Source organism: Kutzneria buriramensis (genome assembly GCF_003387475.1).
GTDB lineage: Bacteria > Actinomycetota > Actinomycetes > Mycobacteriales > Pseudonocardiaceae > Kutzneria > Kutzneria buriramensis.
This window is the reverse complement of sequence record NZ_QUNO01000005.1, coordinates 572,084-627,697: the sequence shown is the minus strand read 5'-3', so window position 1 is coordinate 627,697 and position 55,614 is coordinate 572,084. Positions and strand designations below refer to the sequence as shown.

At 71.3% G+C, this 55,614-nt stretch carries 56 protein-coding genes and 1 tRNA gene (2 of these 57 only partly in view); 36 read left to right on the top strand and 21 right to left on the bottom strand.

The genetic code is table 11. The annotated features are described in order from the left end of the window. A protein-coding gene (locus tag BCF44_RS18115; protein WP_116175438.1) for a DEDD exonuclease domain-containing protein crosses the window boundary here: on the bottom strand, positions 1–1,673 show its 5' portion. Its footprint begins 46 nt before the window's first position; only the first 1,673 of its 1,719 coding nucleotides appear in the window; the start codon lies at positions 1,671–1,673; its stop codon lies off the left edge, out of view. Positions 1,674–2,004: 331 nt separating this feature from the next. Between BCF44_RS18115 and BCF44_RS18110 the strand changes: the two genes are divergently transcribed. The 5 genes from BCF44_RS18110 to BCF44_RS18090 all read left to right on the top strand — a co-directional run bounded on the left by BCF44_RS18110 (position 2,005) and on the right by BCF44_RS18090 (position 8,335). Next, complete coding sequence (locus BCF44_RS18110) at positions 2,005–3,369, top strand: NYN domain-containing protein (RefSeq protein ID WP_379798575.1); 1,365 nt, start codon at positions 2,005–2,007, stop codon at positions 3,367–3,369. A gap of 316 nt (positions 3,370–3,685) precedes the next feature. Then, positions 3,686–4,732 (top strand): C40 family peptidase, encoded by a 1,047-nt coding sequence (locus tag BCF44_RS18105; protein WP_116175436.1) that lies wholly within the window; start codon positions 3,686–3,688, stop codon positions 4,730–4,732. An 88-nt stretch (positions 4,733–4,820) separates the two neighbouring features. Further along, a complete protein-coding gene (locus BCF44_RS18100) occupies positions 4,821–5,864 on the top strand; it encodes a C40 family peptidase (protein WP_147328528.1) in 1,044 nt (347 codons plus the stop codon). Between the two features lie 16 nt (positions 5,865–5,880). Next, positions 5,881–7,188, top strand: coding sequence for a peptidase MA family metallohydrolase (locus tag BCF44_RS18095; RefSeq protein WP_246015202.1), 1,308 nt, complete (start codon positions 5,881–5,883; stop codon positions 7,186–7,188). A 31-nt stretch (positions 7,189–7,219) separates the two neighbouring features. Then, the gene (locus BCF44_RS18090) at positions 7,220–8,335 is read left to right on the top strand and encodes a glycosyltransferase family 4 protein (protein WP_116175434.1); all 1,116 of its coding nucleotides are present in this window, start codon (positions 7,220–7,222) and stop codon (positions 8,333–8,335) included. Here BCF44_RS18090 and BCF44_RS18085 read toward each other — a convergent pair. After that, entirely contained in the window at positions 8,304–11,021 is a 2,718-nt protein-coding gene (locus BCF44_RS18085; protein WP_116175433.1) for an AfsR/SARP family transcriptional regulator, read from the bottom strand. The two genes, BCF44_RS18090 and BCF44_RS18085, sit on opposite strands and share 32 nt — an antisense overlap. Before the next feature lie 195 nt (positions 11,022–11,216). Continuing rightward, positions 11,217–13,019: an AMP-dependent synthetase/ligase gene (locus tag BCF44_RS18080; RefSeq protein ID WP_116175432.1), complete on the bottom strand. Its 1,803-nt coding sequence runs from the start codon at positions 13,017–13,019 to the stop codon at positions 11,217–11,219. 88 nt (positions 13,020–13,107) lie between these two features. On the opposite strand from BCF44_RS18080, the gene BCF44_RS18075 reads away from it, so the two are divergent. The 6 genes from BCF44_RS18075 to BCF44_RS18050 are packed head-to-tail and all read left to right on the top strand — an operon-like array spanning position 13,108 to position 17,245. Further along, positions 13,108–13,482 (top strand): polyketide cyclase / dehydrase and lipid transport, encoded by a 375-nt coding sequence (locus BCF44_RS18075; protein ID WP_116175431.1) that lies wholly within the window; start codon positions 13,108–13,110, stop codon positions 13,480–13,482. Positions 13,483–13,515: 33 nt separating this feature from the next. Then, a complete protein-coding gene (locus tag BCF44_RS18070; RefSeq protein WP_116175430.1) occupies positions 13,516–14,310 on the top strand; it encodes a metallophosphoesterase family protein in 795 nt (264 codons plus the stop codon). Positions 14,311–14,329: 19 nt separating this feature from the next. Further along, on the top strand, positions 14,330–14,770 hold the full coding sequence (locus tag BCF44_RS18065) for an SRPBCC family protein (RefSeq protein WP_116175429.1): 441 nt from the start codon (positions 14,330–14,332) through the stop codon (positions 14,768–14,770). 2 nt (positions 14,771–14,772) lie between these two features. After that, the gene (locus BCF44_RS18060) at positions 14,773–15,969 is read left to right on the top strand and encodes an ArsA family ATPase (RefSeq protein ID WP_116175428.1); all 1,197 of its coding nucleotides are present in this window, start codon (positions 14,773–14,775) and stop codon (positions 15,967–15,969) included. Next, complete coding sequence (locus BCF44_RS18055) at positions 15,966–16,301, top strand: hypothetical protein (RefSeq protein WP_116175427.1); 336 nt, start codon at positions 15,966–15,968, stop codon at positions 16,299–16,301. Before BCF44_RS18060 ends, BCF44_RS18055 begins: the two co-directional genes overlap by 4 nt. Continuing rightward, entirely contained in the window at positions 16,295–17,245 is a 951-nt protein-coding gene (locus tag BCF44_RS18050) for an ROK family glucokinase (protein ID WP_116175426.1), read from the top strand. The genes BCF44_RS18055 and BCF44_RS18050 overlap by 7 nt, the downstream gene beginning before the upstream one ends. A 36-nt stretch (positions 17,246–17,281) precedes the next feature. Here the strand turns inward: BCF44_RS18050 and BCF44_RS18045 are convergent, their stop codons facing one another. Together BCF44_RS18045 and BCF44_RS18040 are read right to left on the bottom strand one after the other, a co-directional pair. Next, the gene (locus BCF44_RS18045) at positions 17,282–18,091 is read right to left on the bottom strand and encodes a MerR family transcriptional regulator (protein WP_116175425.1); all 810 of its coding nucleotides are present in this window, start codon (positions 18,089–18,091) and stop codon (positions 17,282–17,284) included. 206 nt (positions 18,092–18,297) lie between these two features. After that, complete coding sequence (locus BCF44_RS18040; protein ID WP_116175424.1) at positions 18,298–18,789, bottom strand: DUF308 domain-containing protein; 492 nt, start codon at positions 18,787–18,789, stop codon at positions 18,298–18,300. Between the two features lie 175 nt (positions 18,790–18,964). Here BCF44_RS18040 and BCF44_RS18035 point away from each other — a divergent pair, with 175 nt between their 5' ends. The 7 genes from BCF44_RS18035 (at position 18,965) to BCF44_RS18005 (ending at position 24,593) form a co-directional block, all read left to right on the top strand. Continuing rightward, a complete protein-coding gene (locus BCF44_RS18035; protein WP_116175423.1) occupies positions 18,965–19,702 on the top strand; it encodes a lysophospholipid acyltransferase family protein in 738 nt (245 codons plus the stop codon). Positions 19,703–19,736: 34 nt separating this feature from the next. After that, positions 19,737–20,240 (top strand): polyadenylate-specific 3'-exoribonuclease AS, encoded by a 504-nt coding sequence (locus BCF44_RS18030; RefSeq protein WP_116175422.1) that lies wholly within the window; start codon positions 19,737–19,739, stop codon positions 20,238–20,240. A 114-nt stretch (positions 20,241–20,354) separates the two neighbouring features. Further along, entirely contained in the window at positions 20,355–21,380 is a 1,026-nt protein-coding gene (locus BCF44_RS18025) for a 6-phosphofructokinase (RefSeq protein ID WP_116175421.1), read from the top strand. Positions 21,381–21,663: 283 nt separating this feature from the next. Then, positions 21,664–21,735, top strand: a tRNA-Arg gene (locus BCF44_RS18020). 178 nt (positions 21,736–21,913) lie between these two features. Further along, a complete protein-coding gene (locus BCF44_RS18015; protein ID WP_116175420.1) occupies positions 21,914–22,630 on the top strand; it encodes a response regulator transcription factor in 717 nt (238 codons plus the stop codon). Next, positions 22,627–24,072, top strand: coding sequence for a sensor histidine kinase (locus tag BCF44_RS18010; RefSeq protein WP_116175419.1), 1,446 nt, complete (start codon positions 22,627–22,629; stop codon positions 24,070–24,072). The genes BCF44_RS18015 and BCF44_RS18010 overlap by 4 nt, the downstream gene beginning before the upstream one ends. An 86-nt stretch (positions 24,073–24,158) precedes the next feature. Continuing rightward, complete coding sequence (locus tag BCF44_RS18005; RefSeq protein ID WP_116175418.1) at positions 24,159–24,593, top strand: hypothetical protein; 435 nt, start codon at positions 24,159–24,161, stop codon at positions 24,591–24,593. Between the two features lie 9 nt (positions 24,594–24,602). Here BCF44_RS18005 and BCF44_RS18000 read toward each other — a convergent pair whose 3' ends face one another. Continuing rightward, positions 24,603–25,997 (bottom strand): class II 3-deoxy-7-phosphoheptulonate synthase, encoded by a 1,395-nt coding sequence (locus tag BCF44_RS18000; RefSeq protein ID WP_116175417.1) that lies wholly within the window; start codon positions 25,995–25,997, stop codon positions 24,603–24,605. Between the two features lie 91 nt (positions 25,998–26,088). Here BCF44_RS18000 and BCF44_RS17995 point away from each other — a divergent pair, with 91 nt between their 5' ends. Then, complete coding sequence (locus tag BCF44_RS17995) at positions 26,089–27,117, top strand: DUF2891 domain-containing protein (RefSeq protein WP_116175416.1); 1,029 nt, start codon at positions 26,089–26,091, stop codon at positions 27,115–27,117. A gap of 188 nt (positions 27,118–27,305) precedes the next feature. Here BCF44_RS17995 and BCF44_RS17990 read toward each other — a convergent pair whose 3' ends face one another. Beyond that, positions 27,306–28,082: a hypothetical protein gene (locus tag BCF44_RS17990; RefSeq protein WP_147328527.1), complete on the bottom strand. Its 777-nt coding sequence runs from the start codon at positions 28,080–28,082 to the stop codon at positions 27,306–27,308. A gap of 110 nt (positions 28,083–28,192) precedes the next feature. On the opposite strand from BCF44_RS17990, the gene BCF44_RS17985 reads away from it, so the two are divergent. Next, the gene (locus tag BCF44_RS17985) at positions 28,193–29,506 is read left to right on the top strand and encodes a ferredoxin reductase family protein (protein WP_246015200.1); all 1,314 of its coding nucleotides are present in this window, start codon (positions 28,193–28,195) and stop codon (positions 29,504–29,506) included. A gap of 10 nt (positions 29,507–29,516) precedes the next feature. After that, positions 29,517–29,936, top strand: a complete 420-nt coding sequence (locus BCF44_RS17980) for an FMN-binding protein (protein WP_116175414.1) — start codon at positions 29,517–29,519, stop codon at positions 29,934–29,936. Between the two features lie 33 nt (positions 29,937–29,969). Here BCF44_RS17980 and BCF44_RS17975 read toward each other — a convergent pair whose 3' ends face one another. From BCF44_RS17975 to pknB, 3 genes are all read right to left on the bottom strand, one after another. Continuing rightward, the gene (locus tag BCF44_RS17975) at positions 29,970–31,454 is read right to left on the bottom strand and encodes a flotillin family protein (RefSeq protein ID WP_116175413.1); all 1,485 of its coding nucleotides are present in this window, start codon (positions 31,452–31,454) and stop codon (positions 29,970–29,972) included. A 302-nt stretch (positions 31,455–31,756) separates the two neighbouring features. Beyond that, positions 31,757–31,984, bottom strand: a complete 228-nt coding sequence (locus tag BCF44_RS17970; protein WP_116175412.1) for a hypothetical protein — start codon at positions 31,982–31,984, stop codon at positions 31,757–31,759. Between the two features lie 15 nt (positions 31,985–31,999). Beyond that, entirely contained in the window at positions 32,000–34,051 is a 2,052-nt protein-coding gene (gene pknB / locus BCF44_RS17965) for a Stk1 family PASTA domain-containing Ser/Thr kinase (RefSeq protein ID WP_246015198.1), read from the bottom strand. A gap of 94 nt (positions 34,052–34,145) precedes the next feature. Here pknB and BCF44_RS17960 point away from each other — a divergent pair, with 94 nt between their 5' ends. Continuing rightward, positions 34,146–34,511: an Rv2175c family DNA-binding protein gene (locus BCF44_RS17960; protein WP_211353062.1), complete on the top strand. Its 366-nt coding sequence runs from the start codon at positions 34,146–34,148 to the stop codon at positions 34,509–34,511. Positions 34,512–34,691: 180 nt separating this feature from the next. Beyond that, positions 34,692–34,964: a hypothetical protein gene (locus BCF44_RS17955; protein ID WP_116175411.1), complete on the top strand. Its 273-nt coding sequence runs from the start codon at positions 34,692–34,694 to the stop codon at positions 34,962–34,964. Here BCF44_RS17955 and BCF44_RS17950 read toward each other — a convergent pair. After that, positions 34,961–35,818, bottom strand: coding sequence for a phytoene/squalene synthase family protein (locus BCF44_RS17950; RefSeq protein ID WP_116175410.1), 858 nt, complete (start codon positions 35,816–35,818; stop codon positions 34,961–34,963). The genes BCF44_RS17955 and BCF44_RS17950 overlap by 4 nt on opposite strands. Further along, on the bottom strand, positions 35,815–37,365 hold the full coding sequence (mptB, locus tag BCF44_RS17945) for a polyprenol phosphomannose-dependent alpha 1,6 mannosyltransferase MptB (protein WP_246015196.1): 1,551 nt from the start codon (positions 37,363–37,365) through the stop codon (positions 35,815–35,817). Before mptB ends, BCF44_RS17950 begins: the two co-directional genes overlap by 4 nt. A gap of 187 nt (positions 37,366–37,552) precedes the next feature. Between mptB and BCF44_RS17940 the strand changes: the two genes are divergently transcribed. Further along, on the top strand, positions 37,553–39,145 hold the full coding sequence (locus BCF44_RS17940; RefSeq protein WP_147328526.1) for a long-chain-fatty-acid--CoA ligase: 1,593 nt from the start codon (positions 37,553–37,555) through the stop codon (positions 39,143–39,145). Here the strand turns inward: BCF44_RS17940 and BCF44_RS17935 are convergent. Then, entirely contained in the window at positions 39,123–39,575 is a 453-nt protein-coding gene (locus BCF44_RS17935) for a MarR family winged helix-turn-helix transcriptional regulator (RefSeq protein WP_170217587.1), read from the bottom strand. The two genes, BCF44_RS17940 and BCF44_RS17935, sit on opposite strands and share 23 nt — an antisense overlap. Before the next feature lie 26 nt (positions 39,576–39,601). Between BCF44_RS17935 and BCF44_RS17930 the strand changes: the two genes are divergently transcribed. Beyond that, a complete protein-coding gene (locus BCF44_RS17930) occupies positions 39,602–40,426 on the top strand; it encodes a p-hydroxycinnamoyl CoA hydratase/lyase (protein WP_116175407.1) in 825 nt (274 codons plus the stop codon). Here BCF44_RS17930 and BCF44_RS17925 read toward each other — a convergent pair. Next, positions 40,411–41,268: a helix-turn-helix transcriptional regulator gene (locus BCF44_RS17925; RefSeq protein ID WP_116175406.1), complete on the bottom strand. Its 858-nt coding sequence runs from the start codon at positions 41,266–41,268 to the stop codon at positions 40,411–40,413. The genes BCF44_RS17930 and BCF44_RS17925 overlap by 16 nt on opposite strands. Before the next feature lie 101 nt (positions 41,269–41,369). Between BCF44_RS17925 and BCF44_RS17920 the strand changes: the two genes are divergently transcribed. Beyond that, positions 41,370–42,137 (top strand): SDR family oxidoreductase, encoded by a 768-nt coding sequence (locus tag BCF44_RS17920; protein WP_116175405.1) that lies wholly within the window; start codon positions 41,370–41,372, stop codon positions 42,135–42,137. 66 nt (positions 42,138–42,203) lie between these two features. Here the strand turns inward: BCF44_RS17920 and BCF44_RS17915 are convergent, their stop codons facing one another. Continuing rightward, positions 42,204–42,968, bottom strand: coding sequence for a crotonase/enoyl-CoA hydratase family protein (locus BCF44_RS17915; RefSeq protein ID WP_116175530.1), 765 nt, complete (start codon positions 42,966–42,968; stop codon positions 42,204–42,206). A gap of 49 nt (positions 42,969–43,017) precedes the next feature. On the opposite strand from BCF44_RS17915, the gene BCF44_RS17910 reads away from it, so the two are divergent. The 8 genes from BCF44_RS17910 (at position 43,018) to BCF44_RS17875 (ending at position 48,289) form a co-directional block, all read left to right on the top strand. Continuing rightward, entirely contained in the window at positions 43,018–43,656 is a 639-nt protein-coding gene (locus BCF44_RS17910) for an HNH endonuclease family protein (protein ID WP_116175404.1), read from the top strand. A 179-nt stretch (positions 43,657–43,835) separates the two neighbouring features. Beyond that, the gene (locus BCF44_RS17905) at positions 43,836–43,985 is read left to right on the top strand and encodes a hypothetical protein (protein WP_246015194.1); all 150 of its coding nucleotides are present in this window, start codon (positions 43,836–43,838) and stop codon (positions 43,983–43,985) included. A gap of 178 nt (positions 43,986–44,163) precedes the next feature. After that, complete coding sequence (locus BCF44_RS17900) at positions 44,164–44,655, top strand: helix-turn-helix transcriptional regulator (protein ID WP_116175403.1); 492 nt, start codon at positions 44,164–44,166, stop codon at positions 44,653–44,655. 72 nt (positions 44,656–44,727) lie between these two features. Then, positions 44,728–45,558: a lytic transglycosylase domain-containing protein gene (locus BCF44_RS17895; protein ID WP_116175402.1), complete on the top strand. Its 831-nt coding sequence runs from the start codon at positions 44,728–44,730 to the stop codon at positions 45,556–45,558. Between the two features lie 24 nt (positions 45,559–45,582). Further along, positions 45,583–45,972: a hypothetical protein gene (locus BCF44_RS17890; protein ID WP_246015192.1), complete on the top strand. Its 390-nt coding sequence runs from the start codon at positions 45,583–45,585 to the stop codon at positions 45,970–45,972. Between the two features lie 4 nt (positions 45,973–45,976). After that, positions 45,977–46,294, top strand: a complete 318-nt coding sequence (locus BCF44_RS17885) for a DUF3817 domain-containing protein (protein WP_116175401.1) — start codon at positions 45,977–45,979, stop codon at positions 46,292–46,294. Positions 46,295–46,341: 47 nt separating this feature from the next. Beyond that, positions 46,342–47,655 carry a nucleobase:cation symporter-2 family protein gene (locus BCF44_RS17880; protein ID WP_116175400.1) on the top strand — a complete coding sequence of 438 codons (1,314 nt, stop codon included), beginning with the start codon at positions 46,342–46,344 and terminating at the stop codon, positions 47,653–47,655. A 28-nt stretch (positions 47,656–47,683) separates the two neighbouring features. Further along, complete coding sequence (locus BCF44_RS17875) at positions 47,684–48,289, top strand: malonic semialdehyde reductase (protein WP_116175399.1); 606 nt, start codon at positions 47,684–47,686, stop codon at positions 48,287–48,289. Positions 48,290–48,368: 79 nt separating this feature from the next. Here the strand turns inward: BCF44_RS17875 and BCF44_RS17870 are convergent, their stop codons facing one another. From BCF44_RS17870 to BCF44_RS17855, 4 genes are all read right to left on the bottom strand, one after another. After that, positions 48,369–49,061, bottom strand: a complete 693-nt coding sequence (locus BCF44_RS17870) for a hypothetical protein (protein ID WP_116175398.1) — start codon at positions 49,059–49,061, stop codon at positions 48,369–48,371. Between the two features lie 72 nt (positions 49,062–49,133). After that, on the bottom strand, positions 49,134–50,081 hold the full coding sequence (locus BCF44_RS17865) for a DUF3152 domain-containing protein (RefSeq protein ID WP_147328525.1): 948 nt from the start codon (positions 50,079–50,081) through the stop codon (positions 49,134–49,136). Between the two features lie 36 nt (positions 50,082–50,117). Beyond that, positions 50,118–51,416 carry an MFS transporter gene (locus tag BCF44_RS17860; RefSeq protein WP_116175396.1) on the bottom strand — a complete coding sequence of 433 codons (1,299 nt, stop codon included), beginning with the start codon at positions 51,414–51,416 and terminating at the stop codon, positions 50,118–50,120. Between the two features lie 27 nt (positions 51,417–51,443). After that, positions 51,444–51,980, bottom strand: coding sequence for an NADPH-dependent FMN reductase (locus BCF44_RS17855; RefSeq protein ID WP_116175395.1), 537 nt, complete (start codon positions 51,978–51,980; stop codon positions 51,444–51,446). A gap of 115 nt (positions 51,981–52,095) precedes the next feature. On the opposite strand from BCF44_RS17855, the gene BCF44_RS17850 reads away from it, so the two are divergent. Beyond that, a complete protein-coding gene (locus tag BCF44_RS17850) occupies positions 52,096–52,461 on the top strand; it encodes a helix-turn-helix domain-containing protein (RefSeq protein ID WP_116175527.1) in 366 nt (121 codons plus the stop codon). Between the two features lie 35 nt (positions 52,462–52,496). After that, entirely contained in the window at positions 52,497–52,907 is a 411-nt protein-coding gene (locus BCF44_RS17845) for a VOC family protein (RefSeq protein ID WP_116175394.1), read from the top strand. Between the two features lie 70 nt (positions 52,908–52,977). On the opposite strand, the gene BCF44_RS17840 is transcribed toward BCF44_RS17845, so the two are convergent. Together BCF44_RS17840 and BCF44_RS17835 are read right to left on the bottom strand one after the other, a co-directional pair. Continuing rightward, complete coding sequence (locus tag BCF44_RS17840; RefSeq protein WP_147328524.1) at positions 52,978–54,870, bottom strand: right-handed parallel beta-helix repeat-containing protein; 1,893 nt, start codon at positions 54,868–54,870, stop codon at positions 52,978–52,980. A 99-nt stretch (positions 54,871–54,969) separates the two neighbouring features. Next, on the bottom strand, positions 54,970–55,614 hold the 3' portion of the coding sequence (locus BCF44_RS17835) for an alginate lyase family protein (RefSeq protein ID WP_246015191.1). 624 nt of this gene lie beyond the right edge of the window; the window shows 645 of its 1,269 coding nt (coding positions 625–1,269); its start codon lies off the right edge, out of view; the stop codon is at positions 54,970–54,972.

The window sequence follows — 55,614 nt, the reverse complement described above, 5'->3', positions numbered from 1 at the left end:
ACCCAGGCCCGCCAGCCCGCCGCGGACTTCGCCGGCTCGGACCAGGGCGTGTCGCAGTAGACGAGCCTGGTGCCGGGCCGGTTGAGCCAGCGCAGGACCACGCCCGTCTCCTCGGCCGGGGCGCCGAGCAGCGGGCCCTCGCCCGGCAGCACCGTCTCCGCCGCCGCGACCAGGGCGTCGACGACCGGCATCGGCCGCACCCCGCGGCGGGCCACGCCGGCGGAGGCCAGCCGACCGTGCCGGACCACCGAGAACTCCCAGCCGCCGCTGCCGTCGGGGCGGGCCGCGACCAGCTCCGGCAGCGCCGCGAGCGCCGCCAGCCGCTGGCTGCGGTCCACCGCCCGCACCAGGTCGGCCAGCCGGTCGCGGCGGACCGCCGCCTCCTCGAACCGCTCCGCCAGTGCCAACTCCTCCAGCTGCGCGGCCAGCTTGTCGAACGGCGTCAGGGCGCGGCCGGCGATCAGGTCCCGGACCGCCGTCGGGGAGTGGCCGTAGTCCTCCACGTCCTGGCGTCCCGCGCAGGGCGCGCGGCAACGGCCTAACTCCGCCAACGCACACGGCGTGCCCTTCGCCCCCGTGGACGGGATGCGCTGGCTGCATGTGCGCAGGCCCGTGGCGTCGCTCAACGCCGTCGCCGCCGTCTCGGCGCCCTGACGCGAGCGAAACGGCCCCAGCGCCCCGTCGCGTGGCCGTCGCACCACCGACAGGCGGGGGAACGCCTCGTCCGTCAACACCACCCACCAGCCGCCCTGCTGGTTGCGGGAGCGCCGGTTGTACTGCGGCTTGTGGGCGGTGAGCAGGCGCAGCTCGCGGACCTCCGCCTCCAGCGAATGCGCGCACACCACCGAGTCCACTCGGATCGCCAGCGCCACCATCTCGCGGATCCGCCCCCGGCTCTCGCTGCCCGTGAAGTACTGGCGCACCCGTCGCCGCAGGTCCGAGGCCGTGCCGACGTACAGCACCTCCTCCGACGGGCCGCGGAACAGGTACACCCCCGGCTCCGACGGCAGATGCGCCGCCAGGGACCGCTTGCGGCGCTGCGCCGGCGTCACGTCCGGGAGGTAGTCGAACAGCTCCTCCAGCGACTGCACGCCCACCGGTCCCAGCCGCTCGAGGAGGCCGTGCAGCACGTCCACCGTCGCGCGGGCGTCGTCCAGCGCGCGGTGGTTCGGCGTCGTCTCCGTGCTGAACAGCTCCGCCAGCGCCGACAGGCGACAGCTCGGCGCCTCCTCCCGTGACAACACGCGGCGGGCAAGCCGCACCGTGCACAGCACCGCCGGTTTCGGCCACGCGTAGCCGTGCTGGGTGCACGCCGCCTTCAGGAAGCCCGTGTCGAACGGCGCGTTGTGCGCCACCAGCACCGCGCCCGCCGCGAACTCCAGGAACGCCGGCAGCACCTCGTCGATCGGCGGCGCCTCGTACACCATCGCCTCGGTGATGCCCGTCAGCCGCACGATCTCCGGCGGGATGCCCCGCCGCGGGTTCACCAGCGTCGCGAACTCGCCCAGCACCACCCCGCCGCGGACCTTCACCGCGCCGATCTCCGTGATCGCGTCCTCGCCCGGCCGCCCGCCCGTGGTCTCCAGGTCCACCACCACGAACGTGGTCTCCCGCAACGGCGTGCCCAGCTCGTCGAACGACAGCTGCCCCAGGTCTTCAGCAGTGGTGGTCATGGTGATCGGGATAGTGCCAGCCACCCCTGACAGTTTTGGATGGCGCGCGGTCCGGGTGCCGCCAGCCGAGGGATCGCGAGGCCCCGCCGCTGCCTGGAGCGGTTGCTGGATTTCGATCGCCGCCACCCACGCACCCCGCGGGGAGCTGATGCGGCGCTCGAAATCCGGCAAGTGAAGGCAGCGGCCCCGAAGGGGCCGAGCCCCGCGCGGGACGCGCGGCATGGGCACAGGTGCCGCCAGACGGGTGACCTGGGCGTTGTTGCGCGGGCAAGCGGACGCGTGGGGTGATTCCCCGTCAGCCCTGCCGGCTGCCACACACTAGCCTGGTGGGGTGTCCGCGTCAGCCGAAGCCGATGAGCCGGGTCAGGAGCCCGCGCTGTCCGCCGTGGACGGTGGCGATGATCAGTCCACTGTGGACTGGTCCGCGCTGCCGGACCCGGTGCGGTCCCGGCTGGCCGAGATCAGCGCGGACGCGGTCGGGGCGCTGGCCAGGGTGGACATCCCGCAGCAGGTGAAGGCGGTGGCGCGGTTCGCGCCGGCCAAGCGGGCCCGGCTGGGCGGGGCGGCGCTGATCGCGGGCCTGCGCGACGTGCACGCGTTCCGCACGGCGGTGGTGGAGTGGTGCCGCGAGCACCGGCCGGCGGCGCTGGACAGCACCTCGCCGGACCCGGTGGCGGCGGCGGCCGCGGCGGTGCTGCTGGGCGAGCCGGCGGCGGTGCACTTCGTGGAGCTGGTCGCCCGCCGGGTGGGCGAGGGGCAGCTGCGCGCGGAGCGCGACACGGCCGTGACGAAGGCGCGGCGCGCGGAGGAGGAACTTCAGCGCGTACGGGACGAACTGGACGCGAGCCAGGGCGCGGAGGCGAAGGTCCTCCAGGAGCGGGACGCGGAGCTGGAGCGGTTGCGCAAACGGCTGCGGGAACAGGGCGTGAAGCTGCGCGAGGCCCGTGACCGCGCGGACAGCGCGATGGCGGCGGCGGAGAAGGTCCGCACGGAGGCGTTGACGGAGGTCAAGGCCCTGATCGCCGAGCGGGACCGGGAACGCGAGCGGGCGGAGACGGAGCGGGCGAAGGCCCGCCGTGCGGAGAACGACGCGGAGATCGCCCGGCAGTCGGCGCGGGAGGCCCGCCAGGCCGACGAGGTGCGGCTGGCGCTGCTGGTGGACACGCTGGACGGCGCGGTCACCGGCCTGCGCCGCGAGCTGGCGATCGGCGGCGGCACGGGGCCGCGCCCGGCGGACATGGTGCGCGGGGCGACGGCGGCGCAGGGCACGGTCGGCCGCGTGGAGGACCCGGCGGCGCTGGATCGGCTGCTGGCGCTGCCGGCGGTGCACATGGTCGTGGACGGCTACAACGTGACCAAGACCGGCTACCCCGAGCTGCCGCTGTCCGACCAGCGCGACCGGCTCGTCCACCAGATGGCGGTGCTGGCGGCCAGGACGGGAGCGGAGGTGACGGTGGTGTTCGACGGCGCGGGCGTGGTCGCCGTGCCGTCGGCGGCGCCGCGCGGGGTCCGTGTCCTGTTCTCCGACCCGGGCGTGCTCGCGGACGACGTGATCCGGGCGCTGGTGACGGCGGAACCCGAGGGACGGCCTGTGGTTGTTGTCACGTCCGACCGCGCGGTGGCGGATTCGGTGCGCCGGCGCGGCGCGCACCCGGTGCCGTCGGCGGTGCTGCTGGCTCGTCTCGTCCGGGTGTGAAGAGTTAAACCCCGCCGACCTGGTGGTTCGGTGAACGGATGGGGGATTGCGCCGAACGGGATTCACGCCAGGTCAACCTGGGTGGCGGGCTGTACCGCTCGGGGGACGCCGAGCTGCTCCGAACGAGTGAGCGCGACCGTTCACCGGTCGCCAACGTCACGCCGGGTGGACGGGACGACCCTCGTTTCGTAACCTACCCGAGATCTCGCGGCGACCAGCTGGCTGGCGTGGCCGGCGACGCGGGGTCACCGTCTGTTTCGACCTGTCGGGGGGTCGTTCCCCCAGACGGGCCATTCTCGAAGGAGACACCACCGACGTGGCGTCGAACCGAATCAAGCACGTGATGCGCGGCGCGCTGGCCTTCACGGCCATGGCCACCGTCGTCGGCCTGAACCCGGGACCCGCCGTCGCCGATCCGACGCCGTCCACGCCGCAGGAGGCGAAGGCCCAGCTCGACGCGGCGAGCCAGGCGGCCGAGCAGGCCTCCCAGGCCTACCTCGCGGCGCAGGACGACCTGAAGGCCAAGCAGGACCTGGTGGCGAAGTCCGCCGCCGACATCCAGACCTTCACGCAGCAGGCCAAGGACGCGCAGGCCAAGGAGGACCAGTACCGCGGGCAGGTCGACCAGCTCGCGTCGGCCGCCTACACCGGCGTCCAGTTCACCCAGCTCTCGGCGCTGTTGACCGGCAAGTCCGCGCAGGACTTCCTGGACCAGTCCACCGAGCTCCAGTTCCTGGCGCAGCAGAACGCCGCCGTGATGGACGGGTACGACAACGCCATCAAGACGGCCAACGACTCCAAGACGAAGACCGCTGCGGCGCAGAAGACGCAGCAGGCCGCCGCGGACGCCGAGCAGGCGATCGTGAACGACCTGGGCAACAAGAAGGCCGCCGCCGACGCGGCCGTGGCCAAGTCCCAGTCGGTTTTCAAGCAGCTGGACGCCGCGGCCAAGGGCCTGCTCAACGGCGGCGACACCGGTGTCTTCCTGGGCCCGCCCGGCGCGGCCGGCACCGCGATGAACGCGGCCGTCAGCCAGCGCGGCGTGCCCTACGTCTGGGGCGGCACCACCCCGGCCGGCTTCGACTGCTCCGGCCTCACCCAGTGGGCCTACCGGCAGGCCGGCATCGACATCCCCCGCTCCGCGGCCGCGCAGTACACCGTCGGCAAGGCCGTCTCCCTGGACGGGCTCGCGCCGGGTGACCTGATCTTCTACGGCAGCTCCGCCTCCAACATCCACCACGTGTCGATGTACGTGGGCGACGGCAAGGTGGTGCACGCGCCGACCGAGGGCGAGGACGTCCGGATCGTGCCGATCCAGAACTCCGGCTCGGACATCTTCGGCGCGAAGCGGATCGTGGGCTGAGAACCGCCCGACTGGGCCATTGAGCGCAAGGCCGGCACCCTTTGGGGTGCCGGCCTTGCGCGTTCACCCGCTCGGTACCCTCCATCGCGTGGCGGCCAACAGACTCAGACATGCAGTGCGTGGCGCGGTGGCCCTCGGCGCGGTGACCGCGGCGGTGAGCATCAACCCGGGCGCGGCGACAGCCGATCCCACGCAGGATGCCCAGAACCAGGTCCAGCAGCAGACCCAGCAAGCCGACCAGATCGCCCAGCAGTACCTCGCGGCCAAGGACGATCTGGCCGCCAAGCAGGCGGCGGTGGCCAAGGCAAACGCGGACATCCAGACGTACTCGCAGCAGCTGACCGACGCGCAGGCCAAGGAGGAGCAGTACCGCGGCCAGGTCGACCAGGTCGCGGCCGCCGCCTTCGACGGCGCGCAGTTCACCCAGCTCTCCGCCCTGCTGACCGGCAAGTCCGCGCAGGACTTCCTGGACCAGTCCAGCGCGCTGGAGATGCTGGCCGCGCAGAACTCCGCCGTGCTCGACACGTACGACAAGGCCGTCAAGTCGGCCTCGGACGCCAAGACCAAGGCCGCCGCCGCGCAGAAGACGGCGCAGGACGCGGCCGACGCGGCCCAGAAGATCCTGGCTGACCTCCAGACCAAGAAGGACGCCGCGGACAAGGCCGTCAACGACGCCAAGGCCGCCGTGGCCAAGCTCAGCTCCGCGGCCAGGCAGTCCCTCGGCGGTGGTGGCGGCGACATGGGCACCTTCATCGGCCCGGCCGGCGCCGCCGGCGCCGCCATGGACGCGGCGCTGGGCCAGCGCGGCACGCCGTACCACTACGGCATGGAGACCCCGGGCGTCGGCTTCGACTGCTCCGGCCTGATGCAGTGGGCCTGGGCGCAGGCGGGCGTGTCGCTGCCGCGTTCGGCGGCCTCGCAGTACGGGTCCGGCGTGTCCGTCGGCCGCGGCGAGCTTCAGGCCGGCGACCTGGTGTTCTTCAGCAGCGGTGGCGTGTCCGGCATCTACCACGTCGGCATGATGGTCAGCGCGACCGAGATGGTGCACGCGCCGACCGAGGGCGAGTCGGTGAAGGTCGTGCCGCTGTCCAGCCTGTCGGACTACTTCGGTGCGAAGCGCCTCGCCGGCTGAGGGTTAGCATCGGCCCGTGACCGGATCGGCCCGGTTCCGGGCATGGCTGGTCGCGGCGGTCGCCGCGACGACGCTCGGTGGCGTGATTCTGCTCGTCGGGCAGCCCGTCACCGGGCCCGGTCCGGCCGTATCCGTCACGGGCAGTCCGACGGGGCAGGGCGCGCCGGCACTGGCCGACACCCGGCTCACCGAAGTGACGGCGTTGCTGCGCAATCGGGCGGCGGCGGTGCTGCACGGGGATCGGGCGGCGTTCCTGGCCACGATCGACCCGAAGGCGTCGCCGCAGTTCCGCACGGGCCAGGCGGTGATGTTCGACAACCTCGTCACCGTGCCGCTGTCGGTGTGGTCGTACGACGTGGACCCGGGCAATGCGGTCGTGGTGCCCAAGGGCGAGTTCCCCGCGGACGAGCTGTGGGCGCCGCAGGTGCAGCTGAACTTCGCTCTGCGGGACGTGGACCGGGACCCGACGAGCAAGGGCATGGGCTACCTGTTCGCGCGGCACGGCACGAAGTGGTACCTCGCGTCGGACACCGAGACGTCCCGCCAGACGTGGCGCGGGCCGTGGGACTTCGGCCCCGTGACGGCGGTTCGGACCAGGTCCGGGCTGGTGCTGGGCCATCCCGACAACGTCGCGCTGGCCGACCGGATCGCCGGCGAGTTGGACTCGGACGTGGCGGCCGTGTCGGCGGTGTGGGACCAGCCGTGGTCGCGCGAGGTGACGGTGCTGGTGCCGGACTCCACCGACGAGCTGAAGGCGTTGGTGGGCCCCGAGTTCGCGGTGGACACGATCGCCGCCGTGGCCGTCGCCGACCGGGTCGACAACGTCGCGCACACCGCCGTCGGGCAGCGGGTCGTGCTGAACCCCGCGAACGCCACCAAGATGCCTGCGGTGTCGTTGCAGATCGTGCTGCGCCACGAGATGACGCACATCGCCGCCCGCGGCTACACCGTCGACGGCACGCCGATGTGGATGCTGGAGGGGTTCGCGAACTACGTCGGCTACCGGGACAGCGGCATTCCCATGCCGGTGGCCGCGGCCGACGTGGCGGACCTGGTGCGGGCCGGGCGCCCGCCGACCGACCTGCCGGCCAACGGCGACTTCGCGGCCAGCGGCGACAAGATCAACCTCGCCTATGACGAGGCGTGGACGCTGACGTCGTTCATCGCCGACACCTTCGGCCAGCACGCCCTCGTGACGCTGTACCTGCGGGTGGCCGGCGGCAGCGCGAACGCCGACGTGAGCCAGGAGCTGCACGAGGTGCTCGGCGTGGACAAGGCCGGGCTGATCGCCGGCTGGCAGGACTACCTGCGCCGCAAGCTCTGATCTTGTCGGACCCGGCGGGTAACGTTGCCGGGTGCGCAGGACGTTGCTGGTGACCAACGACTTCCCGCCACGCCCTGGGGGCATCCAGTACTACCTGCACGCGCTCGCCGGCCTGCTCGGCGGAGACCTGGCGGTGTACGCCCCGGCGTGGCCGGGCAGCGAGGCGTTCGACGCGCGGCAGCCGTTCCCGGTGGTACGCCATCCCGAGCCGCTGCTACTGCCGACGCCGGACGTGCGGCGGCGGGTGGCCGACGTGCTGCGGGGCGAGCGGTGCGACGCCGCCTGGTTCGGCGCCTCCGCGCCGCTGGGGCTGCTCGCCCGTCAGCTGCCGGTGGACCGGGTCGTCGCCAGCACGCACGGGCACGAGGTCGGCTGGGCGATGCTGCCCGGCGCGCGGCAGGCCCTGCGCCGCATCGGCGACGCCGCCGACGTGGTGACCTTCGTCAGCCGCTTCACGCGCTCCCGGATCGCCCCCGCGTTCGGCCCCGGCGCCGCCCTCGAGCACTTGCCCGCCGGCGTCGACATCAACGTCTTCAAGCCCGACCAGGCCGCACGTGAGTTCATCCGGGCCCGGCACGGCCTGTTCGACCGCCCGGTGGTCCTCTGCGTGTCACGGCTCGTGCGTCGGAAGGGGCAGGACGACCTGATCCGGGCGCTGCCGCGGATTCGCCGGCGCGTGCCCGACGCCGCCCTCCTGCTCGTCGGCGACGGTCCCGACGGCAGCCGGCTCAGCACCCTCGCCGACGCCGTCGGCAAGAGCATCGTGTTCGCCGGCGAGGTGCACGCCGAGGAGCTGCCCGCCTACTACGCCGCCGGCGACGTGTTCGCCATGCCCTGCCGCTCCCTCGCCCGCGGCCTCGACGTCGAGGGCCTCGGCCTGGTCTACCTGGAGGCCGCCGCCTCCGGGCTCCCCGTCATCGCCGGCAACGCGGGCGGCGCGCCGGAGACCGTCCGCCGAGGCGTCACCGGTCACGTCGTCGACCGCCCCGACCTCGCCACCGTGCTCGGCGACCTGCTGCTCAACCCCGACCTCGCCGCCAAGATGGGCGCCGCCGGCCGTGAGTGGATGGCCACCTCGTGGCGTTGGGACGACCGTGCCACCACGCTCGCCGCCCTCATCGACGGTCGACGTCCGCCAACTCCCTGAGCCGCTGTTCGACCTGCTCGACATTGGCCGTCCGATGTTGGGCCCGGTAGAGCGTGAGCGCCTCCTGCCAGAACCGTCGGCTCTCCGCGGGGTCGCCGAGATCCCGGTGGACGTCGCCGATGTGGAGCAGGACGTCCGCGCCCTGGTAGCGGTTGCCGAGGTCGTCAAAGATGGTCAGCGCCTGGCCGAAGTAGTCGAGTGCCTGGTGACTGTCGCCGAGCCGGTGCGCGATGAACCCGAGGCTGTCCAGCGTCGCCGCCATGCCGTCGCGGTCGTCGCCTTTGCGCTGGAGATCGAGGGCCGTCAGGCAGTCCGCTCGGGCGCCTTCCAGGTCGCCGGTGAGGGCTCGGCACCACCCCACCGCGTTCAGGGCCCGGCTCCCGCGGAACGTGTCGCCGAGCTTCGTGAAGATCTCGTGGTGGCGCACGGCGTGCCGCAACGCGGCGTCGTGGTCGCGCTCGTGGTCGTACATCATGCTCAAGCCCTGATGGACTCGTGACTGCTCGGCGAGGTCGCCGGTCTGTTCGGCCAGGTCGAGTGCCTGCCGCAGATGGTCCAGCGCGCTGGCCGTCCCGTCCGCCTCCGCATGGATGGTCGCCAGGCCGAGCAGGCGGTGCGCCGTGGTCACCAGCGGCTTCCGGGCCAGGTGCTCGGCCGCGGTCAGGGCCAGCTGCCACGACGCGCGCTCCTCCTGGAGCAGTCCCAGGCGGTAGTGCACGTCTTTGCGGCACCAGGCCATCAGCCAGACGTGCTCGTGCCAACCGACCGCCGCGGACATCTCCTGGGCCGCGCGCATGTTGTGCTGCTCGGTGGCGAACCAGGTCAGCGCCGACTTCGCGTCCGCGATCGGCAACGGATGGCAGCCGTCGACGGGGTCCGTGTACTCGGCCTGCGGGGGATCCAGGTCCAGCAGCGCCATGCAGCCGCGCAGGGTCTGCATGTAGAAGTCGACCAGCCGGTGCACCGCCGTCGAGGTGTCGGCGCCGGCGGCCTGCTCGGCGGCGTAGCGGCGGACCAGGTCGTGCATGCGGTAGCGGTCTCCCGACCGCTGCACGAGGTGAGCCCGTTCCAGCTCGTCCAGCTCGGCGGTGTCGCGACCGGTGAGGTTGCGCGCCGCGGCCAGGCTGATGTCCGGCCCCGGCGCGGCCCCGAGCAGCCGGAACACCTCCGCCGCCGACGGCGAGAGGGCCCGGTACGAGCACTCGAACACGGCACGGAGGTTCACGCCGAGCTCGCCGCCGTCCAGCGCGTCCAACGGGGTACTGGCCCGCAGCTGCCGGGCCGTCTCGGCGAGCGGGGTGGCGGGTTCGGCCAACGCCCGCGCCGCCACGATGCCCAACGCCAGGGGCAGGCCGCCGCAGCAGTCGACCAGCTCGGCCACCGCGGCCGGCTCGGCGTCGATCCGCTCGGCCCCCAACCAGGCGACGAGCAGCTGCCGGGCCTCGTCCGGGGCCAGGCCGTCCAGACTCAACAGCGTCGCGCCGTGCCCGACGACCAGCGTCGCGAGCCGGTTCCGGCTGGTGATCACCGTGGTGCAGCTGGTGCCGCCGGGCAGCAGCGGGACCACCTGGTCGCTGTCGCGAGCGTTGTCCAACACGACCAGCAGCCGCTTGTCGGCCACCATGCTCCGGAACAACCCGCTCTGCGCGTCCAGCTCACGGGGAATCGCGCCGGCGTCGACTCCGAGCGCCACGAGGAAGGACCGCAGCGCCACCGCCGGATCCATCGGCGGGCCGGCCGGGTCGAAGCCACGCAGGTTCACGTACAGCTGACCGTCGGGAAAGCGGTGGGCGTTGTGGTGGGCCCAGTGCACGGCCAACCAGGTCTTGCCGACGCCACCCACGCCGCCGATCGCCGAGATGACGACGGCGCCGCCGCCGTCGAGCGCGGCCAGCTCACGCGTGCGCCCGGTGAACCGGCGGGGCATGGCCGGCAGCTGTCGCGGGACGCGGGTCGCCGTCGGCTCGTACGGCGGCGTCAGCGCCTGGTCGTTGGTGAGGATCTGCTGGTGCAGGCGCTGGATCTCGGCGCCGGGATCCGCCCCGAGGTCGTCGGCGAGCCGGCGGCGCAGCACGTCGTAGCGCTCCAACGCCTCCGCGGCGCGGCCACCACGGCACAGCGCGAGCATCAGCTGCCCGGCCAGGCGCTCGTGCAGCGGGTGCTCGGCGACCGCGCCGACCAGCTCGGCGGTCACCTCGACGTGCCGACCCTCGGCGAGGTCCAGGTCGACGCGGCGGCTCAGCACGTGCAGGCGCAGCTCCTCCAGCGCAGGCCCCTCGTCGCGGCGGAGTGAGTCCGAGGGGACGTTGGTCAGCGCGGGGCCACGCCACAGCGCCCATGCCTCGTGCACGCGATCGGGATCGGCGAGCAGCTCACGCACGTGCAGCAGGTCGAGTTGCCGCGGCTCGACCTGGATCACGTAGCCTGACGGCGCGGTGACGATCGTGTCGCGCCCGAGCAGGTTCCGCAGCCGCATGACATAGGCGCGGACGGTGTCCCTCGCGCCGGCCGGTGGGTTGCCCTCCCACAGCCGCTCGATCAGCTCGTCGTGGCTGACGACGGTGTTGGCCCGCAGGAGCAGCGTCGCGAGCAGGATGCGCAGCTTGGCCGCAGTGACCGTGACCTCGTGGCCGTCCACCTGCACGCATAGCGGACCCAGCAGCTGGTACTGGGGACTTGCGGCCATGCGCTCAGCCTAACGACGGGGCCTCCCGCCCCCTGCACTTCGGTCGCGACAGCGATACGTGAGCGGGGTGGTGAAGGCTGGAGCGACTCCCGGTCTGGGGAAGGGCCGGGACGCCCGGGACGCGAGGGGAAGCGCGGCCGGGCTTCGACTCTGGGGGTCGGGTGGCCCGCGTCGCGCGCGGGCCACCCGCCAGGCCTACTTGGCGTAGATCAGCGCGATGTCCTCGGCGTAGGTCTTGGCCACCACGTTGCGCCGCAGCTTCAGGCTCGGCGTCATCTCGCCGCCGGCCTCGGTGAAGTCCACCGGCAGGATGCGGAACTTGCGGATCGACTCGGCCTTGGACACGGCCTTGTTGGCCTCGTCCACCGCGGCCTGGATCTCCCGGTTGAGGTCCGGGTCGTCGATCATGCCGGCCACGCTGGCGCCGGCCGGCTTGTTGTTGGCCGACAGCCAGGCCGGGAAGAACTCGGGGTCGATCGTCACCAGCACGCCGATGAACGGCTGCTTGTCGCCGACCACCATGCACTGGCTGATCAGCGGGTGCACCCGCAGCCGGTCCTCCAGCACCGCCGGCGAGACGTTCTTGCCGCCGGCCGTGACGATGATCTCCTTCTTCCGGCCGGTGATCCTCAGGAAGCCCTCGTTGTCCAGCTCGCCGATGTCGCCGGTGTGGAACCAGCCGTCGGACAGGGCCTCGGCGCTGGCCGCCTCGTTGTGCCAGTAGCCGCGGAACACGATCGAGCCCTTGATCAGGATCTCGCCGTCGTCGGCGATCCGCACCGCCGTGCCGGCGACCGGCCGGCCGACGGTGCCGACCTTGTACGCGGCGCGGGTGTTCACGCAGGCGGCGGCGCTGGTCTCGGTCAGGCCGTAGCCCTCGAGCACCGGCACGCCGATGCCGCGGAAGAAGTGCGCCAGCCGCTCGCCCAGCGGCGCGCCGCCGGAGACGGCGGCGTCGCAGCGGCCGCCCAGCGCGGCCCGCAGCCGGGTGTAGACCAACCGATCGAACACCGCGTGCTTGACCTTCAGGCCCAGGCCCACGCTGCCGGTGTCCAGCGCCTGGCTGTAGGCGACGGCGGTCTGCTCGGCGGCGTCGAAGATGCGGCCCTTGCCCTCGGCGTGCGCCTTCTGCTTGGCCGTGTTGTAGACCTTCTCGAACACGCGCGGCACGGCCAGCACGAAGTCCGGGCGGAACGAGGCCAGGTCGGCGACCAGGTTGCGGACGTCCGGGGTGTGGCCGAGCGTGACGCGGGCGTAGATCGAGCTCAGCGCGATGACCCGGGCCAGCACGTGGGCCAGCGGCAGGAACAGCAGCACCGAGTGGCCCGGCTGCATCAGCTCGGGGAACGCCACCATCGCCGAGCGCAGCTCGGACAGCAGGTTGGCGTGGGTGAGCTCGCAGCCCTTGGGGCGGCCGGTGGTGCCCGAGGTGTAGATCAGGGTCGCCGTGTCCGAGGCCCGCACGCCCTTGCGCGCGGCGCGCAGCTGGTCGTCGGTGATGTCCCGGCCCTTGGCGGTCAGTTCGTCCACCGCGTCGTGACCGGAGTCACTGTCGATCTGCCACACGTTGCCCAGTTCGGGCAGCCGGGCGGCCACGCTGTCCAGCGCCGCGCGGTGGGCCGTCGTCTCGACGATCGCCGCCTTGGCGCCCGAGTCGGACAGGATCCACTCCACCTGGTCGGCCGAGGACGTCTCGTAGATCGGCACCGACACCAGGCCCGCCGACCAGATCGCGAAGTCCAGCAGCGACCACTCGTAGCGCGTCTTGGACATCAGGCCGACCCGGTCGCCGGTCCGCAGACCCGCCGCGAGCAGGCCCTTCGCCACCGCCGACACCTCGTCCGCGAACTGCCGCGTGGTCACGTCGACCCAGGCGCCGTCGATCCGTCGCCGGAGGCCGATCGCCGTGGCGAAGCGCTCGGCGTTGGCCTGCACCATGTCGGTGAGGTTCTCGTCGTCGGCCACCGCGGCGGTGGCAGGAACGCTGAACTCGCGCACGGTCAACCTCCGGAACTCCGATGTTACTGGCGAGGAAACCTACTGTGCCGTTTGGTGTCAACACCAGCCCGGTGGCACCCTGCCGGTCATGCCCGCGGTTGACGTCGTCGACGAAACCTTCCTGGTTGTGCCCCCGGCGGCCGTCGCCGCCGTCTTCTCCGACCGCTCCAACTGGTCGCGATTCTGGCCTGACCTGCGGCTTTCAGTCTACGTCGATCGCGGCGACGCCGGCATCCGCTGGACCGTGCAGGGGGCACTCACGGGCACGATGGAGGTGTGGCTCGAACCCGTCCTGGACGGAACGCTGCTGCACTACTTTCTCCGCGCCGACCCTCCGACGCCGTTCAGGCGAAGCCGGGACCAGCTCGCGGCGATCCGCACCCGGCAGATCGCGGCGAAGTCGATCGCGCTGGAGCTCAAGACCCACCTGGAGGGCGGCCGCGCCCCCGGCGTCTCACCCTGAGGACCGGGCCCGGTGACGCCGTAGGGTTGAGCCGTGCGGGTTCACGTGGTGTCGGACGTCCATGGCAACGCCGAGGCGCTGGCCCGCGCCTGCGTCGGCGCGGACGCCCTGATCGTGCTGGGCGACCTGCTCGACTTCGTCGACTACCACGACCACGGCTCCGGCATCATGGGCGCGGTCTTCGGCGCGGAGAAGGTGGCGGAGTTCGCCAAGTACCGGCGCGGCCCCCGCACCCCGGAGTCGATCGCGTTCGTCCGCGGCATGTGGGCGCAGCTGGGCGCGGACGCGGCGGCGGTGGTCCGGGAGGCGATCCGCGACCAGTACAAGAAGCTGTTCACGGCGATGACGGTGCCGACCTACGCGACCCCGGGCAACGTCGACGCCCCGGACCTGTGGCCGGAGTTCGCCAGCGACGGCGTCCACATCCTGGACGGTCAGACGACCGACATCGGCGGCCTGAAGGCGGCGTTCGTGGGCGGCGCGCTGATGTCGGACGACGTGGTGCTGCGCTCCAACGGCGTGTGGAAGCCGTATCTGCGGTACGAGCGGGATTTCGCGACGGCGGTCGACGGTCTGCCGGACGACGTCGACCTGGTGTGCACGCACGTGCCGCCGGCGGCGCCGGAGCTGACCTACGACGTGGTGGCCCGCCGCCCGGAGCTGGGCTCGCCGAGCCTGCTGGGACTGATCCGCCGGGCGCGTCCCCGCTGGTCGGTGTTCGGTCACGTGCACCAGCCGCTGGCCCGCCGGATGCGGATCGGCCGCACCGAGTGCGTGAACGTGGGCCACTTCCAGCGGACGGGCACGCCGTACGTGCTGCGGTTCTGAGTACGGGTAACCTGCGCGCATGGCCGACGAGTCCACCCAGTCCATCACGATCGACGCCGAGCCGGCGCGGATCATGGATGTGATCGCGGATTTCGCCGCGTACCCCGAATGGGCGAACGCGATGAAAACGACCGAGGTGCTGTCCAGCGGCGCCGACGGCCGCGCCGAGCAGGTGCGCTTCCAGCTCGACCAGGGTGTGATCAAGGACGAGTACACACTCGAGTACAAGTGGGCCGCGGACGGGCGGTCGGTCAGCTGGCACCTGGTCAAGGGCCAGATGCAGAAGTCGCAGCGCGGCAGCTACGTGCTCCAGCCGGCCGGCGCCAGCACCAAGGTGACCTACACGCTGTCGGTCGAGCTGGGCATCCCGATGATCGGCATGCTCCGCCGCAAGGCGGAGAAGGTCGTCATGGACACCGCGCTCAAGGAGCTCAAGCGCCGCGTCGAGGGCCTGAGCTGACCGTGCGGGTCCTGTTGTTCACCGGCAAGGGCGGGGTCGGCAAGACCACCCTTGCCGCGGCCACGGCCGCCGCCACGGTGGCGGCCGGCCGCAAGGCGCTGGTGGTGTCCACCGATCCGGCGCACTCGCTGGCCGACGCCTTCGGCTGCGAGCTGGGCCCGCGACCGTCCGAACTGGACACCGGGCTGTTCGGCGCGCAGATCGACACCCGGCGGCTGGTGGACGGCGCGTGGGAGGAGATGCGCGGCCACCTGCGCACGCTGCTGGCCGGCGCGGGCATCGACGAGCTGGCGGCCGAGGAGCTGACGGCGCTTCCCGGCGTCGAGGAGCTGCTGGCGCTGGCCGAGGTGCACCGCCTGGCCACCACCGGCCCGTGGGACGCGGTGATCGTCGACTGTGGACCGACGGCCGAGACGCTGCGGCTGCTCGCGCTGCCGGAGGCGGTCGGCAACTACCTGGAGCGCCTGTTCCCCACGCATCGACGCGTGGTGCGCGGACTGCTGGCGGGGGTCGCCGGCAGCGCCGCGCCGGCCCGCTGGGACGCCGCCGCGGACGCGATCGGACGGCTGGCGGAGCATCTGGAGGCGGTGCGCTCGCTGCTCGTAGACCAAGAGCGGACCAGCGTGCGACTGGTGCTCACGCCGGAACGCGTGGTCGCCGCCGAGACCCGCCGAACGCTGACTGCCCTTGCGCTGCAAGGGACTCGCGTTGACGGCCTGGTGGCCAACCGCCTCCTGCCCGACGCCGGTGCGGGTCGTGGTGCGGCGGCGAGCTGGCTGCGTACGAGGCGAGCCGAGCAGGACGCGGTACTGGCGGATCTGCGGGCCGCGGAGGTGCCGGTGCAGACCGTCGGCTACCGGGCGTGCGAGCCTGTCGGCGTGCCGGCGCTGCTGGAACTGGCCACCGAGCTCTACCCGGAGGGCGACCCGCTCGCCGTGTCGACGCTGTCGACGGAGCCGCTGCTGTCGGTCAGCGCCTCGCCGACCGGCTACCAGCTGCGGGTGTCGTTCCCGCTGGACGTAGACGCGGACCTCGACCTGGCCCGGGTGGACGACGAGCTGGCGATCACAGTGGACGGTCGGCGGCGGCTGGTCGCGCTGCCGGCGGCGCTGCGGCGCTGCGAGGTGACCGGGGCCGAGATCGTCGACGGCGGCCTGCTCGTCGACTTCGAGCCGGATCCAAGGTTGTGGATGCGGTGAGCGGACAGGACAGGATCGCCGAGGAGTTGCGGCTGCTGATCGACGCCGTGGCGGAGAAGGCCGAGCCGTGGCTGGCGCGGATCGCCGCCGACGGCGCGGAGCACGACGCGACCACCTGCGACTGGTGCCCGGTGTGCGCCGTCGCGGCCGTGGTTCGCGGCGAGCGCTCCGAGATGGCCGCCAAGGCCGCCGAGCACGCCGCCGGCCTGCTGGCCGTGCTGCGGATGGCATTGCAGCAGCAGCGTCCCGCGCAGGCCCCGGCCGAGGAGTCGCAGGCGCCGCCGCGGGTGCAGAAGATCACCGTCCGCCGCCGCGGGCAGGACCCTTGCTGACCGTCGGCATCGACGTCGGCGGAACCAGCGTTCGGGCGGGCGTCGTGGACCCCAAGGGCGCCGTCCTCGACACCACCCGCGCGCCCACGCCCAGCGGCGGCGCGCCGCTGGAGGACGCGATCACCACCGCCGTCGAGGAACTGTCTACGCGGCACAAGATCGGTGCGGTGGGGCTGGCGGTCGCCGGCTTCGTCACCGAGGACCGGATGTCCGTGCGGTTCGCGCCGCACCTGGCGTGGCGGGACTCGCCCGTCGCCAAGGCGATGACCCAGCGGCTCGGGCTACCGGTCGTGCTGGAGCACGACGCCAACGCCGCCGCGCTGGCCGAGCACCGGTTCGGGGCGGCGCGCGGCGCGAAGGTCGCCGTGATGGTCGCGCTGGGCACGGGCATCGGTGGCGCCCTGCTGATCGACGGCGAGGTCTTCCGCGGCGCCTACGGCGTCGCGCCGGAGCTCGGCCACCTGCGGGTCGTGCCGAACGGCCGGCCCTGCCCGTGCGGCAAGAAGGGTTGCTGGGAGCGGTATTGCAGCGGCACCGCGCTGAGCGCCACCGCCGTCGAGCTCATGGCCCGGCACCCCGGCGCGTCCACCGTGCTGGCGCGTGAGGCCGCCGGCGACCCGCAGCGCGTCACCGGGCGCAAGGTGTCCGGGGCCGCCCGGGACGGCGACCCCATCGCCCAGCGCGCCCTGGCCGAGCTGGCCAAGTGGCTGGGGGAGGGACTCGCGCTCGTCGCCGACGTCTACGACCCGGAGGTCGTCGTGATCGGCGGCGGCGTGTCCGAGTCGGCCCCGTTGTTCCTGGACGACGCCCGCGAGCACTACGCGGCCGTCGTCACCGGCACCGGATTCCGGCCGCTGGCCCGGATCCGCACCGCCCAGCTCGGTGACGACGCCGGCATCGTGGGCGCGGCGACCATGGCCCGCGAGATGGTGGGCAAGCGCTAGGTGCCCGAAAGTGCCCGTGAAAGGCGGTACTTCCGGCTACATCGCTTTGAGGAACCAGTCGACCGCCGGCGTCACGTCCTCCGGCTCGGCCCAGCCGTTGATCACCGCCAGCAGGCGCAGGTAGCGGTCGCGCCGCGGATCGTTGGCGGATTCCAGTTCCCGTGCGAGATCGCCGCCGTGTTCGGCCTTGACCGCCGCCACGATCCGTCGTGCCGCGGCCGACTTCGGGTCGAGGCCGGTTGCCGGTCCCGCCTTCATACGCACCAGCGCCACTAAGTCCGGCTTTGGTGGCACGGTCGGCACGTGCCGATCGCTCAGCCGCCGCATGTGGTCGCGGAAGCCCTGGTCCTGGGTCAGCTCAACCAGTTCCGACCAGGCGTCGAGCTGCTCCGCGGTGGGATCCTCCGGCAGTTCCGGCGTCATCGAGCGCCGGATGCCCGGGTCGTCGAGCACCGTGTGCAGGAAGTCGTCGATCAGCTGTCGGCGTGCGTGCAGCAAGTCCGTCTCCTCGGGAAGGCGCTCGTTCGCGGCGACCGCCAGCAGCACCGCCCGATGCAGGCTCAGCAGCCGGATGCGGGCTGCCAGCGCCTCCGCGTGCGCGGCGGCGACCTCGGCCAGCGTCGCCTCGCGCGCCAGCACGCGGCGGATCGTCGCCAGGTCGAGGCCCAGTTCGCGGAGCGTCCGGACGAGGTGGAGGCGGGCCACGGCGTCGGAGCCGTAGCGGCGGTGGCCGGCGGGATTGCGGTCGGTGGGCGGAACGATCCCGCGGTCGGAGTAGAACCGGATCGCCTTGACGGTGAGCCCCGTCAGCCGGGCCAGGTCACCGATCGAGAGGTTGCCGTTCACCTCACCACTCAACAACCTCCCCCGATGGGAGGTGCAAGCCCCCAGCGCAGGAGAGTGCTCGGCCCCGCCGCTGCCTGGAGCGGTTGCTGGATTTCGATCGGCCGCCACCGAATCACGCACCGGGAAGTCGATGCGGGCGATCGAAATCCAGCAAGTGAAGGCAGCGGCTTGAAGGGAGCCGAGCCCCGCGCGGAACGCGCGGCAAGTTACAGCTGGGCGCCGGAGCCGTCGTCGGATCCGGGCGGCGGGCCGTGACGCATGCGGAGCAGCAGCCAGCCGACGCCGCTGGTCAAGGCGATGATCGCCAACGGCGTGGCCACGCCGGCGTCCAGACCGATCAGCCCGGGAGCCACCAGCAGCCCGATGCCGATGACGATCAGCACCACCGCCAGCACGGTCAGCGGCCGCGGCCGGGGGAACGGCGGCGGGTCGGGCGGGACGTAGTGCTCCTCGTCGGAGGCGGCGGCCCAGTCCCATTCCTTCTCGGGCGTGCGCCAGCCGGCCGGTGGCGGCTGCGGCGCTGCCGGCTGCTGCGGTTCCAGCGGCCGGGTCTCCTCGGCCGCGGAGGTGTCCTGCCTGGTCGCGGGCTGGTCCTCGGGCCAGCGCATGCCCATGCCGTCCCGTTCCAGGCCCGCGACGATCTCGGCGAACGCCGCGTCGACGTCCTCCGGTCCATCGGTGTTGCCTCGCCCAGTCACCCGGCAGCCTCCACACACGTGGTCGCTCCATCCTCGCACGAGTGGGCGGTGACGCGTCGTTCCCTGGATCACTAATCCGCCCGGCTGGACGAGCCGGGCGTTGCTCGTTGTGCCGAGCGGCCGCCGCTCCGTAGGCTGATCCGCTCAGGATCGGCATGAGGAGGCGCACGCCGAGGTGCTGTACTGGGTGATGAAGTACGTGCTGTTGGGGCCGCTGCTGCGTCTCTTCTTCCGGCCCAAGATCGAGGGGCTGGAGAACGTGCCCCCGCAGGGCGGCGCGCTGCTGGCGAGCAACCACCTCGCGGTGTCGGACTCGTTCTTCCTGCCGCTGATGGTGCCGCGCCGGATCACGTTCCCGGCCAAGAGCGACTACTTCACACAGAAGGGCGTCAAGGGCACCCTCAAGCGGCTGTTCTTCACCGGCGTCGGCCAGGTGCCGATCGACCGCTCGGGCGCGGCCGCCGCGCAGGGCGCGCTGGACACGCTGGTGCGGCTGCTCAAGGACGGCGGGCTGGTGGGCATCTACCCGGAGGGCACGCGCTCACCGGACGGCCGCCTGTACAAGGGCAAGACCGGCATGGCCCGGGTGGCGCTGGAGGCCGGGGTGCCGATCATCCCGGTGGCCATGTTCGGCACCGACAGGGCCAATCCGATCGGCTCCAAGATGTGGTACCCGTACCCGATCCGGATCAAGATCGGCAAGCCGCTGGACTTCACCCGCTACCACGGCATGGACGGCGACCGGTTCATCGAGCGGTCCATCACCGACGAGGTGATGTACGCCCTGATGGAGCTGTCCGGCCAGGAGTACGTGGACGTCTACGCGGCCAAGCTCAAGGAGGCCAAGACGGCCCCCGCGCCCGCGCCGCGGGCGCCGTCCGAGCCGGTCCGCGCCGACAAGGTGCCCAGCTGAGGGTCCTTCGGGCAAACCGCCTACGCTGCTGGCCGTGCGGTTTTTCTACGATTGCGAATTCATCGAGGACGGGCACACCATCGACCTGGTGTCGATCGGCGTGGTCGACGAGGAAGGCCGCGAGTTCTACGCCGTGTCCACCGAGTTCGACCCGGACCGGGCCGGCCAGTGGGTCCGCCAGAACGTGCTGCCCAAGCTGCCGCCGCCGGCCAGCCCGGTGTGGATGAGCCGCGGCCGGCTGCGCCAGGAGCTGCTGAACTTCGTCAGCCCCAACGGCGAGAACGCCGAGCTGTGGGCCTGGTTCGCCGCCTACGACCATGTGGCGCTGGCCCAGCTGTGGGGCGCCATGCCGGACCTGCCGCGCGAGCTGCCCCGCTTCACCCGCGACCTGCGCCAGCGCTGGGACGACCTGGGCCGGCCGAAGCTGCCGCAGCCGCCGTCGGACGCGCACGACGCGCTGGCCGATGCCCGCCACAACCTGGCCCGGTGGAAGGCGATGGAGGCCGAGCGGCTGCGCCGCGGCCACATCCTGCGTTGATCGAATCCGGGGGTGCCTTGCTGCACCGATACAGGGCATGACACGCTCTCGTAACACGAGGGTCGCCAGTGACGCCGGCCACATCCGTTCGGAACTGTTGAGAGAGGCAAGCAGATGCGCATCGGTGTGCTGACCGGCGGTGGTGACTGCCCGGGTCTGAACGCGGTGATCAGGGCCGTGGTCCGCAAGGGCATCGAGGCCCACGGCTGGGAGGTCGTCGGCTTCCGCAACGGCTGGCGCGGCCCGATGGAGGGGCTGACCAAGCAGCTCGGCCTGGACGAGGTGGAGGAGATCCTCACCCGCGGCGGCACGATCCTGGGCTCCTCGCGCACCAACCCGTACAAGGAAGAGGGCGGGGTCGACAAGATCCGCGAGGTGCTGGCCCAGCACAAGATCGACGCGCTGGTCGCGATCGGCGGCGAGGACACGCTGGGCGTGGCCAAGCGGCTGACCGACGACGGCATCCCGGTGGTCGGCGTGCCCAAGACCATCGACAACGACCTGGGCGCCACCGACTACACCTTCGGCTTCGACACCGCGGTGCACATCGCCACCGAGGCCCTGGACCGGCTGCGCACCACCGCCGAGTCGCACCACCGCGCGCTGGTCGTCGAGGTCATGGGCCGGCACGCCGGCTGGATCGCCCTGCACTCGGGCCTGGCCGGCGGCGCGAACGTGATCCTGGTGCCGGAGCGCCAGTTCAGCGTGGAGAAGGTCGTCGAGTGGACGCTCAAGCGCTTCGAGCGCCAGTACGCGCCGATCATCGTGGTCGCCGAGGGCGCGATGCCGGAGGGCGGCGCCGAGGTGCTGCACAACGGTGAGAAGGACGCCTTCGGGCACGTCCGCCTGGGCGGCGTCGGCCAGTGGCTGGCCGAGGAGATCGCCGAGCGCACCGGCAAGGAGTCGCGCGCGGTCGTGCTGGGCCACGTGCAGCGCGGCGGCACCCCGACCGCGTACGACCGCGTCCTGGCGACCCGGTTCGGCCTGCACGCGGTGGACGCGGTGCACGACGGCGACTTCGGCGTGATGGTGGCCCTGCGCGGCACCGACATCGTGCGGGTCAAGCTGTCCGAGGCGACGGCCGAGCTCAAGACCGTTCCGGAGGAGCGGTTGCAGGAGGCGGAAGTTTTCTTCGGCTGATGGCATAACCGCTCAGAGCGTAAATAGATTGCCCGGGTCGCCAGACCCGGGCATTCTTGTGTTCATGGCGAGCAACGGATTCCAACCGGTGCTCGGCCGATGGGAGGCCAGCGCACCGTCACGGTGACCGCCGGCCCCGGGTCGGTCGGGTCGCGTGACGTGCATGGCGGGGTCGGCGACGAGGCCGGCCGCAGCGGTGACGGCCGCGCAGCGTGGTTCTGCGAACCCGCCCCACTCGACCCGACCGATTCCTGTCCAGAAGCCAGTCCGTGCTGTCAATTTCCCGCTCGTGGTCCAACGGAGAAGACGCCGGTCTACGAAACCGACAATGCAGGTTCGATTCCTGCCGAGCGGACGTGTGTGCCATTCCGACGAGAGGAGGAACGACGATGATGAGGATTTTCACCCGCTGCGAGCCGTTCCTCGGCGCGGAGCCCACTCCCAAGCCATGGCCGGTCAGCAAGTGAACCGAACGGCGGCCCCGGCGTACCGACGTCGGGGCCGCTGTCGGGGTCTGCTGCTCTAATGGAGGGGTGTCCACCCCACCAGCCCAGCACCGCGTCCTGGTCGTCGACGACGAGCACAACATCGTCAACCTGCTGACCACGGCGCTGAAGTTCGTCGGCTTCGACGTGGTCTCCGCGACGAACGGCCGGCAGGCGCTGGAGCAAGCGGTCGCCACCAGACCGGACGTCATCGTGCTGGACGTGATGCTGCCCGACCTGGACGGCTTCGGGGTGTGCACGCGGCTGCGGGAGGCCGGCATCGACGCGCCGGTGCTGTTCCTGACCGCGCGGGACGCCAGCGAGGACAAGGTGCACGGGCTGACGCTGGGCGGCGACGACTACGTGACCAAGCCGTTCGACCTGGACGAGCTGGTGGCGCGGGTGAACGTGCTGCTCAAGCGCGGCCGCACCGAGCGCGCGCCGAGCAACCGGCTGCGGGTCGGGCACGTGGAGCTGGACCAGGACACGCACGAGGTGTGGCGGGGCGGCGAGCTGGTGCGGCTGTCCGCGACCGAGTTCCAGCTGCTGCGCTACCTGATGACCAACGCCGGCCGGGTGCTGTCCCGGGCGCAGATCCTCGACCAGGTGTGGAACTACGACTTCCAGGGCGACTCCAGCATCGTCGAGACCTACGTCTACTACCTGCGCCGCAAGCTCGACGACCAGGACAACCCGCTGATCCACACCGTCCGCGGCGTCGGCTACCTGCTGCGGGCCTCGACCGTGCCGGCGGGCGGCCGATGACCACTCTGCTGCGCTGGCTGCGCCTGCGCTCGCTGCGCTCCCGACTGCTGGTCGGGGTGCTCGCGGTGACCGCGGCCGGCCTGCTGACCGCCGACGTCGTCGGCGTCTTCGCGCTGAGCAGCTACCTGTACAAGCGCACGGACACCCAGGTGTCGGACGCGCTGACCCAGTTCACGCCCAAGGTCCGGCCGGACGGCCGCGTGCCGATAGGCCAGTCCAACGACGACCTGTGCGCGATCACCGTGCTCGACGGCAGCGGCAAGGTGCTGCACCAGTACGGCGCCTCGGCCGGCCTGCCGATCCCGCCGCTGAGCACCCTGCAATCCCTCCAGGGCCAGCACTCGCCGACTACCGTCTCCGGCGACCAGGACTTCCGGATCATGGTGGGAGCGCTGCCCCAGGGTCGCTTCCTGATGGTGTCGCAGTCGCTGCGGCTGTCCACCGCCACCGTCTACCAGCTGGTGGCGATCGAGGCCGTGGTGACGGCGCTGGGGCTGGCCCTGGCGGCCGTGCTGGCGCTGCGGGTGAGCCGGTTCGTGCTGCGGCCGCTGGACCGCATGACCGACACCGCCGAGCTGATCGCCGACGGCGAGCTGTCGCACCGCGTCAGCGTGGACGGTTCGCCGACCGAGGTCGCCCGCCTGGGCAACTCGCTGAACCAGATGCTCGGCCGGCTGGAGCACTCCTTCACTTCTCGGCAGGTCGCCGAGGACGGGCTGCGCCAGTTCGTCGCCGACGCCAGCCACGAGCTGCGCACCCCGCTCACCTCGATCACCGGCTACGCCCAGCTGGTCCGGCACGGGGCGCTGGCCGACCCCGACGACCTGGCCGACGCGATGCGCCGCGTCGAGGACGAGGCCAAGCGCATGGCGTCCCTGGTGGACGAGCTGTTGCTGCTGGCCCGCCTGGACCAGGGCCGTCCGCTGGAGTCCAGCCCGGTCGACCTGGCGGCGCTGGCCGAGGCGGCCGTCGGCGACGCGCGGGCGGCCGACTGCGCCAGGACCGTGCGGCTGGTCGTCGACGACGGCGCGCACGTGGTGCAGGGCGACCGTCAGCGGCTGCACCAGGTTCTGGCCAACCTGCTGGCCAACGTGCGGGCGCACACCCCGGCCGGCACGGCCGCCGAGGTGCGGATCGGCCGCGACGGCGACCGCGAGGTGATCGACGTCCGCGACGAGGGCCCGGGCATCTCCGCCGAGCAGCGGGACAAGGTGTTCGAGCGGTTCTTCCGGGGCGACGCCTCGCGCAGCCGGACCGCGCTCGGCGACGGCAGCGGGCTGGGGCTGAGCATCGTCGCCGCGATCGCCGCCGCGCACGGCGGCGGCGCCGAGGTGCGACCGAGCGAGCACGGCGCGTGGCTCCGGGTCACGCTGCCCGCCACGGTGTCGGAGCAGCCCACGATCCCGGCCCTGACCAGGCAGGAAGTTCCCAGCGTCCTCTAAGCCGGTATCAACATCCTTCCGAGCCTGATGCGTTTCCCTTGTCGGTAGCGTGACCCGCGATTCGCCGCCGCAGGGGGAGCACCGCCATGTCCACCGAGTTGTCCGCCGCGCCTGGACGGGTTCGCCCGTTCCGGCTGCTGGCGGCCCTCGCGGTGTCGGTGGTGGCGATCACGGCCAGCAACGCCGGCCTGACGGTGATCGGCAAGGTCGTGTTCTCCGCGCCCGACGACTTCTGCGCGTTCCTGCCGCAGAACTCGGTGCCGATGACGCTGGAGGCGGTCGCGCTGGCCGCCACCGCGTGGGGGCTGCTCAACCACTACTCGCCCCGGCCGGCCTGGTGGTTCTACCAGGGCGCGCGGGTGTTCGTCGCGGTGTCGTGGCTGCTCAGCCTGCTCGCGCTGGCGACGTGGCGGTCCGTGCTGGGCGTGGTGACCCTGGACATCATGCTGGTGGTCGGCGCGACCGTGATCTACCTGGCGATGACCAGGATCGCGCCGACCGTCCGCGTGACTACCGCCTGAGCATCGCTGTCATTGCCGGAGCATTTCCGCGACGAGGAACGCCAGCTCCAGCGACTGCTGCGTGTTCAGCCGCGGGTCGCAGGCCGTCTCGTAGCGGCCGGCCAGGTCGTCGTCGGAGATCTCCTGGGCGCCGCCCAGGCACTCGGTGACGTCCTCGCCGGTCAGCTCGATGTGGATGCCGCCCGGGTGCGTGCCCAGCTGGCGGTGCACCTCGAAGAAGCCCTGCACCTCGTCGACGATGCGGTCGAAGTGGCGGGTCTTGTAGCCGGTGGTCGACTCGTGGGTGTTGCCGTGCATCGGGTCGCACTGCCAGACCACCAGGTGGCCCGACGCGGTGACCTTCTCCACGATGGCCGGCAGCACGTCGCGGACCTTGTGGTTGCCCATCCGGGAGATCAGCGTCAGCCGGCCCGGGGTGTTGTTCGGGTCCAGCCGCTCCACGTACTCCACGGCCATCTCCGGCGTGGTGGTGGGGCCGATCTTCAACCCGATCGGGTTGGCCAGTAGCTCCGCGAACGCGATGTGCGCGCCGTCGAGCTGCCGGGTCCGCTCGCCCACCCACACGAAGTGCGAGGACAGGTCGTACAGCTTGGAGTGCTCGCCGCGGTGGTCCATGTCCAGCCGCAGCATCGCCCGCTCGTAGTCCAGCAGCAGCGCCTCGTGGCTGGCGAAGATCTCCACCGTGTGCAGCGACACGTCGTTGACGCCGCAGGCCGACATGAAGCGCAGGCCGCGGTCGATCTCGCCGGCCAGCGCCTCGTAGCGCTCGCCGGCGCGGGAGGTGCGGACGAAGTCCTTGTTCCAGTCGTGGACCTTGGTCAGGTCGGCCATGCCGGTGGCGGTGGAGGCGCGCAGCAGGTTCATCGCGGCGCTGGCGTTGGCGTAGGCGCGGATCATGCGGGACGGGTCCGGCACGCGGGCTTCGGGCGTGGCGACCAGGGAGTTCACGATGTCGCCGCGGTAGACCGGCAGGCCCAGCGAGTCCAGCGCCTGGGAGCGGGGCTTGGCGTACTGGCCGGCGATGCGGGCGACCTTGACCACCGGCAGGCTCGCGCCGTAGGTGAGGACGACTGCCATCTGGAGCAGCGTGCGGACGTTGGCGCGGATGTGGGGCTCGGTGTTGCTGGCGAAGGTCTCGGCGCAGTCGCCGCCCTGGAGCAGGAAGGCCTCGCCGCGGGCGACCTCGGCGAGGCGGTCGCGCAGCAGGTCCACCTCGGCGGGCACGGTGATCGGCGGCACGCTCTCCAGCACGGTGCGGGCCATCCGGGTCTGCTCGGCGTCGGGCCACTCGGGCTGCTGCGCGGCCGGCCGGGCCAGCGCGTCGTCGAGCTTGCGGCGAAGCGTCGGGGGCAGCGGGGGCAGCTCGGGCAGCGTGTCCACCGGGACGTCCACGGTCCAGTTCACGGCCTTCAGGGTAGAGGGTGACTCTGGACGATCGTTGGGGATCCACCGTTCTCGTGCCCTGGGACGGCCGATCGTCGGCGAGGATGTCTCGATGACCTCCACCCCCGTCACCACGCTGAGCGCCCAAGACGCGCTCGCGCTGCTCCGGACCGCCGCCGACAACGTGCGGCGTGACCATCCGGTGCACTGGACGCACGTGATCTCCGGCGACGAGGAGCTGCGGCCGCAGCGGGAGCGCCATCCGGCGTTCGCCGGGTCGTTCGACTGGCACTCCTGCGTGCACCAGACCTGGCTGATCGTGCGGTTACGCCGGCTGCTGCCGTCGCTGCCGCTGGATGGCGGGGAGGCGCTGGACGCGCTGCTCACGCCGGAGAACTGCCAGGTCGAGGCCGATTTCTTCGCATCCGACCTCGGGCGGCACTGGGAGCGTCCGTACGGCTGGGCGTGGCTGCTGACCCTGGACGCCGAGCTCCGGCTGGCCGACTTCCGCTGGGCTCCGGCGCTGCGGCCGCTGGCCGACGTGCTGCGGCGGCGGTGGCTGGAGTGGATCACCGCGGCCCGGCTGCCGGTCCGTGTCGGGGCGCATTCGAACACCGCCTACGCCGCCGGCATGGTGCTGGACGTCGCTCGGGCTCTGGGCGACGAGGAGCTGGCCGCGAGCTGCGTCGAGGCCGCCCGGCGGTGGTACCTGGGGGACGTGGCCTACGGGGCGTACGAGCCGGACGCCTACGACTTCCTGTCGTCGGCGCTGATCGAGGCCGACCTGATGCGGCGGGTGCTGTCGGCGGGGGAGTTCTCTTCGTGGTTCGACGGCTTCCTGCCGGATCTGGACGCGCCTCGCTGGGCGTCGCTGCGGGAGCCCGTCGTGGTCGACGACCCTCGCGACCCGTACCAGTCGCACCTGGCCGGGCTGGCCCTGAGCCGGGCGTGGTGCTGGCGGAACCTGGCGCCGGTGCTGCCGTCGCGGTTCTCGGCGCTGGCTCTTGATGCCTTCGAGCAGCACCGGACCGCCGGCTGGAGCTACGTCTTCGGCAACGGCTACGGGGCCGATCACTGGCTGGGCACCTTCGCCGCGTACCTCGACCTCGGCGCCCTCGACGCCGGGCCGAAGCAGAACTGAGGCAGTGGACGCGGAGTTGGCGGCGGAGGTCGACTCGGCAGGGCCGGTCGATCGCACCGTCGCCACGCCCGCGCCCGCCGCGCCGGTGGTGGAGGCGAACGGCAAGGGCGTGCCTTCGCCTGGTACGCCCGCCGCGCCGGCAGCGGCCGGACTCCGGAGGTGCCGGCGTCGGGGGACCTGCCCTGGCGTCAGTGAGGCGGGGTCTGGGCGTACGCCGAAAACGCCTCGCCCGCCTCGCAGACGAGTTCTCCGGGCTGCATCTGGGCATGACCGGGCGCCCAGACCCACACCTTCCCGCCCTGCCGCAAACCGAACGTGCACTGGTAGCCACCGAAGTAGTCGCCGCCTCGAATGGCGACGCCGACGTCGGCGCCGTGGACCGCGACGGTGACCTGCGGCGCAACGCCGGCGAGCCCAGTACCTGGATCCACCGCGGGCTTGGGCAACCCGGCGTCGAGAGCGGCCTTGACCTGGGCGTCACCGGGCGACGCCGGCAACCCACCCAGCACGGCCCGCAGCGCCTCGGAGGTGCCGGAAGGGATGTCGTTCTTGGCCACGGCCGGCGGGATGATCGGGGTGTTCGACGGGCAGTCGACGACCGACGGCCCGTTGATCGGCTCGTAGCGGTTGAGGTCGAACCCGTAGCAAACGGTGGCAGGAATCGGCTGGCACGCGATGACATTGCCGCCGCACTTGTCATAGTCGATCCTGATCACCAGGTGCGTCAGCGGATCGGTGGGCTGGACGGCCTTGAGGTCGGTCGCTTCGAGCACCTTCACGTTGGGGTACTTGGCGAGCAGCGTCCGGGCGTAGCCCATGGCGTCGGGCGAGCGCGGGTAGGAGATCGCGGTGGCGATGCTGCGCGCCTCCTTGTCGGTCTGGGCGGTGCCGCCGCGCGGCGTCAGCAACCACGCCGCCCCGCCGATGACCCCGGCAGCGACCAACAGCGCCACGAGAATCCGCATACCGGCCACGGTAGTGACGCGGTCACGGTGGGCGCATGAGTATTTCCACGCACAGCGGACCGACAGCTCGCGTGGAGACAGTTCTGACCTGACGCGACGAGACTCGCACCGTGACCGCGACCCGGCCCAGTGGCCTGACGACCGCGCAGTGGCTGCTGGCCCTGCTCGGCCTCAACGCCATGTGGGTCACCGACCTGTTCGTCATGGACGGCGGCCTGGCCAGGGACAACCTGCTCACGGTCCTCGGCCGCGCGACGGGCCTCTACGGCGCGCTCCTGCTGGTGTTCCAACTGGTCCTGATCGCCCGGGTGCCCTGGCTGGAGCGCGGCCTGGGCATGGACCAGCTGACCCGCTGGCACCGCTGGACCGGCTTCTGGGTGCTGTGGCTGGTGCTGGCCCACGTCGTCTTCATCACCCTGGGCTACGCGGCGAGCGACGGCAGCCCGCTGGTCGACGAGCTGGGCACGCTGGTCTTCGACACCCAGGACGTGCTCAAGGCGACGGTGGCGACGATCCTGCTGATCGGGGTGGCGGTGACGTCGGCCCGCGCCGCGCGCCGCAGGATGCGGTACGAGACATGGCACTTCGTGCACCTGTACGCGTATCTGGCGGTGATTCTGGGTTTCCTGCACCAGGTCACGACCGGGGCGGACTTCGTCGGCTCGCCGATCGCCACGGCGTACTGGTGGACGCTCTACGGCGCGGCACTAGGTGCGATCCTGCTGGCGCGGTTGCTGCTTCCGTTGTGGCGCAACGGAAGGCATCGGCTCAAGGTGCAGACGGTGGTGAAGGAGTCGCCGAACGTGGTGTCGGTGTACATCACGGGCCGGCGGCTGCACGAGCTGCCGGCGCGGGCGGGTCAGTTCTTCCTCTGGCGGTTCCTCACGCGAGACCGTTGGTGGGAGGCGCACCCGTACTCGCTGTCGGCGATGCCGGACGGGCGCGGCCTGCGGATCACCGTGAAGGCGTTGGGCGACGGCAGTTCCTGGCTGCGCACGCTACGACCCGGCACCAGGGTGTTCGCCGAAGGCCCGTACGGATCGTTCACGTCGAATCCGGCCCACCGCAAGGTGTTGCTGATCGGCGGCGGTGTCGGCATCACGCCGGTGCGGGCGCTGCTGGAGGAGTTGCGCGGCGACGTCGTGGCGGTCTACCGCGCGAATCAGTGGGAGGACACGGTGCTGGCCAACGAACTCCGGTACCTCGCCGAGCGGACCGGTGCGCGGCTGCACATGGTTGTCGGCCCGCCGGACAACTGGCTGCTGAGCGCGGCGCATCTGGTGTCGCTCGTGCCGGATGTGCGGGAGCGCAACGTGTTCGTGTGTGGCCCGCCGGGCATGACGGAGGCGGTCATGACGACGTTGCGGGAACTCGCGGTGCCCGCCGACCAATGCCACGCCGAGCGCTTCGCGTTCGCGGCCTGAAGGGAAGCCCATGCGTCGAGCCGTCATCGCGCTGGTGATCACCGCCGCCGGCCTCGTGCCGCTGCTGCGGTACCACCCGAACACGACGACGACCGCCATCCGCGCCACCGCCGGCACAGCGCAAACGCCCAGCGCCTCAAGCAAGGCGCCGTCGACATCGGGCACGAGAACCGTCACGGGCTCGGAGGTGGACACCGAGTTCGGGCCGTACCAGGTGCAGGTGACGTTCAACGGCAGCACCATCACCGACGTGCAGATCGTGGAGGCGCCGTCGGACCGGCGGAGCCAGCGCATCGCCGAGTCCGCCGCCCCGACGCTGCGCCAGGAGGCGTTGCGGGCGCAGAGCGCCAAGATCGACACCGTCTCCGGCGCGACCATCACGAGCGAGGCCTACGCCCAGTCCATGCAGGCCGCGATCGACGCGAGCTGACCCCGGCAAGGGGCCGGCTCGCGTCGATGTCGGCTACTTCTCCGACTTGGGCAGCGAGAGCCCGAAGTCGTCGTCGACCGTGCCGTTGGTCGCCGGCTTGTCGGCGACCTTCTTCGCCACCTGCATGGTGTCCATCAGCTGACGGGCCATGCCGAAGCCCGCGCCGCCCAGCGACAGCGCCTTGGTGAACAGCTCCGTCACGCCCTCGGCGCCGTTGAGCACCACCATGTTGTCGACGTTGGCGAACGCCTGCGCGCCGGCCGCCACGATGGCCGGCCAGTTCTCGGCGAGCTCCTGCGCCACAACGGCTTCCTGGTTCTCGGCCAGCGCGGCCGCCCGCGCCTGGATCGCCTCGGCCTCGGCCAGACCCTTGGCCCGCGCGGCTTCCGCCTCCGCGAGACCCTGGGCCCGGGCCGCGGCGGCCTCGGCCTCACCGGTGGCCTTGGTGGCCGTCGCCTCCGCCTCGCCGCGGGCCTTGGTCGCCTCCGCCTCGGCCTGCGCCGCCGCCTTCACCCGGGTGGCGTCGGCCGCCGCCCGCAGCTCCGTCTCCTTGGCCTGCGCCTGGGCGCGGGCGATCTGCGCGTCGCGCTCGGCGTCGGCCAGCGTCCTGGTCTCGTACGCCCTGGCGTCGGCCGGCTTGCGGATCTGCGACTGGAGGCGCTGCTCGGACAGGTCGGCCTCCAGCTGCGCGGCCTTGGTCTCCTGCACGACGACCTCCTGGCGGGCGGTCGCCTCGGCCAGCGGGCCGGCCTGCTTGGTGCGGGCCGCCACCTGGTCGATCTCGGCCTGGTACGAGGACTGCTTGATCTGGCTGTCGCGCCACGCCGACGCCTTGTTCGCGGCGGCGATCTGCTCGGCCTCGGTGGCCTCCTGGTCCCGCTGCGCCTCGGCGATGCGGGCCTGCGAGGCGACCGCCGCGGCGTGCGGCTTGCCCAGGTTGGCGATGTAGCCCGAGGCGTCGTCGATCTCCTGGATCTGCAACGAGTCGACGACCAGGCCCAGCTTGCTCATCTCGTTCGCGGACGAGCTGCGCACCTCGGCGGTGAGCCGCTCGCGGTCGCGGATGAGCTCCTCGACGGTCAGCGCGCCGATGATCGAGCGCAGGTGGCCGGCGAAGACGCTGTGGATCCTGGTGTCCATCGCGTTCTGCTGGTCGAGGAAGCGGCGCGCGGCGTTGGCGATGGACACGAAGTCGTCGCCCACCTTGTAGATCACCGCGCCCTGCACGCGGACCGGAATGCCCTGGTTGGTCACGCAGGACACCACGATCTCCGCCGACCGCGTGTCCAGCGACAGCCGGCGCGCGGTCTGGAACCCGGGCAGCACCAGGGTGCCCTTGCCCGTGACGATCTTGAACCCGAGGCTGTCCTCGCCGATCTGGACGCGACGCGCGCCCAGGCCGGAGATGATCATGGCCTCATTGGGCTCGGCCACCCGCCAGAGCACCCGGAGGATGATGAACAGCACGATCAGCACTACGACCGCGCCGCCCGCGATCGCCAATACTCCTGCGTCCATTTTCTGTTGACGCCCCCTCTGCGCGTGGGACGCGTCGATGCGCCCCACGACCTTGTCGTGGTTGCCGACCAGACTTCCCGGCGCACCTTGGAGTACAGACGCTATTCCTCGGTTCCCGCGCCGTCGATGTCTCTTGGCACACACTTGGGGGACGATTCGGGGGGCCCTTTCTTGTTGCCGCCCAAGGGCAATAAGAAGGGGCACACCCTTCACTCTTTCGGGTGTGCCCCGGACCTACATTCGCTGTGTCCGAGAGCGCGACTCGCGGGGGAGCGCAATTCGGTGTGACGCGCGGCGTTGAACTAGCTGGGGGAACTCGCGCGGGGTACCAAAGGCTGCCAGCGTTCCACGTAGACGGTGCGCGGGGGCTCGAAGTCGACGACGAGGACCTGGACGCCGGGCTCGATCGTCTCCTGGGGCTCGATCGGGTGCGCGTAGAACGCCTCGACCCCGCCGCGGACGGCGATCATCACCTCGCCGACCAGCCCCGGGCCGACCCGGCCGGTGACGCGTCCCCGAGTCCCGATCATCCGCCGAGTCTAGTGTCAGGGGAACACGTGCACGACGATCTTCGTCCCCTTCTTCACCCGGCTGCCCGGCGCCTGGTCCTGGCTGATCACCTGCCCGTTGCCGTTGTGCCCGCCGCCGAAGAAGCCCTGCACGTCGATGTCCAGCCCCAACCCCTTGAGCGTCTCGCGGGCGTCGTCGGCCCGCATGCCGCCCAGGTCCGGCACCACGACCGCGTTCGACACGATCACGGTCACCTGGGTGTTGCCGTTGGTGACCGTCGTGCCGGCGGCCGGGTCGGTGCGGATCACCTTGCCCGCGTCCACCTGGTCGTTGAACTCGGCGGGGCCGTCCACCGGCTGGAAACCGGCCTGCTGCAAGGTGGTGAACGCCTGGTCGTGCGGCAGGCCGACGACCGAGGGCACCGGCTTCGGCTTGGGCCCCTTGCTCAGCACCACCACGACACCCGAGCCCACGGGCACGATCGTGCCCGGCGCCGGCAGCAGCGTGACGACCTTGCCGGCCGGCACGTTGTCGTTGAAGGTGTCCTTGTTCGGGTCCCGCTGCGACTGGAGCCCCTGGTCGCCGAGCAGCTTGTCGGCGACCGCCGGATCCGCGCCCGCCTGCACGGCCGGCACCTGCGGCTTGCCCTGCGAGATGCTCAGCGTCACCTGCGAGTTGCGCGCCACCTGCTGCTGCTCGCCCGGGGACACGTCGACGACGTAGCCCTTCTGGACGTCGTTGCTGGGCACCGACTTGACCGTGAACTGGAGATCGGCGTCGTGGATCTTCTGCTCGGCGGTCTGCTCCTGGAGGCCCTTCACGCTCGGCACCTGGGCCCACTGACCGGAGCCCAGCCACCACGCCGTCGCGGCGACGGCGGCGGCCAGCACCACGATCACCGACATCCAGATGAGGAACGCGCGCCGGCTCTTGGTGCGCTGCTGCTGGTACCGGTCGACCGGCGACTGCGCGCGCACCGGGGCGTGGCGCGCCGTGACGGCGTTCGCCTCCAGGTCGGCACGGGACATCGCCCTGGTGCCCATCGGACCGCCCATCGGCGGGGCCATGGGCGGCGCCATCGGCGCGGACATCGTGGGCGCGAGCATCGGCGCCGGCGTGGCCGCGGTGATCGGGCTGAACTTCTCCGTCGGCGGGCCGTCGTCGCGGACCCGGAGCGTGGAGTCGGGCTGCGGGCTGGCCGCCACCATCGGTATCGGCACCGGCGTGATGCCCATCGACATGGCGGTGATCTGCACCTCGGCCAGCAGCGCGTCGGCGTCCATCGGACGCAGCGACGGGTCCCGACGGGTCGCGCGCAGCACCAGGTCGTCCAATGCCGGCGGGATGCTGCCGGTGGCCGCCTCGCTCGGCGGCGGCACGTCGTCGTTCACGTGTCGGTACGCCACCGAGATCGGGTTGTCGCCGGTGTAGGGCGGCGTGCCGGTCAGCATCTCGTACAGCAGGATGCCGGCCGAGTAGACGTCGCTGCGCGGATCGGAGGCGCCCGTCGCCACCTGCTCGGGGGACAGGTACGCCACCGTGCCGAGGATCATGTCGTCACTGGTCGTGTTCGCGCTGGCCATGGCCCGGACCAGGCCGAAGTCGGCGACCTTGACCGCGCCGCCGCGGCCGATCAGCACGTTCTCCGGCTTCACGTCCCGGTGCACCAGGCCGGCCCGGTGCGCGGCGCCCAGCGCCGACAGCACCTGCTCCAGCACGCTCAGGGCCAGCGCCGGCGGCAGCGCGCCGCGCTCTCTGAGCAGGTCACGCAGCGTGCCGCCGTCCACGAGCTCCATCACCAGGAAGACGTGGTCGCCCTCCGGCGACCGGTCCACCCCCTGGTCGTAGACGCCGACGACGCCAGGGTGGTGCAGCTGGGCGGCGGTGCGGGCCTCGCGGACGAACCGGTCGATGAACGACTGGTCGTCCGAGAACCTCGGGTCCATCACCTTGATGGCCACCGGCCGTTCCAGGCGGGTGTCCACACCCCGGTAGACCGTGGACATCCCGCCGCGCGCCAGCAGGGTGTTGACCCGGTACCGCTGCTCCAGCAGCCCCCCGATCAAGTTCGCGCTCTGGGTTCCCACGGCTCGCCATGGTAGGCGAGTCCCCCCGACGGTAGCTGTGAAGGAGGCGAATCGGACTCGGCAGTCGGTGGGTGGCTGTGGCATCGTGACGCCCGTGAGTGCCATTCCTGTCGCTGCCGACGTGCTCAGCCCCGACCTGGAGGTCCTGCCCCTGCCCGACGTCGCCGAGCGGCTCGGCGTGCCCATCACCCGGGTGCACCAGATGCTGCGCGACGGTCAGCTGCTGGCCTGCCGCCGGAGCGGGATCCTGATCGTGCCGGCCCTGTTCCTGGCCGAGGACGCCGTCGTGAAGGGCCTGTCCGGCACCATCACGGTGCTCAAGGACTCCGGCTACGCCGAGGACGAGATCCTCACCTGGCTGTTCACCCCGGACGAGACCCTGCCCGGCACGCCCATCGAGGCGCTGCGGGGGGACCGGGGCCGCGAGGTCAAGCGCCGGGCCCAGGCCAGCGCCTTCTAGCTGATGCAGGGAAGGACGCCTTACCAGCAACCAGTGCGGGTAAGGCGTCCTTCCCTGCATAACGGGGTGACACGGGCGGGTGATCGGCGTCGCTCGAAGGGGTGGGGGAGCTTGAAGGCGGGGGTCCGACGGCGGTGGGGTGGCCGGCACACCCCGTACGAGAGGACCCCCATGTCACGGATGGCCCGTACCGCCGGCCTCGCCGTCGCCCTGCTGGCCGGGACGGCGGCGCCGCTGCTGCTGACCGCGGCCCCGGCCCAGGCGGCGGCCCAGGACTGCATGCAGTACCTGGTCGACCACCACGACCCGATGACCCAGCAGGCGGTCACGGGCTGCGCCTTCGGCGCGGTGCTGGCCAAGGCGACCTGCGTCAACCAGATGACGACGAACGGCGTGCCGGCGCAGGACGCCAGGGAGGCCTGCACGCTGGCCGGGCAGAACGGCCAGAACTAGCGGGCGAGGATCGCGCGGACCAGCCCCGGCCCGGCCACGGCGAGCCGGCGGCTGGTCGGCACGACGGCCCGCGGGCCGAACACGTCGTACGAACGGCGACCCAGCTCGTCGAGGATGCCCTGGTACAGGGTGAAGGCCACGGACACGCACGGCCGCGCGGCGGGCGCCAGCAACGGGATGCCGGCGGCCGCGAAGCGGTAGACGGCCCGCGTGCGTGCGGCCACGTGGGCCAGGGCGGCCCGCACACGCCGGTCCTGACGGGAACCGGCCCGGCACCACTCCAGCAGCGCCCGGTCGACCCCGAAGGCGGCGAGCTCGTCCAGCGGCAGGTAGACCCGCCCCCGGTCGAGGTCCTCGGCGACGTCGCGGAGGAAGTTCGTCAGCTGGAACGCCTCGCCCAGCGCCGCCGCGTACGGCTCGGCGCCGGCCGCGAAACCCAGCACCGGCAGCATCTGCAGCCCGATGACCTCCGCCGACCCCCGCATGTACGTGCGGAGCTCCGCGTACGAGGCGTACTCGGTCTGGTGCAGGTCCATCCGCATCGACGCGAGGAACTCCTCGAACAGCGTGTGCTCGATGCCGTACCGGCGCACGGTGTCGGCCAGCGCGGCCAGCACGGGGCGCTCGGGCGCCCCGGCCAGGGCCAGCTTCAGCTGCCGCTCCAGCTCGTCGAGCTCCAGCGCCGGCGTCGAACCCGGGTTGTCCACGACCTCGTCGGCGAGCCGGGCGAAGCCGTACAGCGCGTGCACAGCGGGCCGGCGGTCGGCCGGCAGCAGCAGAGTGGCTAGGTAGAACGTCTTGCCGTGGTGGGCGTTGAGCCGGCGGCACTGCGCGTAGGCGGCCTCCAGGCTCACTGGTGGTGCCTCAGCGCCTTCTCGGGGGCGTCGCGCACGATCCGCAGCGAGAGGTTGAGCGGGTCGGGCTTGAGCAGCGACACCGCGGCCAGCACGGACACGCCGAGGATGACCACCAGGTAGCCCCAGTCGTACAGCGCGGTCCCGCCGGACGGGTACGTGATCAGCAGCAGCCACACGGAGCCGCAGGCGGCCAGCGTGAGACCGGCGGTGCTCCACGCGAAGCCGGCGCCGAGCACGAGCGCCCAGCTGAAGTACCAGGGCAGCGTCACGGGGGCGAGCAGCGCGAAGGCGGCCATGCCGAGCGCGGCTCGGCGGACGGCGTCGTTGCCGCCGTCGCGGGCCAGCCACCACTGCTTGACCAGGATGTACAGCAGCAGGAGCGTGCCGACGGTCCGGCACACGGTGATGAACGGCGTGGCGTCGCCCCAGGGGTGCACCCAGTTCACCACCGTGTACACGGCCTGCCCGATGCCGGACGGCAGCGACAGCCAGTTGATGACGATGGACGACCCGCTCAGCGCCGGGATCCAGCCCAGGTCCACACCGGCGATCAGCGTGCACAGCACGAACACGCCGCCGAACACGCCGACCGCGGTGAACGAGGCCTTCACGAACCGGTAGCGCCGGGTGGCGTTGGGGATGTGCGTCATCCACACCCAGATCAGGAACGGCAGCGCGATCGCGGCGGTGGCCTTCACCGAGAACGCCAGCGCCAGCAGCGCGATCCCGGCCACGTGTCTGCGGTCCAGCACCAGCACGACGGCGGCGGCCATCATGCCGATCATGAGCATGTCGTTGTGCGCGCCGCCGATCAGGTGCACCACCAGCAGCGGGTTGGCGCCGACCAGCCACAGCGCGATCGAGGAGTTGCCGCCGAGCCGGTCGGCCAGCCGCGGCAGCGCCCACCACAGCGCCGCGAAGCCCACGGCCAGCACCAGGCGCATCAGGATGACGCCGCTGATCAGCGAGGTCAGGCCGTCGCCGGTGATGGCCACGATGCCCTTGGCCAGCAGCACGAACAGCGGCCCGTACGGCGAGGGCGTGTTCTGCCAGACGATGCTGACGTTGTCGGACAGCGCGTTGGGCAGCGCGGACGGCCCCACCGCGTACGGGTCGAGGCCGTGCAGCGCCAGGTCGCCCTGGGCGAGGTAGCTGTAGACGTCCTTGCTGAACAGCGGCGGCGCGACCAGCAGCGGGGCGATCCACATGACGATGACCCGGATCATGTACGCGTGGTTGACCCGGCCCGCGCGGGCGTGCCGGCCGAGCCGGATCCAGGCCCAGATGGCCAGACCCAGGCCCACGTACAGCATCCAGGTGGCCAGCATCATGCCGTGGCCGTAGCGGATCCAGTTGAACGCCCCGTTGGCCAGCAGCGGGTCGTGGATCAGGGTGGCGCCGGCGCCCATGCCGCCGCCGGCGATCAGCACCATGCCGGCCATGCCGAGCAGCGCCGTGCGGATCGGGAACGGCCACACGCGCTCGGGCTCGGGCGGCACGACGGCCCGCAGCACCGTCGTCGGCCGCGTAGGGCCGAGCGGCACCGGTGCAGGGTCGGCGCTGGAGCGTGGAATCGAAGGCGTCGCGGGCATCGCGCCGTCCATCGTCCCACAACCGCGGAGGCGGCGAGCGCGGACCGGCCTCCCCGTCACACGGAGTTCACCGCCGGACCGTGTCGAATATCAGGTAACCTGATATTATCGGTGGCGGAGATCACCCGAGGAGGCGGTCGTGAGGTCGTTGATGCAGGACGTCCCGCTGACGCTCGACCTGGTGCTGCGCCGCTGCCTGGAGACCGGTGCGCACGTCGAGGTGGTGTCCGTGACACCAGCCGGCGTAGTGCGTACGACCTGGGGCGACATCGGACGCCGCGCGACTGCCTTGCACGGCGTGGTGGACGGTCTCGGCGTCGCGCCGGGCGGTCGGGTCGCAACGTTCGCGTGGAACACACACCGACACGTGGAGCTGTTCCTGGGGGTGCCGTGTGCTGGCCGTGTCGTGCACGGCGTCAACGTGCGGCTAACTGATGACGAAATCCTCTACCAGCTGCACAACGCCGGCGACGAGGTGCTGTTCGTCGACGCCTCACTCACGAGCCGACTGTCCTCTTGCGCAGATCGACTGCCGGTGCGTGAGGTCGTCGTGTTGGAGGACGGCGGCACTGTGCACGAGGCGTTCGCCAACTGCCCGCGCTACGAGGACCTGCTCGACGCGGTGCCTGAGGCGGAACCGGTGCCGCGCGCGGAACCTGATGATGCCGCCTGGATCTGTTACACGAGCGGCACCACCGGTCGACCCAAGGGCGTGGTGTCCTCACATCTCGCGTGCGTGCTGCACTCGTTGTCGTCCATGACGGTCGACTCGCACGCGGTGTCCCGAGAGGACGTGCTGCTCGCGGCCACGCCGCTGTTCCACGTCAACGCGTGGGGCCTCGGCTACACGACCGCACTGGCCGGCGCGAAGCTCGTGCTGCCCGGTCGTGACGCCAGCGGTGGCGCGCTGGCGGCGCTCATCGAGGCGGAGCGCGTGACGGTCGCCGCTGCCGTGCCGACGGTGTGGGTCGACCTGCTCGGCCGCGCGTCGAAGCCGTACGACATCTCGACGCTGAGCCGCGCCCTGAGCGGCGGCGCGCCGGCGACGCGGGCGCTGCTGGAGGACGTCGCCGGGCGCGGCCTCGTGTTCCACAAGGGCTGGGGCATGACGGAGATGCTGCCCAGCGGCACCATGCAGGTGCAGCGGCCCGACAGCCCGCTCGGGGCGCTGACCGCGGTCGGCAAACCGGCCGCGGGCGTGCGGGTGCGGCTGGTCGGCCCGGACGGCGCGGTGCTGCCGTGGGACGGCCGCGCCACCGGCGAGCTGGAGACCAGCGGTCCGTGGGTGATCCGCGCCTACCTCGACCCGGACGACGACAGCAACGAGAGCCGGTTCCACGACGGCTGGTTGCGCACCGGCGACCTGGCGGTGATCCATCCGGACGCCACCGTGGAGATCGTCGACCGGGTCAAGGACGTGATCAAGTCCGGCGGGGAGTGGATCAGCTCGCTGGCCCTGGAGCAGGCGCTGGCCGCCCATCCCGGCGTCGCGCAGGTGGCGGTGGTCGCGGTGCCGGACGACAAGTGGGGCGAGCGCCCGGCGGCGGCCGTGGTGGCGGCCGACGGCGCCGCGCCGTGCGCGGCCGAGCTGGCGGAGTTCCTGGCCGGCCGGGTGCCGCGGTGGTGGCTGCCGGAGCGGATCGAGGTGCTGGACGAGCTGCCGCTGACCACCGTCGGCAAGTGCGACAAGAAGGCGCTGCGGGCCCGGTTCAGCTCTCCGAGCCGGAGCTGAGCATGCGCACGCAGCTGCGCAGCAGCCCCGGCAGCCGCTCGCGGTCCCCGGTGGCCAACTCGGCCAGCATGCGCGCCTCGATCTCGTTGATCAGGGGCTCGATCCGGGCCAGCACGGCCTCGCCGGCCGGGGTGAGCTCGGTGCGCATGATCCGGCCGTGCGTGGGGTCGGCCTCGCGGCGGATCAGGCCGGCCTTGGTCAGCGCGGCCAGCACCTCGCTCATCGACTGCGGGGTGGTCATCGCGCGCCGGGCCAGCTGCGCGTTGGACAGGCCGGTCTGCCGCTGCAGCACGGACAGCGTCGTGTACTGCGGCACGGTCAGCCCGTGCGGGCGCACGGCGTCCTCGATGAGCAGCCGCAGCGCGCGGTCGAGCCGGCCGACCAGATAGCTCAGCCGCGGTTCCTGCGCTTGCTGCGGGTGTGCGGACACCAGACGAAAATACCCGGGAGGTTGGTATGGGCCAGTGGGAGACGGTCACCGTCGAGGTGGTCGACGGGATCGGCTGGGTGGAGCTGAACCGCCCGGACAAGCGCAACGCGATGAGCCCGACGCTGAACGCCGAGATGATCGACGTGCTGCACACGCTGGAGGCCGACCGCTCGTGCGGCGTGCTGGTGCTCACCGGCGCGGGCGACGCCTGGTCGGCGGGCATGGACCTCAAGGAGTACTTCCGTGAGGTCGACGAGTCCGGTGACGAGGCGTTGCAGGCGCGGGTGCGCCGCGACTCGTTCGAGTGGCACTGGCGGCTGCTGCGCAACTACGCCAAGCCCACCATCGCGATGGTCAACGGCTGGTGCTTCGGCGGCGCGTTCGTCCCGCTCATCGGCTGCGACCTGGCGATCGCCGCCGACGAGGCCCGGTTCGGGCTGTCGGAGATCAACTGGGGCATTCCGCCGGGCGGGCTGGTGAGCCGGGCGCTGGCCGAGACCGTCGGCTCGCGGGAGGCGCTGTTCTACATCATGACCGGCCGGCTGTTCGACGGGCAGCAGGCGGCGCGGATGGGCCTGGTCAACTCGAGCGTGCCGCTTTCGGAACTGCGCTCGGAGGTGGAGTCGCTGGCGAAGGAGCTGCTGGACAAGAACCCGGTGGTGCTGCGCGCGGCGAAGATCGGCTTCCGGAACTGCCGCAGCATGGACACCGAGGGCGCGCTGGACTACCTGTACGCGAAGCTGGAGCAGTCCCAGTTCCTGGACAAGTCGCAGGGCCGGCAGCAGGGCTTGCAGCAGTTCCTGGACGACAAGACGATCCGGCCCGGACTGCAGGCCTACAGCCGCTCCTGAACCGGGGCCGCCGTCCAGCTGCGCAGCAGTTGGATCCGCTCCGCGGTGGGGGAGCCCGGCTCCACGTTGTAGACGCACAGCATCTGGTCGGCGTCGCCGGGCAGCAGCAGCGCCTCGTACTGGAAGTGCAGCTCGCCGACCAACGGATGCCGGTAGCTCTTGGCGCCGTGGGTCCGTTGCAGCACCTTGTGGTCGTGCCACCAGCCCGAGAACTCCGGCGACCGCACCATCAGCTCGCCGATCAGGTCGGCCAGCTGCTTGTCCTTGGGGTGGTGGCTGGCCTCCAGCCGCAGCATCGCGACGGTTTCCGAGGCGTAGCGCTCCCATTCGTCGCTACGCGAGCGTGACTCGGGATCGAGCAGCAGGTACCGGGCGAGGTTGCGCTCGGCCGGCGGCAGCGCGTCGAAGTCCGTCAGGACGGCGCGGCCCAGGGCGTTGCTGGCCAGGATGTCCGTGCGGCGGCCGAGCACGAACGCCGGCACGTGGTCCAGCGTCTGCAACAACAGGTACAGGCCGGGCCGCACCCGCTGCGGGCCGGACGTCGGCGCGCGACGGGTCGGCCCCGGCTTGGTCATCAGGTTCGTCAGGTGCTGGCGCTCGCTCGGGTCCAGCCGCAGCGCGCCGCCGATCGCCTCGACGATCTCCGGCGACGGATTGCCGACCCGTCCCTGCTCCAGGCGCGTGTAGTACTCGATGGAGATGCCCGCCAGCCGCGCCACCTCGTCGCGGCGCAGGCCCGGCACGCGGCGCGCCCGGCCGTCCGACGGCACGCCCGCCGCGTCCGGGCTGATGCGGGCCCGGCGGGTGCGGAGGAAGTCGGCGATCTCGGCGCTGCGGTCCATGCCCTCCAGTGTGGCTCGCGGTCGGTTGTCGTGGGTGGCCCTGTGCGTACCAGTCAGCACGAGAGCTGGTTGCGGGCCTTCGCGGCGGCGAGTGTTGAGGCATGGAAACCGTGAAGTCCCTTGAGGGTCGTGTCGCAGTGATCACCGGTGCGTCGAGCGGGATCGGGGAGGCCGCCGCCGAGCACCTCGCCGAACTCGGCGCCCGGGTCGTCGTGCTGGCTCGGCGGGCCGACCGGCTCGGCGAGCTCGTCACCCGGATCGAGAAGAACGGGGGCCAGGCAGTGGCGATCGCCGCCGACGTGTCCGACGCCGCGTCGGTGCAGGCCGCCGCCGACCGCGTTCTCGCCGAGTTCGGCGGGGCCGACCTGCTGTTCAACAACGCCGGTGTGATGCTGCCGGCGCCCGTCGACCAGGTGCGGGCCGACCTGTGGCAGCAGGAGATCGACACCAACGTCACCGGTCTGATGAACGCCATCGGGGCCTTCGTGCCCCAGTTGATCGCCTCGGCCGCTCGGACCGGCGTCGCCGACCTGATCAACACGTCCTCGATCGGCGCGCAGAACATCTACCCCAACTTCGCCGTGTACGCCGGCACCAAGGCGTTCGTGACGCACTCGTCCCGCCAGCTGCGGGCCGAGCTGGGCAGCCGCAACGTCCGGGTGTCGGTGGTCGAGCCGGGGCTGGTGCGGACCGAGCTCCAGGGTCACGTGACGGATCCGGGGGCGAACGCGTGGCTGGACGGCGTGAAGGACAGCCTGGAGTGGCTGGTGGCCGAGGACATCGCCCGCACCGTCGGCTTCATCGCCACCCTGCCCCGGCACGTGAACATCCAGCAGATCACCGTGATGCCGACGGCGCAGGCGAGCTGAACGAAAGTTGGTGCAGGGAAGGACGCCTTACCCTCGTTGACCGCAGGCAAGGCGTCCTTCCCTGCATCAGAAAGCGCCGTGGCGCCCGGCGCCGGCGGCGAATCGGGTGGCCCCCGCCAGCGCGTCGGTCGCCAGGGATTCCTTGCCGTAGCGGAGTTCCACCGCCAGAGCGTCCGGTTCGGACAGTCCGTGCTGGTCCCGCGCCGACAGCCGGTCGTTGCGCAGGCAGGTCTGCGGGAACGCGGCGATCTGCTCGGCCAGAGCGACCGCGGCGTCCAACGCCTGGCCGGCGGGCACGACCCGGTTGGCCAACCCGATCGCCAGCGCCTCGGCGGCGTCGACCGGGCGGCCGGTGAGGATGAGGTCCATGGCGCGGCTCTCGCCGATCAGCCGCGGCAGCCGCACGGTGCCGCCGTCGATCAGCGGCACGCCCCAGCGCCGGCAGAACACGCCGAACACCGCCGTCTCGTCGGCGACCCGGAGGTCGCACCACAGGGCGAGCTCCAGGCCGCCGGCGACGGCGTGGCCGCTGACGGCGGCGATCACCGGCTTGCCCAGGCGCATACGGGTGGGCCCCATGGGGCCGTCGCCGTCGTCGGTCACGGCGTTGCCGCGCCCGGTGCCGATGGCCTTGAGGTCGGCGCCGGCGCAGAAGGTGCCGCCGGTTCCGGTCAGCACGGAGACGCTCGCGGCCGGGTCGGCGTCGAAGGCGCGGAAGGCGTCGGCCAGTGCGGCGGCGGTCGGGCCGTCCACCGCATTGCGGGCCGCCGGGCGGTCGATGGACACAATCGTGACGGCTCCGCGAGTTTCCACGAGGACTTCTCCAGCCATGCCGGCCAGGTTGCCATGAAATTGCATGGCGACGGGAAATGATCTGGCGATGCGCACACGGAGTTGGCTGTTGACCCTTGCCGCGGTTGTCGTTCTCGTGATAGCGGCGTTCGTCGCCAAGGATGTTGCCGGCCCGGCAGCCCCGGCCAGCGGTTCCTCACCCGCCCAGGTGCAGTTGGCGCAGCTGCCGATCGGGACCTGGCACTCGATGGCCGGCTATTCGCGGGACCGCTTCAAGCACTGGATCACGCAGGGTAACGGGTGCGACACCCGGGAGGTGGTCATCGAGCGGGACGGCAAGGACGTGCGCAAGGACGCCTCCTGCCGCGCGACCGGCGGCAAGTGGGTCAGCCCGTACGACAGCAAGCAGATCATCAGGGCCGGCGACCTGGACATCGACCACGTCGTGCCGCTGGCCGCGGCCTGGCGGACCGGCGCCGACAAGTGGACCGACCAGCGCCGCCAGGACTTCGCCAACGACCTGACCGCTCCGCAGCTGCTGGCCGTGTCGGCGTCGAGCAACCGCGGCAAGGGCGACCAGGACCCGGCCAACTGGAAGCCGGCCAACCAGGGCTTCTGGTGCACGTACGCGACCAACTGGGTGATCGTGAAGCACACCTACCAGCTGTTCGTGACCCAGGCCGAGCACGACGCGCTGGCGCAGATGCTGGCCACGTGCCCGAGTTGACACCTTCGTGCACTCTGACCTGCGATCACTCCCTCGTACGCTACCGTTTGGACCGACCCGTCGGAGTTAACCCGAACCGGGAACGACGACACGCCCGCCTGCGCTCTGTGACCTCGGCCTTCGCATGGTCGATCATGGACCCCGACGGGCTGTCCGCGATCGAAGAAGGTGCACGAGGGATGAAAAGGGTTCTCATCTTCGCCGGCGTCGCCCTGCTGCTGTTCGCCCTGATCGCCCAGCCGGTGACGTCCGCGAACTGGGTGAAGGAGATCCTCGGCGGGCTCGGTCACGGAGCGCAAGCGATCATCACGTTCGTGCAGCAACTCTAGCCGCGAGTGACACCTGCTCGGCCGATTGCGCAAAGTAGTCAGCGCAGGCACAGTTCCACCGACCGGGTGCATTAACCCCGATCACACCCAGGTAACGGGAATCGGGTCTAGCGGTGCTCCGGCGGAACGCAATACGGTTCGCAGGCGTTGGGTGATCATCAGCCATGAGGAGGCACGGATGGTCGAAGACTCCGGGGTCGACGAGCTCGTCAGGCAGTGGACTGCCGAGCGGTCGCAGGACGCCGAGCTCCAAGAGGTGAATCGGATCAAGTCCCAGTGGCTTGCCGAGACGCCGACCGTTCCGCGCCAGCGGCCCGGGATTCCCGCCCAGCGGGGCGCCCGAGGCAGCGCCCGCGGACTGTTCGAGGTGGACGCCGTCGACCCGGCCTACCTGGCGGCGATGCGCAAGCGCCTGCCCGGGGTGCCCGACGAGCTGCTCACCGAGGTCGCGACGTGCTGGCAGCTGGCCGGCGCCGTCGAGGAGGCCGAGGCCTGGTGGGACGCCGGCATTAGCCCGCTCGACCAGCGTGCGCTGGACTACCGCGCGGCCGGCCTGGCGCCGTCCGACCTGGCGCGCCGACTCGGCCCGCTCACCGTGCTGGAGCACCTGCGTCGGGGCAGTGCGGCAGCCTGGTGCGTGGCCCGGCTGAACCGGCAGCAGCGTCCCTGAATCGGGCGAACCGGCGGTGACGCACCGCCGGTAGCCAGTGGTTTTGAGGCTACTAGCGGGTAGCCTGTCGTGATGGCGATCCAGCAGTCCGAGCCGACGGCGACGTCGTCCGCTCGCCCACCGAGGGTGGTGTTCCGGCTGCTGGTTGTCTTCCTTGTGCTCGCGGTGGCGGGCGCGGCGCTGTGGCTGGTCGACCGGGCCAGCACGCCCACGCCTCATCCCGTCGCGGTCGACTTCCCCGCACTGCACGTCGCCCCGGCGCCGGTGCAGGTCGGTGCGGCGGCCCCGGCCGCCGACGCCGCGCAGCCCTCGGCCCAGGCCAGCGCCGCCGGCCAGCAGGAGACCGCCGACGCGTGGCTGTCCCGCGTGTCCGCAGCCACCGGCATCCCGGCCCGCGCGCTGCGCGCGTACGCCAACGCCGACCTGACCATGGCCAAGGTGCAGCCCGCCTGCCACCTGCCGTGGACGATGCTCGCCGGCATCGGGCGCATCGAGTCCGACCACGGCCGCTACGGCGGCGCGTCGCTGGCGGCCAACGGCGACGAGACCAAGCCGATCATCGGGGTGCCGCTCAACGGCGCCGGCGTGGCGAACATCTCCGACACCGACGGCGGATCGCTGGACGGCGACCCGGTGCACGACCGAGCCGTCGGGCCGATGCAGTTCATCCCGTCCACCTGGCGGAACTGGGCCTCGGACGGCAACGGCGACGGCGTGGCCAACCCGCAGAACATCGACGACGCCGCCGTGACCGCCGGGCGCTACCTGTGCGCGGGCGGGCGCGACCTGGCCACCGCCGCCGGGTGGTGGGCGGCCGTGCTGTCGTACAACGACTCGGTGGAATACGGGCAAAAGGTGTTCACGGTGGCGGATGCGGCGGCCAAGGCCAGTGCCGGCCGCTGACCCGGCGGTGTTACCGTCGACATCGTGGTTCGAGGTCTGCTAGCCCCGCGCTGGCTGCTGGTGCACCTGCTGGCATTGGTGGCGATGCTGGCCTGCTTCCGACTCGGCTGGTGGCAGTGGGACCGGTCGCAGGAGTCGACCGGCAGCCTGCAGAACCTCGGCTATGCCCTCCAGTGGCCGCTGTTCGGTCTGTTCGTCCCGTTCATGTACTGGCGGATGTGGCAGCTGGACAAGGAACGCCGCGCCGGCGAGGCCGCGTCGGCGGAGCCCGTCGCCGAGCCCGAGGCGCCCGTGGCCAAGCCGCGGCGGTCGCCGACCGAATGGCGCCAGGCCGCCGAGGCCGACCGGGTGGACGACGCGATGGCGCAGTACAACAGCTACCTCGCGGCGCTGAGCGCGAGAGACGGAGAGTAAGTCGATGAAGGGCTCCCTCGCCCGGTTCCGGTTCATGGCCTACCTGACCGGTGTCGGTCTGCTCGTGCTGACCGTGGGCGTGATCATCAAGTACACCGCGGACGCGCCCACCCTGGTCGCCGTCGTCGGCCCGATCCACGGCTTCCTCTACATGGTCTACCTGGTGTGCGCCTTCGACCTGTCGCTGAAGTCCAAGTGGCAGCCGCTGTACACGCTGGGCGTGCTGCTCGCCGGCACCATCCCGTTCCTGTCCTTCGTGGCCGAGCGCAAGGTCACGCACCGGGTCATCGCGCGGCTGACGGAGTCCGCCCCAGCTGCCTGACGATCGGCGTGACGCGGCGGTAACGCGGCGGACCTAGACTCCGCACGATGACCGTGCACCCTGTCGACCAGCGGCTACCCGCTGGCCAGCTGCTCACGTTCGGACTCCAGCACGTGCTCGCGATGTACGCGGGCGCGGTGGCCGTGCCGCTCATCGTCGGCGGCGCGATGCATCTGTCCACTGCGGACATCGGCTACCTGGTCAACGCCGACCTGCTGGTGTCCGGGGTGGCGACCCTGTTGCAGTGCCTGGGCGTCTGGGTCTTCGGCGCGCGGCTGCCGATCATGCAGGGCTGCACGTTCGCGGCGGTGACGCCGATGGTCATGATCGGCACCACCGGTGGCGGGCTGCCCGCCGGCTACGGCGCGATCATCGTGTCCGGGCTGGTGGTGGTGCTGCTCGCGCCGTACTTCTCCCGCCTGACGCGGTTCTTCCCGCCGGTGGTGACCGGGACGATCATCCTGGTGATCGGGGTGTCGCTGCTGCCGGTCGCGGTCGGCTGGGCCGCCGGCGGCGTCGGCACGCCCGGCTTCGGCAAGCCGCTGAACCTCGCCGTGGCGTTCGGGGTGCTGGTGCTCGTCGTGCTGGTGCACCGTTTCGTGCCGGGTCTGCTCGGCCGGATCGCCGTGCTGGTGGGCATCGTGGTCGGCACGGTCGCGGCGATTCCGTTGGGGCTGACCGATTTCTCGCACGTGGGCGGTTCGCCGGCGATCGAGGTCACCACGCCGTTCCACTTCGGACTGCCGACCTTCGAGCCCGGCGCGATCGTGGCGTTCGTGATCGTGATGCTGGTGACGATGACCGAGACCAGCGGCAGCGTGCTGGCCGTCGGCGAGATCGTGGACCGGCCCGTGGACACCACGACGCTGGCCCGGGCGCTGCGCGCGGACGGCCTGTCCAGCCTGCTCGGCGGCATCTTCAACACGTTCCCGTACACCGCTTTCGGGCAGAACGTGGGGCTGGTGGCGCTGACCCGGGTGCGCAGCCGGTACGTGGTCGCCACCGCCGGCGGCATTCTCGTGCTGCTGGGGCTCGTCCCGGTGCTGGGGGAGATCGTCGCCTCGGTGCCGCAGCCGGTGCTGGGCGGCGCCGGCATCGTCATGTTCGGCTCGGTGGCGGCCGGCGGGGTGCGCATGCTCAAGCAGGTGTCGTTCGACGGCACCAACAACCTGATGATCATCGCCGTCGCGCTGGGCATCGGCCTGGTGCCGGTGGCCGCGCCGACCGTGTACGCCCAGTTCCCCGGGTGGTTCCAGACGATCATGAACTCCGGCATCAGCGCCGGCAGCATCGCCGCCGTGCTGCTCAACCTCCTCTTCAACGGTGTGAAGGTGAACACTCAACCTTCCGATCTGAAATAGTTGAGCGCTCAGCATCGTTGCGGACGGCATGACCGCGACACTCGACGCCCTCGAACTCGAGCGCTCCGCCCAGGAGCTGCTGTTCCACGAGGCCCGCACCGCCAACACCTTCTCCGACGAGCCCGTCTCCGACGAGCAGCTGCGGGCCATCTACGACCTGGTCAAGTGGGCCCCGACCAGCATGAACATCCAGCCGCTGCGGGTCACCTTCATCCGCAGCGAGGAGGCTCGGGCGCGGCTGCTGCCGCACATGTCCGAGGGCAACCGGGCCAAGACCGGCACCGCCCCGGTCGTGGCCATCCTGTCCGCCGACAGCGACTTCCACGAGCACCTGCACCGCACGTTCCCGCACGTGCCCAACGCCAAGGACCGCTTCCCGGACGCGTCGAAGCGTCAGGACATGGCCAAGTTCAACGCCCTGCTCCAGGTCGGCTACTTCATCCTCGGCGTGCGCGCCGCCGGCCTCGCCGCCGGGCCCATGACCGGCTTCGACGCCGAGGGCGTGCGCCAGGAGTTCTTCGCCGACGGCACCCAGGAGCCGCTGGTCGTCGTCAACATCGGCAAGCCCGGCCCCGACGCCTGGTTCCCGCGCCTGCCCCGCCTCGACTTCGACGAGGCCGTCGAGATCGTCTGAGCCGCGCCGCCGCCCTGTCGGCGCTGCCGGGAAAGGACCATTCCTGACGTTGAACGTGAGGAATGGTCCTTTCCTGACGTCAGAGGCGGATCGGGACGGGGACGATCCAGCGTCGGATGGTGGTGTCGGCGAGGGTCTTGGCCACGAGCGTGTCCTGGATGCGGGCGTCATGCGCCTCGGCGCGGGCGAGCAGGGCCGCCTTCGCTTCGACCTCCGTACGTATCGCCGCCTCCGCTTCCTCCCGGGTTAGGTAGACCGCCACCGGCCGGGTGATGTCCCGGACGCCGTCGTCGATCTTCACCACGACGACGTGCACGTGCCGGAAACCGCTCGGCGGCTCCGCGATCTCGTTGGTCAGGGCGTCGATGAGCCCGCCGAGCGGGATCACCGGCCCGGTGGGCTCCCAGCCATGCGGCCTCTCGCCGGTGTTCCAGGTCGGCTCGAACGGCAGCGGCATCATGTTCGTCACCATCGAGTCTGGACCGAGGTCGGTCTGCTCGTCCTCCTGCCAGCGGAAGCTGCCGGCGCACACGTGGTCGCGTATGTCGCCGGACTCCAGCACGAACGCGTCCGGAGGGAAGTCCTCGTCCGCACGGGGGCGCCGCACGACCAGTCCGTCATAGGCGGACCGGATGCACTGCCGTTCCACCGCCTTGAACAGCAGGTCCAGTCGCGTCGGCTCGCTCGACTCGACGGCGCGGAGCAGCAACTGCCGGTGCGACACCGTTTGCAGCCAGATGCGGACGCGCCGGTCCGTGCGGAAGAGCTCCATGCGGCCCATGATCGCAGCCGCCGTCGAGCGAAAAACGGCGGCGACGCCGTGCTCGGTGACTTCGACCGCGAGCTACTGGCCCTGGCCGGCGACGGGGAACGGCCACGGGTTTGGCTGGCAGACCTTGCCGTCGTGCGGCACGACCACGCCCTGCGGGTTCTGGGTGGTGAGGTCGGCGAGGTCGTCGTTGGACGTGGACAGGGTCTGCTGCATCATCACCGGCGCCAGCCCGCCGTTCTGCGAGCACGGCAGGTGGTTGCCGCCGAAGAAGTGTCCGACCTCGTGGTTCACGGCGTACTGCTGGTACAGCAGCATGTTGCCCTGGAACGCGACGGCCCCGCGCTCCCAGCGGGCGTCGTTGAGGTACACGGCGTCGTCGAGGCGGCAGGACGTGTCGTACGGGATGTCGAAGCCGCAGACCTGGGGACCGCGGGTGGTCTGCTGGGAGGCGAGCCGGATGTGCAGGTCGGGCTTGCCGGAGTCGACGCGCTTCAGCGCGATCTGGCCGCCGCCGATCCAGCTCTTGGGGTTGGACAGGGTGGCCTGCACCATTGTGGCGAAGTCGGCGTCCCCGCCGGTGGGCTGGAAGCCGTCCTCGACCTCGACGGTGTACGTGGTGAGCTTGCCCTTGCCGACCTGCGGCGAGGTGCCGGGCACGACGTGGAACGTGCCCTTGCCAGGCCCGGGCAGCGGCCCGCCGTCGGGCAGTTGGGCGGAGGCGACCTGCTTGGCGAACTTCGCGCCGGGCGGGGCCTCGCCGACGGACAGCGGGGACGCGGCCCGGCCGGCGGCGGGTGTGGGTGTCGGGGCGGACTCGGCGGTCGCCGGCTCCTTGATCACCTTGAACCCGACGACCGCGCTCAGGGCGATGACCAGCGGAAACACGTACGCCAGCCAGCCCGCTCCCGGTTTGCGGCGCGCGGGACGGGGCGGCTCGGCGGCCGCGGCCAGGGGTTGCGCCGCGTGCCTCGTGTGTTGCCGTGCCTGCCGGAGTCGGCCGCTCGCCGTCAGTCGTGCCACGGTGCTTACTACGCGCCAGTAGCCCGCGCGGTTTGCTCAGATGTTGACCAATTCCAGGTCACGGCCGGTGGTGCGCGGCCCGAGCAGGCCGACGTCCAGCGCGACGATGAGCATGGCAGCGGCGACGACGCCGAACAGCACGGCGGCGTTGGTGGCGTGCAACAGCGGCACGAGCACGAACGGCATCGCGGCGCTGGACAGCCGGGACAGCGAGTACGTCGCGCCGGCGGCCGTCGAGCGCAGGGCGGTCGGGAAGATCTCGGCCTGGTAGACGTGGAAGGCGTTGCTGAACACGTTGCTCACGGCGGTGTACAGGAAGCCGAAGGTCAGGATCAACGTCTCCGACGAGGAGAAGCCGAACGCCAGCCCGAGGGCGGCCATGCCGAGGCCGGACGCGATCACCAGGTGCTTGCGCTCGATCCGCTCGATGATCGGCAGCGACAGCGCCGCGCCGACCGGGTAGCCGACGAACGTGATGGCGGTGAACAGCAGCGACTGCACGATCGAATAGCCCTTGGCCGCCAGCACCTGCGGTACCAGCGTGCCGAAGCCGTAGTAGCCGAACGTCTGGAGCAGGTGGAACACCGCCATCATCAGCGTCCGCCTGCGGTACGGCGGCCGCAGCAGCGCGCCGACCGAGCTGGTGGTGTTGGGCTGCTCTTCGGCGGCCGGCTCGGGCAGATTTCCGCCGGCCTCCGCCTCGAACCGGGCGACGATCCGCTCGGCCTCCTCGTGCCGGCCGACGGACTCCAGCCACCGCGGCGACTCCGGCAGCCCGGTCCGCAGCAGGAACACGACCACCGCGCCGGCCGCGCCGATGACGAACAGCCAGCGCCACGCGTTCGGGCCGAGCGGCACCAGCCAGCTGGCCAGGAAGCCGACGGCCGGGACGCCCAGGAAAGAAAGCGTGTACGCCCAGCCCGTGTAGAGGCCGCGTTTCTTCGGCGGCAGCAGGTCCCCGAGGTACGTGTCGGACACCGCCGGCTCCGCGCCGATGCCCAGGCCGGCGAAGAACCGGCTGAGCATCAGCGTCCACGGGCCCACGCTGAACGCGCCGAGCAGCGAGAACAGCGAGTACACGCCCAGGCTGAGCAGGAACGCCCGCCGCCGGCCGATCCGGTCGGCCAGGCGGCCGAGCAGGATCGCGCCGACGAACATGCCGACGAACGTCGAGGCCAGCACGGCCGGCAGGATCGCCTTGTCCAGGTGGAAGTTCGCGACCAGGACGTTGGCCAGCGTGCCGGCCAGGAAGATCTCGTAGATGTCGAAGAAGAGGCCGAGGCCGACGGCGACCGTGGCCATCCGGTGGGAACGGGTCACCGGCAACCGGTTCATCCTTGCCGCTACGGACACACGATCAACTTAGCTGCTGGTAGCCAGCAGTGCGCGGAGCGTCTTCGCCGTACCGGTCGACTCCAGCTCGTCGGCCAGCTCCTTGGCGAGGGATTCCTGCTCGCCGTTCAACCGTGCCTCGTTCACGAACACGCCCGGACCGGGCACGATCGCGCCGAGCTCGACCAGCACCGGCCGCAGGTGCAGGTCGACGGCCAGGGCGTGCTTGTCGGAGGCGGCCACCTGGAGCGGCAGCGCGACGATGCCATTGAGGAAGCCGCCGGGGGCCTGGTCGAGCACGGCCTTGAGCAGGCCGGTGTAGGTCGCCTTGTACGTCGGGGACGCCACCACGAGCACATTCGTGGCGCTGAGCGCCTCCAGGGCCGCCTTCACGGCGGTCGCGCCGGGGGTGAAAACCTGCTGGGCCAGTTCGGCCGCGTCGACGACCGGGCCGGCCTGGACGCCGTCGACCAGGCCGTGGACGGCGTCGCGCAGCGCCAGGGCCGCGTTGAGGGTGCGGGAAGCGGGACGGGGGTTGCCGACGAGCACGCCGCTGGTGAGGGACATGCCCCGAGCATCGTCACGTCGCGGCGCCGCCCGCAACCGTTCCCATGATGTGGTGTCATTCGCCCCATGGTGTTATTTGGCTGTGAGTAGCGCCGCCGAGGACACCAACCGCCGGATGCTGCGGGCCCGGGACGCCATGGACCGCCACTACGCCGAGCCGCTGGACGTGCCGGCGCTGGCCCGGATCGCGCACGTGTCGCAGGCGCACTTCATCCGCACCTTCCGGGCCACCTTCGGCGAGACCCCGCACCGGTACCTCCAGCGGCGGCGGGTGGAGCGGGCCATGTTCCTGCTGCGGTCGTGCGACCGCAACGTCACCGAGATCTGCCTGGAGGTCGGCTTCACCAGCCTCGGCACGTTCAGCCGCACCTTCCGGGACATCGTCGGCGAGTCGCCGTCGGCGTACCGGGCCCGGGGACCGTTGGCCGCAGTGCCGACCTGCTTCGCCATGTCGTGGATGAGACCCAGCAGTTTTGGATAAGCGCGGCGCCGGGTGGCGGCACTAGCGTTCGGGACATGTTCAACGCCCTCAAGATTTCCCAGATCTTCGTGCTCGACCAGGACGAGGCGCTCGACTTCTACGTCGGCAAGCTCGGCCTGGAGGTCAACACCGACGCCGACCTCGGCTTCATGCGGTGGCTGACGATCAACGTCCCCGGCGAGCCGGACCGGGAGATCCTGCTGGAGCGGCCCGGCGCGCCCCGGATGGACGAGGCGACCGCCGCGCAGGTCCGGGAGCTGCTCACCAAGGGCGCGATGGCCGGCACCCTGTTCTTCACCACCGACGACTGCCAGAAGACGTACGAGACGCTGCTGGCCAAGGGCGTGGAGTTCACCGACCAGCCCACCAAGCGCGACTACGGCATCGACTGCGGCCTGCGCGACCCCTTCGGCAACGCCATCCGCTTCAGCCAGCCGCTGAGCTGAGCCCTGATGCAGGGAAGGACGCCTTACCCGCATTGAGCGAGGGTAAGGCGTCCTTCCCTGCATTGGAGGATCAGGCCGCGGGCTTCCACTTCAGGATGCCGGCGTAGGACTTCTCGATGCCGGCATTGGCCACGATGCTCGCCGGCACGCCGCTCGCGTCGGTGATCGCGTGGTTGTTCTTCAGCACGACCTTCTTGGAGTTCGAGTCGCCGGACCCGTTCTGCCAGTAGTTGCCCTCGATGTCCAGCGGGTCGTAGTTGCCGTCGTTGGCGGTGTAGTCGGTGTGCCGGCTGCCCCACGCGTTGGCCGCGCCGGTGCTGTACACGCCGTTGCCGGTGATGGTGATGTAGCTGGCCCCGTTGTCGGTGTAGATCACGTGGCCCTTGCCGGTCTGGTCGTGGAACAGGTTGCCGGTGATGTGCTCCCCGTTCGCCAGCGACGACCCGGTGATGCCGTTGGTGTAGATGGCCGCGCCGTCGTTGAGCAGCTGCATGTGGTCGAAGATCAGGTTGTTGGACAGCGTGTTGCCGTTGGAGTAGTTGGGCTGCGCCGGCAGCTTGACCTTGTCCGGCCAACCGCCCCAGCCGATCGAGATGCCGGTGTAGGGCACGTGGTCGATCTGGTTGTGCGACACGGTGGCCTTCTCGACGTACCCGATGTCGATGCCGATGCCGCCGACGAACTCCGAGGCCACGTTGTACACGTGGTTGTCGACGATCTGGTCGCCGCTGGTGCGCTGCGCGGCGGTCGGCGTGACGACGTCGACGCCGCCCAGCGCCAGGCCGTTGCCGGAGATGTCGGTGAACACGCTGCCCTTGACCAGGTCGTTCTGCGAGCCGGTGCCGAGGTCGAGGCCGGTGCCGCCGAGGTGCGTGAACGAGTCGCCGGTGAACTGCACGTTCTGGTCGCCGGTGAACGTCACCGCCGCGCCCTGCTTGGTCCACGCCCCGTACGGGCAGGTGCCGCCGGACACGAACTTGCACAGGCCCTGCTGGTCCCAGCCGTGCGGGCCGGTCAGCGTGTAGTTGGCCTGGATCTCGGAGAAGCCCTCGGACGTGTTGGGCTGCAACCAGGTCGCGTAGGAGAACTGGATCCCGTCGAAGACCACGTTGTGCACGCCGTTGCCGGTCACCAGGTGCTCCAGCTTGGGCACGGTCACCGTTGCGGTGGCGAGGTTCTCGCCGCTGCGCGGGATGTAGTACACGGTGTGCTTGCTGTTGTCGAGGTACCACTCGCCGGGGGTGTCGAGCAGCTCGTAGGCGTTCTCGACCAGCGTCGGCGACTCGGTGATCGCCTGCCGGCCGACGAGTTCGTACGTGCGGCCGGAACCGTCGGTGCGCATCACGCGCTTCTCCGAGTTGTTCCAGCACGGCTGGGCCATGGTGATGGTCGTGCCGGACATGGAGCCGATCGGGCAGCGCGGCTCGGTCCAGGCGCCGAGTCCGCCGCGATACACGAACTCGATGTCACTCGGGTTGCGCCATCCGGCCATTGTGGACGCCGACGCGGTGTAGCCGGTGGCCGTCCGGGTCAGCGTGACGGGCAGTTTCCCGCTCGCCCGCTGGGCCCGGACGCCGTTCACGTACAGCTGTCGGGTGTCCAGAGTGGACGGAGCCGGCGCCGACCAGATGTTCTTGCCGGCGTCCGACTTCGTCCATCCGCTGATCGAAATGCCGCCACTGAGCACCGGATGGGCGCCGGCCGCGGCGGTCCACACCACGTTGTGCCCGCCGGTCCCGCTGTCGCCTGAATCCAGCGACAGCGTGGACGGCAGCGGGTACACGCCGTCGGCGAGGCTCACCGTGACGTCCCCGGTCTGCCCGGCGACGAGGCCCCGCACGACCTGCTGGGCCTTGCCCACGGTCTGCAACGGCGCCGATGCGCTGGTGCCGGGGTTGGCGTCCGATCCGGTAGGCGAGACGTAGACCGTGGTCGACGTCGCCGCGTGCACTGCTCCTGCCATTCCCACCGTGACCAAACCGATGGTGATTTGCGCAGCGAGCAGCACGCCACTACTTAGTGGCTTCATTCGAGAACTCCCGTCAGGGTTGGGGGTCCCTCCCTACTTGAGGGGCGGGTCGAGGGAGGTCACTCCGGGCCGCACGGGCCACATGTCGCCGAGCGCGGGCACCGGCGTCTTCGCGATCGCCGCGCCGGCCGCCTTGTCGCCGGCCTGGTCGGCCGCGGCGTGGAAGATGTCCACGGCGATCGACTGGTCGAACACGTTGATCTGCTGGTACGGCCACACGCTCTGGCCCTGCTCCGCGGCCGGGATCAGGAAGTCGACGGCCTTGAGGATGCTGCCGCCGCTCGGGCTGGTGTAGTGCCAGAGGTCGACGCCCACGTTCTTGCCGATCTCGGCCAGCCGGCCCAGCGCCACCAGGTTGAAGTTCGAGTAGTGCCACGACATCGTGCGCGACAGCTCCAGCGGCTGGCTGCCGTCCGGCTTGATCTGCTTGTCGATCCGGTTCAGCTTGACCGACTCGACGATGCTCTTGGCCAGCGCGGTCTGTCCGGTGTAGAGCGCCATGGCGGCGTTCTGCTGGTCGATGAAGCTGCCGTGGTTGTTGGTGGCGGCCAGCTCCAGCTTGGCCTGCGGGCTGGTCTGCATCCAGGTCAGGAACTTGGTGAACCAGGCCTTGGCGGCGCTGGTGTCCTTGCCGGTCCAGCCGGGCGCGCCGGAGTCCAGCACGGCCAGCGCGTCCAG

What these genes read in the sequence shown, in the direction of transcription:
- BCF44_RS18085 (WP_116175433.1), bottom strand. Translation starts at nt 11,021, where the DNA reads ATGGCCGCAAGTCCCCAGTACCAGCTGCTGGGTCCGCTATGCGTGCAG.
- BCF44_RS18075 (WP_116175431.1), top strand. Translation starts at nt 13,108, where the DNA reads ATGCCCGCGGTTGACGTCGTCGACGAAACCTTCCTGGTTGTGCCCCCG.
- BCF44_RS18065 (WP_116175429.1), top strand. Translation starts at nt 14,330, where the DNA reads ATGGCCGACGAGTCCACCCAGTCCATCACGATCGACGCCGAGCCGGCG.
- BCF44_RS18025 (WP_116175421.1), top strand. Translation starts at nt 20,355, where the DNA reads ATGCGCATCGGTGTGCTGACCGGCGGTGGTGACTGCCCGGGTCTGAAC.
- BCF44_RS18010 (WP_116175419.1), top strand. Translation starts at nt 22,627, where the DNA reads ATGACCACTCTGCTGCGCTGGCTGCGCCTGCGCTCGCTGCGCTCCCGA.
- BCF44_RS18005 (WP_116175418.1), top strand. Translation starts at nt 24,159, where the DNA reads ATGTCCACCGAGTTGTCCGCCGCGCCTGGACGGGTTCGCCCGTTCCGG.
- BCF44_RS17995 (WP_116175416.1), top strand. Translation starts at nt 26,089, where the DNA reads ATGACCTCCACCCCCGTCACCACGCTGAGCGCCCAAGACGCGCTCGCG.
- BCF44_RS17990 (WP_147328527.1), bottom strand. Translation starts at nt 28,082, where the DNA reads ATGCGGATTCTCGTGGCGCTGTTGGTCGCTGCCGGGGTCATCGGCGGG.
- BCF44_RS17980 (WP_116175414.1), top strand. Translation starts at nt 29,517, where the DNA reads ATGCGTCGAGCCGTCATCGCGCTGGTGATCACCGCCGCCGGCCTCGTG.
- BCF44_RS17975 (WP_116175413.1), bottom strand. Translation starts at nt 31,454, where the DNA reads ATGGACGCAGGAGTATTGGCGATCGCGGGCGGCGCGGTCGTAGTGCTG.
- BCF44_RS17970 (WP_116175412.1), bottom strand. Translation starts at nt 31,984, where the DNA reads ATGATCGGGACTCGGGGACGCGTCACCGGCCGGGTCGGCCCGGGGCTG.
- BCF44_RS17955 (WP_116175411.1), top strand. Translation starts at nt 34,692, where the DNA reads ATGGCCCGTACCGCCGGCCTCGCCGTCGCCCTGCTGGCCGGGACGGCG.
- BCF44_RS17930 (WP_116175407.1), top strand. Translation starts at nt 39,602, where the DNA reads ATGGGCCAGTGGGAGACGGTCACCGTCGAGGTGGTCGACGGGATCGGC.
- BCF44_RS17925 (WP_116175406.1), bottom strand. Translation starts at nt 41,268, where the DNA reads ATGGACCGCAGCGCCGAGATCGCCGACTTCCTCCGCACCCGCCGGGCC.
- BCF44_RS17920 (WP_116175405.1), top strand. Translation starts at nt 41,370, where the DNA reads ATGGAAACCGTGAAGTCCCTTGAGGGTCGTGTCGCAGTGATCACCGGT.
- BCF44_RS17915 (WP_116175530.1), bottom strand. Translation starts at nt 42,968, where the DNA reads ATGGCTGGAGAAGTCCTCGTGGAAACTCGCGGAGCCGTCACGATTGTG.
- BCF44_RS17910 (WP_116175404.1), top strand. Translation starts at nt 43,018, where the DNA reads ATGCGCACACGGAGTTGGCTGTTGACCCTTGCCGCGGTTGTCGTTCTC.
- BCF44_RS17905 (WP_246015194.1), top strand. Translation starts at nt 43,836, where the DNA reads ATGAAAAGGGTTCTCATCTTCGCCGGCGTCGCCCTGCTGCTGTTCGCC.
- BCF44_RS17900 (WP_116175403.1), top strand. Translation starts at nt 44,164, where the DNA reads ATGGTCGAAGACTCCGGGGTCGACGAGCTCGTCAGGCAGTGGACTGCC.
- BCF44_RS17895 (WP_116175402.1), top strand. Translation starts at nt 44,728, where the DNA reads ATGGCGATCCAGCAGTCCGAGCCGACGGCGACGTCGTCCGCTCGCCCA.
- BCF44_RS17885 (WP_116175401.1), top strand. Translation starts at nt 45,977, where the DNA reads ATGAAGGGCTCCCTCGCCCGGTTCCGGTTCATGGCCTACCTGACCGGT.
- BCF44_RS17880 (WP_116175400.1), top strand. Translation starts at nt 46,342, where the DNA reads ATGACCGTGCACCCTGTCGACCAGCGGCTACCCGCTGGCCAGCTGCTC.
- BCF44_RS17875 (WP_116175399.1), top strand. Translation starts at nt 47,684, where the DNA reads ATGACCGCGACACTCGACGCCCTCGAACTCGAGCGCTCCGCCCAGGAG.
- BCF44_RS17870 (WP_116175398.1), bottom strand. Translation starts at nt 49,061, where the DNA reads ATGGAGCTCTTCCGCACGGACCGGCGCGTCCGCATCTGGCTGCAAACG.
- BCF44_RS17860 (WP_116175396.1), bottom strand. Translation starts at nt 51,416, where the DNA reads ATGAACCGGTTGCCGGTGACCCGTTCCCACCGGATGGCCACGGTCGCC.
- BCF44_RS17855 (WP_116175395.1), bottom strand. Translation starts at nt 51,980, where the DNA reads ATGTCCCTCACCAGCGGCGTGCTCGTCGGCAACCCCCGTCCCGCTTCC.
- BCF44_RS17850 (WP_116175527.1), top strand. Translation starts at nt 52,096, where the DNA reads ATGCTGCGGGCCCGGGACGCCATGGACCGCCACTACGCCGAGCCGCTG.
- BCF44_RS17845 (WP_116175394.1), top strand. Translation starts at nt 52,497, where the DNA reads ATGTTCAACGCCCTCAAGATTTCCCAGATCTTCGTGCTCGACCAGGAC.
- BCF44_RS17840 (WP_147328524.1), bottom strand. Translation starts at nt 54,870, where the DNA reads ATGGCAGGAGCAGTGCACGCGGCGACGTCGACCACGGTCTACGTCTCG.